The sequence below is a fragment of the Rhizobium deserti genome (assembly GCF_004358025.1).
GTDB classification, from domain to species: Bacteria; Pseudomonadota; Alphaproteobacteria; order Rhizobiales; family Rhizobiaceae; genus Neorhizobium; species Neorhizobium deserti.
The window spans coordinates 1-55,790 of sequence record NZ_SMTL01000001.1 but is presented as its reverse complement, the minus strand read 5'-3'; the positions used below and the strand labels follow the sequence as shown (position 1 = coordinate 55,790).

The window sequence follows — 55,790 nt, the reverse complement described above, 5'->3', positions numbered from 1 at the left end:
ACAATCCGGGTGCTGCCGAAAAGGCGCTGAGCTTCGGCATTTTGCTTGTGCTGTTCAGCTGATGGAAGCTCTTGAAGGCGTCGTCCTCCGCCACAGCTTCCGCAGCCGCGCTGAGCGTCAGCAGCCCGGCGAGGATAAGGCAGTTTGCAGCGGGAATGCCTTGCATGGGATGTGGACCGGTTGACTCTTGTTTTATGAACCGCCACTTGAAGACCAAGCCCTAGGTAATTTCAAGACCTTCCGCACTTCAAGATCCAAATGAAAGCCTTCGACATGCGAAATGACGTCAAACTCATTGATTATCTCCGGGACAGACATTCGACGCCCGTCGCGCAGATCAAGGAGCCTGGCCCGACTCACGATGAGCTAGAAGGCATTCTCACCTCCGCCAGCCGGGTGCCGGATCACGGAAAGCTTGCGCCATGGCGGTTCATTGTCTACCGGGGTGACGTGCGTGCAAGCCTTGGCGAAGTGTTTTTGTCCTTGGCACTTGAGGCTGATCCGGATTTGGCGGACGCCGCCAGACTGGCTGAGCGGGCCCGCTTTACCCGCGCCCCTCTGGTTGTTGCCGTCGTCAGCACCGCGGCGCCGCATGTAAAGATCCCGGAATGGGAACAGGTTCTGTCGGCGGGAGCCGTCTGCCTCAACATGTTGATGGCTGCCAATGCGGCCGGCTACGTTGCCAATTGGCGCACCGAGTGGATTGCCTATGACGAAAGGGCAATGGCTGCCCTCGGCATTCAGCCGACCGAAAAGGTAGCGGGCTTCATCCATATCGGCTCAACCGACTTTCCTGCACCGGACCGGCCGCGGCCCAACCTTCAAGACGTGGTGACTTATGCCGGGGAAAGCATGGCTTGATGTTCTACCGCACGGACACCAATGCGCATGGTATGAAGCATGATCCTTTCAAGGCGATCGTGGCGCCGCGCCCGATCGGCTGGATCGGCACCAAAGGCCGCGACGGTTCGATCAATCTGTCTCCCTATTCCTTCTTCAATATCGTGTCCGACAGCCCGAAGATCGTCATGTTCGCGTCTTCGGGCCGCAAGCACAGCATGATGAATGTCGAGCAAACAGGCGTCTTCACCGCAAGCCTGGCGAGCCGACATCTGGCAGAACAGGTCAATGCGTCCTCGGCTCCAGTCGAATATGGCGTGAACGAGTTCGATCTGGCAGGTCTGACGGCGAAAGCCGCAGAGCTTGTGGATGCACCTTACGTAGCGGAAGCCAGTACGGCTTTGGAATGCCGCTTGACGGAGATCATTCGGCCTAAGGGGTTGGACGGGCAGGAAACTGATTCCTTTATGGTCTTCGGCCAGGTTATAGGTATCCATATCAGCCAGGACATCATCCGTGACGGGCGGATCGATATGAGCTTGTCCCGTCCGATCGGCCGCATGGGGTATCGAGACTACGCGGACGGTGGCGCAGACGTATTTGAGCTTGAGCGGCCTTCCGGTTGAACGGTGGCGGCAAAGGCATTGTTGATTGTTGCGACCTGATCTGGCCGAACCGAGAATTTGCCTGCAAAGCCGCTGTGATAAGCGTCCAGGCATTCATCCCTGAAAGCATCAGGATCGGTCGCCGCCGAGGTTGCGTCGATCGCCAGCGCTCCTGCTGCGCGTGCCGCCAGGATCAGTTGCGCTCGCGCAAATTGCGAAAAATGGCTTCGCCTATCAATGGGAGGCTGACCAGCCTGCAACGCCACGGCAGCCAGTCGGGAGCTGGAATGCCGAAAGCTCGCCGCGGCCAGTAGCCCTGCGTCGCTGAGCATCGCCACGATGGCGGTTTCACCCTTTAAGCCTATTCGCGCTTCTTCGACGCGCAGCAGAACGTCCAGCCTTTGAACCTCGGCACCATTTTCGGCTGCAGACAGGACCACGGCAGATGTTCGAAGTTGAAGGGCACGCGTAAGTGCCACCTGCGCATGGGGGGCGCTCCAGCAGGGGAGGAGGGCTGCCAGCCTTTGGCTCCCGCCAGTAAAACCATGTTCCGGAATTTCAGGAGCCTCCAGCGAGACCGAGTCCGGATCTGTCAGATCCACAACGATCCAGTCGGCCTCTTGTGGGCGTTTTTGGGCTAGTTCGCTGAGTGGCAAGATCAGCCAGGATCGGTGCCTCCAGCTCTGCAAAGCCTTGGCCGCCAAGGTTAATGAACGTGGTGAACCAATCTTAAACGTTTCCGCCATAGCTTAGGATCCAGCCGGTCGCAATGAGTCCCGGCAGGTGTAATCGAGGCGCGTGGTGATCGTACAGGCATTTCTTCGTTGGACGGAAACGGCAAAGGCAAGCGATCGGGCCAAGGCGGCGAATGCTTTGGGCCGCGCCTATCTGCATTCGCAGATGGGGGGCGATCAGCAACAGGCCGCAGCACTCGCTATGACCTACCTTCTCGACGATCCGTCTCCTCGCGTGCGGCTCGCGCTTGCGCAGGCGCTTTCCACTTCTCCCCACGCGCCACGCGCTATCGTTACGGCTCTTGCGGAGGATCAGCCGGAAATTGCCTGCACGGTCATTGCTGCATCTCCGGTCCTGACAGAAGCCGACCTCGTTGACCTCGTGGGCCGCGGCGATGGCTTGACCCGGGGCGTTATCGCGTCACGGTCCAACCTGTCACGGGGCGTGGCCGCGGCCATTGCCGAGATCGGCAGCGAGGGCGAGGTGATCCTGCTGCTTGAAAACGATGGTGCGGCCATCACCCGCTTTTCGCTTCGCCGCATGGCCGAGCGCCTGGGCCATTGCAGCACCATCCGCGATCTTCTTCTCGACCGCGACGATCTGCCGGCGGATGCCCGCCACTTGCTGGTAGGTCATGTTACTGCAGCCTTGGCAAATTCGGATCTGGTACGCGGCATGCTTGGCCAAAGACGTATTGATCGTGTGACCCGAGAAGCCGAAGAGGCCGCCGCCATTTCGATTGCAGGTGTGGTTTCTCAGGCAGAGATCCCGATTCTGATAGAGCACTTTCGCGCGGCAGGTCGGTTGACGCCGGCATTGCTGGTTCAGGCGCTCTGCACCGAAAAACTCGATTTCTTCACCGGCGCGGTCGTGGCACTGTCCGGTCTGGATCAGAAGCGTGTGAGGCCGATCCTCGCGACAGGCAGAATGCATGCTGTCCGTGCGCTGTTCGAATCCTGCGGCCTCGCACGAGAAGTCTCCGGCATCTTTGTTGAAGGTGTCTTCCTTTGGCGCCAGGCGGCAGCGGGCGGCCCTACGGGAAGCATCTGCGGCCTGCTCCTCAAGAAGCTGGCAATCCTGCAGCCAGACAATACGGCAGTGGATGAGATCATTGAGATCGTCGAAAAACTGCAGCGGTCCGAAACGCGGCTGACCGCTCGCGCCTGGGCAAGCGAAGCCGCGCTGGCTGCGTGATTCCTCAGCGCTGAAACCTGCGTGCTACCCAGGAATAACTGTCTTCCACGAGGCGCACAGGCTTGCCGACAAGCGACCGAACACCCTCTGTGGTCGGCAGCACATTGCGGACTCGCTGGATGGCGCTGCTGGCCAGCGATTGTTTTTCCTGTTCGGAAACTTCCGCCTGCAACGCATCCTCCGGCTCGTTCTGGCTTGGAACCAGTTGTTCCGGCGCTGGCTTTTGTTGAGGAATTGGGCCAGTGGCGGGAACAGCGATATTCGGCTGCTGGCAGACGGCGATAATAACGGGGTAGGGATGATTGGCATAGGAGGGCAGCTGATTTTCCGACACCGAATCGCACATTGCGACCGTGGGCCAGCGCTGATTGACGGTCGCGATGTAATGGCAGTCAGTGCCGCTATCGTTGCAGCCGAGGATGGTCATCACGACAAGCGCCGGGTTCATGCCTTCTCCTGAAATCGTTGTTGCCCAAAGCCGGTTGCTGCTTACTTGGGAGCGCCTTTTTCAAGTGATGTCAGGGGACAATAGGTCATAATGATGGCTATCGGAGCTCAGAACGCGGCGGGCGATAGCCTCGTTCGCCGCTCAAGCTTGGCCTCAAGCGGGGGCTCTCAGGGACCGGTGGCTTTCCGCGTGACGACCACGTCGGAAGGAACTGTAGGATCGGCTGCACCAGCGCCGCTGGCCTCTGTCTCCACCGTGTCCGCCAGCCGGACTTCCCGAATCCATTCCCGCCAGATTGAAACGATTAGCGCCATGAGCACCGGGCCGATGAACAGGCCAAGGAATCCCATGGTCTTCACGCCGCCGACAAGGCCGAAGAAGGTCGGCAGGAAGGGGAGCTTGATCGGACCGCCCACCAGGCGCGGGCGCACCGTCTTGTCGACGATGAAGAGTTCGACAGTGCCCCAGGCGAGGAGCCCGAAGCCGGCGACATAGGTGCCATTGGCAACGAGGTACAAGGACACCAATGTGAAAGACAGGGGCGCGCCGCCAGGAATAAGTGCCATGACGCCGGTAATGACGCCGAGCGTCACGGGCGAGGGTACGCCAGCAATCCAGTAGGCGACACCAAGAACGATGCCCTCGCCGATCGCGATCAGGGTCATGCCGGTCACAGTCGAACTGATGGTTGCCGGTACGACGCGGGAGATCCGCTCCCAGCGCGACGGCAAGATGCGCTCGCCGAGTAGGTCAATCTGGCGGGTAAAGGCAGCACCGTCGCGGTAAACAAAAAACAGGGCAATAAGCATGAACAGCATGGTGAGGATCAGGTGGAATGCACCATCCCCCACCGCGACCAGAGCCCGGTAGATATTGCCGATATTGGCGCCGCTGACGATCTGGATCAATTCTCCGATCGAACCAGGCGAGCCTACATGGCGAGCCCATTGTACGCCCAGCCATTCTCCTACACCGGGAAGCCCGGTAATCCAGGCCGGTGGCGGCGCGCCGAAGCGATTGACCTCGGCCGCCCAGACGATCCACTGACGCACTTCGCCGATCGTATAGCTGATCGCTATGCCGATCGGCACGATCAGGAATGTCAGGATCAAGATGATTGCGAGCGTTGCGCCGATGGTCGTATTGCCGCCAGTCCGGCGCAAAAGCTCCCGGTATAACGGCCAGCTTGCAAAGCCTATGACAAGCGCTGCCAACACAGGAACAAGAAAACCATGAAAGAAATAGATGCCTGCTGCCGCGATTAGAACCAGCAGCCAGCGCGCGGCCGAAATGGGTGGGATAAGGGCAATCCTGTTGGACGTGACCGGCCCAAGCCACCGTGGCTCTCTCGGCCCGCTGTGATCATTCTTTATCGTCACGTTTCGCTGCTGCTCCATACTTTTGTCCCGCATATGGTATATCAGGCATTCTGTCACAAGCCTAACGTACCTATATGAAAACTACGCTTAATGGCTTGCGGTACCTGGGAGATCCGATAAAAAAATGAAGACACCGAAAGCTGATGTCGTTCAACGCGCCCAGAGCACTTTTTCAACCTGTCTTGAAGGGCCAAATCAGATAGACCTTGAAGAAACGGAAGAGGTTCCTGCCGAACTCCCGGCCAAGGACCGCAAGGACGTACGTCATGCCCTATAAGGAAGCGGTCGACCTAACCAATTGCGACCGCGAGCCCATACATATTCCCGGCAGCATTCAGCCTCATGGTTGCCTGCTCGCGTCTGATCTTGCTGGAGCAGTGATACTGCACCATTCGGGAAATGCGCCGGAAATGCTGCAGGTGACAGGCGACATCAATGGTCAGCGGCTGGAGGACATAGTCGGCGGAGATACTGCCCACACCTTGCGAAACGCACTTGCGACTTCGGATGACCCAGCCCGGCCGGCCTTCCGGCATGGGCTGCGCCTGCCGTCCGGCAAGGCGTTCGATGTGTCGCTGCACCGGTTTGAGTCCAAGGTCATTATCGAATTCGAGCCGGCTTCGACCGATGGCGATCAGCCGCTTGAAGTCGCTCGCATGCTTATCAGCCGCATACGCAACATGACCAGCGTCGATCGCCTGGTTGAGAGTGCGGCTCGTCTCGTATTCGCCATGCTCGGCTATGACCGGGCCATGGTCTATCACTTCCAGGAAGACGGCTCGGGCAAAGTCGTTAGCGAGTATAAGCGGCGCGACCTGGAGAGCTTCAAAGGCCAATATTTTCCCGCCAGCGATATCCCGAAGCAGGCGAGGGAGCTCTATGTCCGCAATACGATACGTGTCATCTCCGATGCATCCGGCGAGCGGATCCCAATCCAGCCCGAACTGGACGAGGCTGGCCTGCCGCTCGACCTATCGTTTTCGCATCTGAGAAGCGTTTCGCCTATCCACTGCGAGTATCTGCGCAATATGGGCGTTGCCGCGTCCATGTCCGTGTCAATTGTGGTCGACGGAGAGTTGTGGGGCCTTATCGCCTGTCACCATTATGCGCCCAAGGTACTTTCGATGCCGCAGCGTGTCGCCGCTGAGACATTTGGCGAGTTCTTCTCGCTGCATCTCAGCGTGTTGAAGCAGAAGCAACTGCTCGATACGGCAAATCAGGCACGCCGCTCATTGGACCGCTTCTTGCAAGCTGCATCCAGCCATAGCGACATCAGCGGTCTGCTTCGCACATCGCTGGCGGATTTTGGGGCAATGATTCCCTGCGATGGTGTCGGTTTGTGGCTCGACGGCGTTTGGACCGCTACGGGATCGATACCGCCTCAGCACCAGATCCCTGGCTTAGCTACGCTGGTCGCCGGCCTTTCTTTGGGCAAGGTCTGGTCGTCGTTCGAGCTTTCGCGGTCCTTGCCCAATGCTGAAATCTCTCCCGATGACGCCTGCGGCGTGCTGGCTATTCCCTTATCACAACGACCGCGTGACTACCTGTTCTTCTTCCGCAAAGAAGTGGTGCAAACGCTGGACTGGGGTGGGAACCCTGACAAGTCATACCCGGTCGGCCCGCTAGGTGATCGTCTCACGCCCCGCAAGAGCTTCGCCATCTGGAAGGAAACGGTCCGCCTGAAGGCCCAGCCTTGGACGGAAAGCGATCGGGAGATCGCGGATGCAATCCGGGCCGTGCTGGTCGAGATCGTCCTGCATCATAATGAGATGCTGGCGGATGAGCGCGGCAAAGCAGATGTTCAGCAGCGCATGCTGAATGAAGAACTCAACCACCGCGTCAAGAATATACTGTCCGTCATCAAGGCGCTCGTGGGGTATCCGGTGGAGAGCGCCCGTAGCCTGCCCGATTATATTGCGACCTTGAAGGGGCGGATCCAGGCCCTGGCCTTCGCTCATGATCAGGTGGTGCGGGGCGGAGACGGAGGCGCACTCTCGGATCTCCTGGAAGCAGAATTGCGGCCCTATATGGGAGGACGCCGTGCTGTCAATTTTGGTGGCCCTGCCGTTTGGCTTGACAGCCGCTGCTTCTCCGTCATGGCGCTGGTCCTGCACGAGATGTCGACGAATGCCGCCAAATATGGCTCGCTGTCCATGCCCGCAGGTAAGCTTGATATTTCATGGCGCATCCGCGAAGGGGGAGATTGCGAACTGACCTGGGCGGAGAACGGCGGTCCCATCGTCACGCCGCCGTCCCGAAACGGTTTCGGTACGGTGCTGATCGCTCGCAGCCTACCCTTCGAACTGGAAGGCGAGGCGGCGATCGATTACAGCCGGGAAGGGTTGCGTGCCAAGTTCGTCATTCCCGCCAAGCATGTCCATTCGGACGATGATATGCCCGTAGCCGCAGTCACCGCGGACAGTGGCAAAGTCGAGCGCGACGATATGGCGTCCGGCCTTGGCGATCTGGAATTTCTGCTCGTCGAAGATCAGATGCTGATCGCTGCCGATCTTGAGGCTGTGCTTGCCGATCACGGCATCAGCAAGGTGACAACCACGCCTTCGGTATCAGACGCCATGCGGCGCTTGAGGGAATTCACACCCGACATTGCCATTCTCGACGTCAATCTCGGGTCGGCGACTTCGCTTCCGATTGCCGAAGAGCTTGTGCGCCGGCAGGTGCCGTTCGTGTTTGCGACTGGCTACAGCGACCGCTCTGTCATTCCCGCTAGCTTTTCAGCTCCCGTGGTGCGCAAGCCTTACGAGGTGGATGCACTGCTCGGCGCCGTCAGAAAGGTATTGGCGGCGGAAGGCTGAGACGACATCTGCAGTGCGTAAGCGGGTGGAAGATCACTTTCGCCTGCAGGTCAGATATCGAGATTTTCCGCAAAGGCTGCGCGATCCTGGATGAAGCGGAAGCGAGCGTCGGCCTTCGTTCCCATCAGATTGTCGACCGCTTCACGCGTGCCCTCAAAATCCACCTCATCGATCGCCACTCGCAGAAGGGTGCGGTGTGCGGGATCCATGGTGGTTTCCTTGAGCTGTGCCGGCATCATCTCGCCGAGCCCTTTGAAGCGGCCGATCTCCACCTTCTTGCCCTTGAAGACCGTCTGCATCAGTTCCGCCCGGTGCGCGTCGTCGCGCGCATAAACGGTCTTGGCGCCTTGCCGAATGACGTAGAGCGGAGGGACCGCGAGATACAGATGGTTGCCGCGAATCAGCTCCGGGATTTCCTGGTAGAAGAAGGTGATAAGCAACGATGCGATATGAGCGCCGTCCACGTCCGCGTCCGTCATGATGATGATGCGCTCATAGCGCAGGTCTTCTTCGCGATATTTGGAGCGGGTGCCGCAGCCGAGTGCCTGGATCAGGTCGGCTATCTGCTGGTTGGCAGACAGCTTTTCACGGCTGGCGCTGCCGACATTGAGGATCTTTCCGCGCAAAGGAAGAATCGCTTGGTTGGCGCGGTTGCGGCCCTGCTTTGCGGAGCCGCCAGCCGAATCGCCTTCGACGATAAAGAGTTCCGCTCCTTCAGCCGTATTCTGCGAGCAGTCGGCGAGCTTGCCGGGAAGACGCAGCTTGCGAACCGCCGTTTTCCGGTTGACTTCTTTTTCCTTGCGCCGGCGCAGGCGTTCCTCGGCCCGCTCGATCACCCAATCGAGCAGCTTGGCTGCCTCGTTCGGATTTCCAGCGAGATAATGATCGAAAGGATCGCGCAGGATGTTTTCGACAATGCGTTGCGCCTCCACGGTCGCAAGCTTGTCCTTCGTCTGCCCGACGAATTCGGGTTCCCGGATGAAGACCGACAGCATGCCGACCGCGGAGATCATCACGTCGTCCGTGGTGATCTGCGCTGCACGCTTGTTCTGCGTCAGCTCCGCGTAGTTCTTCAGGCCCTTGGTCAACGCAATGCGAAGGCCGGCTTCGTGCGTTCCGCCCTCCGGCGTCGGGATTGTATTGCAATAGGAATGAACCTGAGGATCGCCGCCATACCAGGTGATCGCCCATTCCATGGCACCATGGCCACCGGTCTTTTCGGTGCGTCCGGCGAATATCTCCCGGGTGACGGTGAAATCCTTCCCCAGTGTCGCAGCGAGATAATCCTTAAGGCCGCCCGGGAAGTGGAAGACCGCCTTTTCCGGTATCTCGCCGCCCGCCACGACCATGCCCGGATCGCAGCTCCAGCGGATTTCGACGCCACCGAAGAGATAGGCCTTGGAGCGCGCCATCCGGAAGATGCGGCCGGCATCGAACTTCGCATGCTCGCCGAAGATCTGCGGATCTGGATGGAAGCGGACCTTCGTGCCGCGGCGATTATGAACATCGCCGAGTTCTTCCAATCCGCCCTGCGGCACGCCACGCGAAAAGCGCTGGCGGTAAAGCTTGCGGTTACGCGCAACCTCGACTTCCAGATGATCAGACAAGGCGTTGACGACAGAAACGCCGACGCCATGCAGACCGCCGGAGGTCTCATAAGCCTTGCCATCAAACTTACCGCCTGCGTGGAGCTTGGTCATGATGACTTCAAGCGTCGACTTGCCCGGCACCTGTGGGTGGTTCTCGATGGGTATGCCGCGACCGTTATCGGTGACGGTCAGGAAGCCTTCGACGTCTAGGTGAACTTCAATGAAATTTGCATGACCGGCAACGGCCTCGTCCATCGAGTTGTCGATGACTTCTGCAAAGAGATGATGCAGCGCCTTTTCGTCGGTGCCGCCGATATACATGCCAGGCCGCATACGCACCGGCTCGAGACCTTCCAGCACCCGGATCGAGGAGGCGCCGTAATCGTCGCCGCTGGATTGCGGCGGAGCAGGACGTGGTGTCGAAGGCTCAGCTCGCACAGTGGCGGCCACCGGTTCGGCCGGAACCGGGACCACCGTCGAGGCCAGGTCACCAAAAAGGTCGTTGTTGTCATCCATCGGCTGCGCCGGTACTACCTGTCGGGGTGCGGAGGAGGAAGGCATGTCCATCTCGCTTGTTTCGAATCATGCGCAATAGTGCCAGAAACCAGGCTTTTTCGCGATGCGGCATTGAATGCCCTGTTTGACAAATGCTGGGCAATGCCAGGCATGGCAAGCACCAAACAACGAGGAAGCAGAGGAAACAAGCCATGTCCACAGTTCATTTAATGTTCTGCAGCTGGTTGGCGGTTTTGGCGGCGCTTGTACCTGCCAGTGCATACGCCCAGCAGGCGCAACTGAAACCCTTCAAGGACGAGCTTTTTTCCCGGCAAACGGTGCTTCAATCAACCGATGGCGATACCTACAAGGTCGTTGATTATCGAGAAATGCGAGATATCAATGGCAGGGATCGCGAGCCTGAACGCCGCGTCAAGGACACCTATGTAGAGCTCGGCGTGCGACGCGAGCAAGTCAACGAGACCCTTAATCTTGCAGGACGCCGGCTTGACGTCACCAGGGTGGGACAGGCGGAGCGCGCGGCCTTCACCGTCATCTTCATCCACGGTCGTGGTGGCGACAGGCGGCTCGGCGTCAACGACTACACGTTCGGCGGTAATTTCAACCGGCTGAAGAATCTCGTCGTGAGCAATGGAGGCACCTATTACTCTCCCAGCGTCACATCCTTCGATGTGAATGGCGTGGCGGATGTCGCGGCCCTGATTCGTTATTCCTCACATGAATCATCCGGGAAGCCGGTGATCCTCGCTTGTGCCTCCATGGGCAGCATCATCTGCCAGGGTGTGAGCCGGGATCAGACCGTTGTCGGAAACCTCAAAGGAATGGTTATCCTCGGCGGGGCTCCGGATCCAGACCTGCCGAAATCCGCGTTGGCCAAGCTGAAGCTGCCGATCTATTTTGCGCATGGCAGCGCCGACAGCGTCTACAAGGCGGAAGAGCAGGCTTCTGTTTATCGCAAGTTGAGATCCTTAGGCTACCCGACACGCTTCACCCTGTTCCAGACCGGCAGCCACGGCACGCCGATACGGATGGTGGATTGGCGTGAAGCTTTGAATTTCATCCTGACGGGCCGCTCGTAGTTTTATGCTGCTGGGGTCTCTCAATCGTTCAAACGATTGAAACGGCATCGTCCATTCGCCAACGATCGTATCCGTCAGCATTGATGCGGATAATGAGCGGCAAGCCCTTGAAGACAAGAGCTTTTTCAGCGTACCACTAGAACCAGCCTAGATGGGCGCGCAGACATCGCGCGTGGAGGTAACGGTCGATCAAGACCGAAGAGGAGAGGAATAAGCGACAGATGACCCCAGATGTCCGACCGCTTGTCGCGGGGAATTGGAAGATGAACGGCACCCGTCAGTCGCTGACAGAAATCAAGGCCATGGCCCAGGGCGTCCAGGGTCCGTTGTCGCAACACGTGGATGCGCTGATCTGCCCCCCCGCCACGCTTCTCTATGTCGCCACAGCACTCAGCACCGATACTCCGCTGATGATCGGCGGCCAGGACTGCCATTACAGCACTTGCGGCGCTCATACCGGCGACATCTCCGCCGAAATGATCGCCGACTGCTTCGGAACGCACGTCATCGTCGGCCACTCCGAGCGTCGCACCGACCATGCTGAAACAGACCAACAGGTTCGAGCCAAGGCCGACGCGGCCCATGCGGTCGATCTCACTGCGATCATCTGCGTCGGAGAAACAGCCGATGAACGCGATGCCTATCAAACGCTGGATGTCCTAAAGCGCCAGATATTCGGCTCGGTGCCTCAGACTGCGACGGCTGAGAACACGGTGATCGCCTATGAGCCCGTCTGGGCAATTGGTACCGGCGTTACGCCCACCAACAGCGATGTCGAGGTTGCGCACGCCTTCATGCGTGCGGAATTGGTTGCCCGGCTGGGTGCGGAAGGGAGCCGCATGCGCATCCTTTACGGCGGCTCGGTCAAGCCCAGCAATGCCCGCGAACTGATGAGCATCGACAATGTCGACGGCGCGCTGATCGGCGGCGCGAGCTTGAAAGCCGAAGACTTCCTTGCCATCTATTCGGTCTATGAGGGCCTGACGGCATAATCCTGTCAAACAAGGCTTGGAAAGCGCGCAGGCCTCATGTAAAGAGCCGCAAAACTTCTTCTATTGCCTCTTGTGTGGGGCAGGGACGTAATTCATGCAGACCGTTTTGATCGTCATCCATCTCATGATCGTGCTCGCGCTGGTCGGCGTCGTTCTGATCCAGCGCTCGGAAGGCGGTGGGCTTGGCGTCGGCGGCGGATCCGGCTTCATGTCGGCACGCGGCACCGCCAATGCGTTGACCCGCACGACTGCCATCCTCGCGACGCTCTTCTTCATCACGTCCCTAGGGCTCGGCATCCTGGCGCGCTATGAGTCTCGTCCGACCGACATTCTCGACCGCATACCCCAGAGCCAGCAGGGACAAGGCAGCGGTATTCTTGATCAGCTCGGACCGGCTCCAACACAGGCCCCAGCCAACAATGGCGTACCGTCTGAGTCGGGCGCGGCCGCGCCCGCTCCGGCGGCACCTGCAGCAGGTAGCGCCCCCGCGGCTCCTGCCACACCGGCAGCTCCGGCTTCGCCGACAGGTGTTCCGACCGGCCAGTAAGGCCTCTGGTCTGATTTCATGCTCCGGCAGGCCAAAAGCCTGCCGGTTTTCTTTTGTGAAGATTCCACAGGCGATTTGCCGATCGGGCATTTTCCGCTGGCGGAATCGCAAATGACAAGGTATCCGGTGACTCCCATGGCGCGATATGTATTCATCACAGGCGGCGTGGTTTCTTCCCTTGGGAAGGGAATTGCGGCCGCAGCACTTGGAGCATTGCTGCAAGCCCGGGGCTACCGGGTGCGGCTCAGGAAACTCGATCCCTACCTCAATGTCGATCCCGGGACGATGAGCCCGACCCAGCATGGCGAAGTCTTCGTAACCGACGATGGCGCCGAGACCGATCTCGATCTTGGCCATTACGAACGCTTTACCGGACGTTCCGCGACCAAGACCGACAACATCACCACAGGCCGGATCTATAAGAACATCATCGACAAGGAACGCCGCGGAGACTATCTCGGCGCGACCGTTCAGGTCATTCCCCACGTCACCAACGAGATCAAGGATTTCGTCACCGAAGGCAATGAGGACTACGATTTCGTTCTTTGCGAAGTCGGCGGCACGGTCGGCGATATCGAAGCGATGCCGTTCATGGAAGCGATCCGCCAGGTCAAGAATGACCTGCCGCGTGGCACCGCAATCTATCTGCATCTAACGCTGATGCCGTTCATTGCCGCAGCAGGCGAACTGAAGACCAAGCCGACCCAGCATTCCGTCAAGGAATTGCAGGCGATGGGCATCGCTCCGGACATTCTTCTGGTGCGCGCTGACCGCGAAATTCCGGAAGCGGAACGTCGCAAGCTGTCGCTGTTCTGCAATGTTCGCCCGTCTGCGGTCATCCAGGCCCTCGACGTCGCTAATATTTACGACGTGCCGACCGCCTATCACAAGGAAGGTCTCGATTCGGAAGTGCTCGCCGCTTTCGGCATCGAACCAGCTCCGAAGCCGCGCCTTGATGCGTGGGAAGAGGTCTGCAACCGGATCCACACGCCTGAGGGCGAAGTGACGATTGCGATCGTCGGCAAATATACCGGCCTCAAGGACGCCTATAAGTCACTGATCGAGGCGCTTCACCACGGCGGGATTGCCAATCACGTCAAGGTCAAGCTCGATTGGATCGAGTCGGAAGTATTCGAAAAGGAAGATCCGGCGCCGTGGCTCGAAAAGGTCCATGGCATTCTTGTGCCGGGCGGCTTTGGCGAGCGCGGTTCGCAGGGCAAGATCAATGCAGCGCGCTTTGCACGCGAGCGCCAGGTGCCGTACTTCGGCATCTGCTTCGGCATGCAGATGGCAGTGATCGAGGCCGCTCGCAATCTTGCCGGCATCAATGATGCTTCCTCGACCGAATTCGGCTCCACCCAAGAGCCCGTGGTTGGCCTGATGACGGAGTGGCTGAAGGGCAACGAGCTCGAAAAGCGGTCGCACAAGGGTGATCTCGGCGGAACCATGCGTCTTGGTGCCTATAAGGCAGCGCTCAAGAAGGACACCAAGATTGCCGACATCTACGGCTCGACAGAGATTTCGGAACGTCACCGCCATCGCTATGAGGTAAACCGGGACTACAAGGAAAAGCTTGAGAGCTGCGGCCTGGTGTTCTCCGGCATGTCGCCCGATGGCCTTCTCCCGGAAACCATCGAATATCCCGATCATCCCTGGTTCATCGGCGTGCAGTACCACCCGGAACTCAAGAGCCGGCCCCTCGATCCGCATCCGCTGTTTGCCAGCTTCATTGAAGCGGCCCTGGAACAGAGCCGCCTCGTCTAGGATCCAATAAGCCCCGCTAAGCGGGACTTGTTTTTTGCCCGTTAGGCTGCCTCGGGCATCGGTCCGACATAGACCGAGCGCGGGCGAATCAGCCGCCCCTGCTGCGCCTGTTCGCGTGCATGGGCAATCCAGCCGATGGTGCGACCAATGGCAAATATCCCGGTAAAAGCTTGGCGCGGAAATTTAAGCGCATCGAGCAGCAGAGCCGTATAGAATTCGACATTGACGTCGAGAGGCCGGGCCGGCTTGCGTTCCTTCAATATCGTCAACGCCGCTGTTTCCACGGCTTCCGCAAGCGAAATGCGATCCCGATCGACCTGGCCGGCGGCGATGAGCGGGGCGATTGCGCTTTTCAGCGCGTCCGCACGGGGGTCGCGGACCCGGTAGATGCGGTGGCCGAAGCCCATCAGCCTGTCGCCGCGTTCGAGCGCTGCTTCCAGCCAAGGCCTCGCATTTTTTTGGCTGCCGATGGCATCCAGCATGTCAAGCACAGGACCCGGGGCACCCCCATGCAATGGTCCTTTGAGCGCACTGATTGCCGCAAGGACCGACGAAACAAGCCCGGCCTTGGTGGAGGCGACCACCCGCGAAGCAAATGTCGAGGCGTTGAGACCATGATCTGAGATGGTAACCAGATAAGCGTCGAGTGCCGCGATCTGCTCCCGGCTCGGCATCGTCCCGTGGAGCATGGCAAGAATATCTCCAGATTGCGACAGGCCTGGATTGGGTGGAAGAGGTGACTGACCTTTCTGCAGCCTCAAGACGGCCGGCAGGAAGACGGCCGGAGCGGCAAGCAGCGACAATGCGGTGTCGAAGTCTTCCCCATCGGCAAGACGCGCCACCAGAGCCCGCATGGCATCGAAAGGCGGCAGCCTCAGCAGTGTCTCGTCCAATGCCTCCACATGCGCAAAGACGCCGACCCTAGCCTGCGCCAGTTGCGCCTTTATCTCGTGCGGGTTGACCGGCCTGTCCAACAGATCATCGAGAAGCAAAGCCGCGACGTCTTCGTAGGTGGCATGGCCGACGAGATGGTCCAGCGATTGGCCGCGGATGATCAACCGTCCGGCCTGCCCATCCACTTCCGAAAGAGAAGTTTCAGCGGCGACGACGTCTTCAAGTCCATTATTGCTCATGGGTGTTTCTCCTTTACGAAGGGTAGGATCAGACCTAGGTTGATTGACGTCAATCTTGATGCAATCGATCAACATGTCCTGGATCACTCGTGAAGAAGCCTTGGCTCGTCTTGGGACGAAGCCGCAGACCCTCTATGCCAATGTCAGTCGTGGCCGTATCCGCGCCAAGCCGGATCCTGCCGACCCGCGATGCAGTCTCTATCATGCCAGTGATGTGCGGCGGCTGGCAGAGCGCCATTCTGGTCGGCGCCAGTCATCGGCCGTCGCGGCCCAAGCCATAGGCTGGGGCGATCCCGTCCTGCCGACGACCATATCCACCATCTCCAATGGAAAGCTCTACTACCGCGGCCGGGACGCGGTTGAGCTCTCGGCGGGGGCGACGCTGGAAGAGGTGGCGGCGCTCCTTTGGGGAACGGACCACGGGCCGGTAGCAGAAGCTGCCGTGCAGCAAGGAGGCTTGTCAAGAATAGCTGGCGCCTTTGCCTGCCTAGCCGCGCGAGTGCCGACGGACTTGCCCGCACTGGGTCGCAATTTGTCCGTTCTTCGGCTTGAGGCGGCCGATGTCCTGATGACGGTGGCGTCGGCACTTGCACCCTGGGCCGGCGATCCTGCACCACTGCATCAACGGCTTGCGCTGGGCTGGCAGCGGCCGGATGCGGCGGAGCCCATCCGCAGGTCCTTAGTTCTGGCCGCGGAGCACGAACTGAACGTGTCGGCCTTTGCGGCACGTGTGACGGCATCGTCGGGTGCCTCGCTTTCCGCGGCTACCCTTTCCGGCCTCGCAACACTGACCGGCCCGCGCCACGGAGGCGCCTGGGTGAGCGTCGCGCGGCTCGCAGAGCAGGCAGCGAGTTCAAGTGTTCGGGACGCCATACGAGGTGCCTTGGCCAGCGAGGACGTTGTCCGCGCCTTCGGACATCGGCTCTATCCACAAGGTGATCCGCGGGCAGCGGCCATTATGCAAAGTTTCGAGGCGCCAGCCGTTTATGGTTCCCTGGCCGAGGCGGGAGAGGAGCTTCTCGGCGAGCCGCCCAATATCGATTTTGCCATATCGGCACTCGCGTCGGCCTTCGATCTGCCTGAGGAGGCGCCGCTCGTGATTTTCGCCTTGGCGCGCACGACCGGTTGGCTTGCTCATGCCATGGAGCAGATCGAAAGCGGCCAGATGATCCGCCCGCGCGCGCGATACAGCGAAACGAGCAAAAATCTCTAGCGGATGCTCCGATAAGCCGAAAGCGCCCGATCACGCGCAAAGCCGTGATCGATAATCGGCTTCGGATAATTTCTGCCGAGCTCCAACCCGGCTTTTTCCAGCACGTGCTGCGGCGCCTCGAACGGGCGGTGAATATATTTCCGCTCCAGTCGCGCGAGCTCCGGAACATGTTCGCGCACATAATCGCCGTCCGGATCGAATTTCTCGCCCTGAAGCACGGGATTGAAGATGCGGAAGAAAGGCGAGGCATCGGCGCCGGAGCCCGCGACCCACTGCCAATTGGCGGCATTGTTGGCGGGATCGGCGTCCACCAGCGTGTCGTTGAACCACTCTTCACCCTTTCTCCAGTCGATCATCAGATCCTTGATTAGGAAGGAAGCAGTGATCATCCGCACCCGATTGTGCATGAAGCCGTAACGCCAGAGCTGCCGCATCCCGGCATCGACGATCGGATATCCCGTCTGGCCTCTCGCCCAAGCCCGAAAATCCTCCTCGCGGTATTCCCATTGAAAGGCGTCGAACTTGCTGTCCCAGTTCTGGGAATTTAGCCCGGGGAACTCGATCAGCAGATTGTAGCAGAAGTCGCGCCAGGCAAGCTCACGGCGGAAATGCCCAACCTCCTCCGATGCATGGGCGGGTAGACTGCTGGTGGCGTGCCAGAGCCGAGCTGGAGATATTTCGCCATGCGCGAGATGAGCGGACAGCATGGATGTTGCCTCGACCGACGGCAGATCGCGGCCACGCTTGTAGTTGTGTAATTCCCGATCCACGAAGCCTGCGAGTTTGTCCTGAGCGGCTTCTTCGCCGGGCACCCAGACTTTTGAAAACTCAGAGGCCCAGTCGGGTTTGGTCGGCAGAAGTGCCCAGCTGTCGAGATCTTCCGAGTCCAATGCCGGGCCAGCGGAGATATGCGAGGGAGCGTCTAGTGGCGGATGCGGTTCACCGAGCTTCTGCATCGCGTTCCAGAATGGCGTGAACACCTTGAAACCCTTGCCCGCGCCAGTTCGCACCGCATCCGGCTCCTGCAGAAGCTGGCCATGGAAGGCCTGTATCAGGATGCCGGCCTGCTTCAGCGCTACCGCTATCTCTCGATCGACCGCTGTCCGCTCATAAGCCCGGTTGACGAAGATGGATCGAGCGCCGGTCTTGCGGGCCAGATCCACCAGAACCTGTTCTGCCCTGCCGGACGCCAGGAGCAGGTCTCCGCCCAGTGACTTCAGAGAGTTCTTGAGTGCAAGCAGCGAGTGGTGCAGCCACCACTCCTGAGCAGCACCCAGCGGACCGACATTGAGAAGTTTCGGTTCGCGAATATAGACCGCAACGATCGGTCCTCCGGCGTCGATGGCCGCATGAAGGGCACGGTTGTCATCGAGGCGGAGATCTTTCCGGAACCAGAGAATCGAGGGGGTCTGTTCTTGAGCGGACACCTGCTTCTCCGTGATGCGATTTGAAATTGAAGACGCTTTTTGAGCCGCCGTGGACGATCAGGCGAGGGGACGGATCAGCAATATGGGGCAGGGGGAGCCGCTTTGAAGCTCGGGATCATGCGGTGGGCGGACTATAAGCGCATCGGCATGCGCAAAGATTTTCATCATCGATGAATCCTGCTTGTCGAAGGGCTCCGCCAAAAGGCTTCCATCTGTCGTTTTTGTCAGCCTGGCTCTCAGGTAATCCTGCCGCTGGTCGTTGGGAGCCAGTGTCCTTGCCGAAAGCGCTACGGCCTCGCGGCTTTTCTCCGGTAAACGGGCGAGCCGCCGCAACAGCGGCTCCAGGAACAACATGCCCGTTACCAGGCTGGCGACCGGATTGCCCGGAAGCCCAAGAACCTGCATGTCGCCCAGCGCACCGACCATGAGCGGCTTGCCGGGCCGCATGGCGATCCGCCAGAAGTCCAGTTCCATCCCGAGGCCCTTTAGCGTCGACTGCACCAGGTCGTGGTCGCCGACCGATGCGCCACCCAGCGTCACAAGCACGTCCGCCTTGGCCGCACGCGCTTTCTCGACCGCCGCAGCAATGTCCGCCTGGCGATCCTTCACAATGCCCAGATCCAGGACCTCGCCGCCGTTATCACGCACCAGTGCAGCTATGCCGAATGTGTTCGACGCGATGATCTGCGCAGGACCAGGAGTGGTGCCGGGCTGGAGCAATTCGTCACCGGTGGCCAAAATGGCAACGCGCGGGCGACGATAAACGGCAAGCTGCGGGTGGTTCGTGGCTGCAGCCACGGTCAGATGCCCGAAATCCACCAGCGTACCGACTGACAGAACCGATTCGCCTTCGGCAAAATCCTGCCCGCGCGGGCGGACGTGCCGGCCGCTCGCGACCACGAACTTGGTGCGGATCCGGTTGTTGTCGAGCGCCTCGGCATCTTCCTGGATCAGAACCGAATCACTCCCTTCCGGCAGCGGTGCTCCGGTGAAAATGCGGACCGTCTCACCTTGCTTGACTGTACCGTCGAAAGCATGGCCTGCAGCCGCGCTGCCGATCACTGCGAGTTCGGCGCCGAGAACGGCCGCATCGGCAGCCTTCATCGCATAGCCATCCATGGCCGAGGCATTGAAGGGCGGCTGTGTGAGGCGGGCGATAAGATCGACAGCCAGAACACGGCCATTGGCATCCGCAAGCGGCACTATGTCCACGTCCTCGACCGGACGGGCGGCTGCAAGCAGCTGTGCTTTGGCCTCGGAAACAGGTAGAAGCGCCATAGCTAATCCTCCGCCCGAAAGATCCCGGACTTCCCGCCGCGTTTCTCGAGCAGCCTCACGCCGCCTACTTCCATACCCTTGTCAGCGGCTTTCGCCATGTCGTAGATCGTCAGGCAGGCGACCGACACGGCCGTCAGCGCCTCCATCTCCACGCCGGTCTTTCCGCTCAGCTTTGCCGTCGCCGTCACCCGCAGGCCCGGCAGCGCATCGTCTTCCGCAATATCCACCGATACCTTGGTCAGCATCAGAGGGTGACAGAGCGGAATGAGATCGGATGTCTTCTTGGCGGCCATGATGCCGGCCAACCGCGCCGTGCCGATCACATCGCCCTTCTTGGCATTGCCCTCACGGATCAGCGCCAAGGTTTCCGGCAACATGCGGACATAGCCGGTCGCGGTCGCCGACCGAATGGTTTCAATCTTGTCGCCGACATCGACCATATGCGCCTCGCCGGAAGCTGCAATATGCGTGAGCTCAGCCATTACTCGGCCGCCTGTTTGGAGCCCGCGCCGGTCAAGAGCATGCGGGTCGCGGCAGCCACATCCTCCTGCCGCATCAGGCTTTCGCCGACAAGGAAGGTGCCGATGCCGGCTGCCTTGAGGCGCAGGCAATCCCCATAGCTGAAAATCCCGCTTTCGCCGACCAGCAGACGGCCTTCATCGACGATGGGCGCCAGCTTTTCGCTGGTCTGCAGGTCCAGCTCGAAGGTCCGCAGATTGCGGTTGTTGATCCCGATCAATGGCGACGGAAGTTTAAGCGCCCGCTCCATTTCCTCCTCGTCATGGACCTCGACTAGCGAATCCATACCGAGTTCGCCCGCGACATCGTGAAGCTGACGAGCGTCGTCGTCGGTGAGAGAGGCCATGATGATAAGTATGCAGTCGGCGCCCCAGGCACGGGCTTCGTAAACCTGGTAGGGCTCGAACATAAAATCCTTGCGAAGAGCCGGCAGTGCGCAGGCCGCGCGAGCCGCGACAAGAAATTCCGGCGCGCCTTGGAAACTTGGAGCATCGGTCAGCACGGAGAGGCAGGTTGCACCGCCGGCCTCATATGCTGCTGCAAGGGCAGGCGGATCGAAATCCGGGCGTATCAGCCCCTTGGACGGACTGGCCTTCTTGATTTCGGCGATCAGGCCAAATGCGCCTGCCTGCTGCCGCGACCGGAGGGCTCGGTAGAAGCCGCGCGGAGCCGGTTGATCCGCAACACGCGCCTTCAACTCGACAAGCGGCACGGCGGCCTTGGCTGCCGCGATTTCTTCACGCTTATAGGCTTCGATTTTCCTCAGGATATCCGTCATCGCTCAATCCTTGTCGTTCGAAATAGCGACCAGACGATCGACCGCCGCCGCCGCCTGACCGCTATCGAGCGACTGTGTGGCAAGCTTCATGCCGTCGGCAATCGTTTCGGCCTTCCCAGCAATCATGAGGGAGGCCGCCGCGTTGCAAAGCGATATGTCGCGATAGGCGTTCTTCGCACCCCCGAGAACCGCGCGCAGAGCGGCCGCATTGGCCACACCGTCTCCGCCCTTGAGGTCCGCGATCGTTACAGGTTCTACGCCGAAGTCCCGAGGCGTTAAATTGAAGGAGCGAATTCGGCCACCTTCGAGAGCCGTTACCTGGGTTACGCCCGTTGTGGTGATTTCGTCCAAACCCTCACCATGCACGACCCAAACCGTTTCCGACCCAAGGTCACGCAGCACTTCCGCGATCGGCTGCAGCCAATTGGGCGAAAATACTCCCAGCAGTTGACGCTTTGCACCGGCGGGATTGGACAACGGACCCAGAAGATTGAAGATCGTCCGCGTGCCGAGTTCGACCCGGCTCGGCCCCACATGGCGCATGGCCGAGTGATGCATGGATGCAAACATGAAGCCGATCCCGGCTTCGCGGATGCAGCGGGCAATCAGCTCGGGGCCGATCTCGAGGTTGACGCCGAGTGCGGACAAGGCATCGGCCGTGCCCGACTTCGAGCTCAGCGCGCGATTGCCGTGCTTGGCCACAGGAACGCCTGCGCCGGCAGTGATGAAGGAGGCGAGGGTGGATATGTTGTAGGTTCCCGCCCCGTCACCGCCCGTGCCGACTATGTCGATCGCGTCCGCCGGCGCGATCACCGGCAGCATCTTCGAACGCATGGTCGCAACTGCGCCGGTCAGTTCAGCAACCGTCTCGCCGCGGACCCTCAGGGCCATAAGGAAGCCACCGATCTGCGAAGGCGTTGCTTCCCCCGACATCAGGATTTCGAACGCGTCGCGCGCCTCGTCACGGTTCAGGCTTTCGCCGTTCGCAACCTTGGCGATGAGAGGTTTCAACTCGGGCATGCTCACAGGGTCCGCTAGGGTTACTGGACGGTAGACTGGCGAACGACCGACTGGTTGATCGACACGCCGTAGCTGTTCTTCAAGCTGTTGACCATCTGGTCGAGCATGTCGTCGCCGGCCGACTCGGCCATCCGCTGCAATTGCTCGTCGCCCGAGAGTGCGTCGGCGGGAGATTGCTCGACGGCGGTTACCTTCATCAGCAGGCGGCTTTCGCCATCGGAACCGAGTGCGCTTGCGGTGGTGTCGACCGGTCCTGCAAATGCGGCAGCGATGGCCTCATTGCCGAAGATCGCATCTTCCGCATTGCGTCGCAGCCCCTGCTTCGTCTCGACGGCCAGACCGAACTCGCCGCCGATGGCCGCAAGCGTTTCGCCCTTGTCCAGTCTCGCCTTGAGCTCGGTGGCCTTGGCCGTCAATGCCTGGCGCTGCTGGTCTGCCGTCCAGTCTGCAACGACGCGATCGCGGACGTCGACCAGCGGCCGGTCGCGTTCGGCGACTACATTGCGAAGCTCGAACCAGACGTAACCATCATTGCCGAGGTTGACCGGCAGCGTATCGGCACCCGGTTCGGCGCGGAAAACTGCAGCCAACAGGGCATTCGATGCGGGGAGATCAGTGATCTTCTGCTCTTGCTCGTTCTGGCCGGATGCGTCGGCGGTGATTGTCACGGCCTTGAGGTTCAGTTCTTTTGCAGCGTCCTCGAGCGAGCTTCCGCCACTGCGAAGTTCTTCAAAACGATCATGGGTCGCGGTGACGTCCTGGGCCGCCGTCGATACCGCCAATTGCTGCCGCATCTCTTCCTTGACATCATCGAAGGACCGCACCGTCTCGGGACGGATATTGCTGACCCGAAGGATAACCGGGCCGAATGTGCCTTCCACGACCGGCGTCGTGCCGCCATTGGCGCCAACTTTGAAGGCGGCCTCGGCCAGTGTCTGATCCGGCATGCCTTCCTTGGTGAAGTCACCAAGTTTCACGTCGGCCGGCTTCCTGCCCTGATCGACGATGATCTGGTCGAATGTCGTGGTCCCGTCCTTCAGCTGGGTGGCTGCCGCGTCGGCCATCTCCTTGTTCGGGAAGGTCAGTTGCTCGATCGTGCGCGTTTCATGGGTTTTATAGCTGTCCTTGCGCTTTTCGTATTCGGCGCGCACCTGTTCCTCGATGATGGAGGCCGCGTCGGCGATGTCGGCGGGTTGCAGCTTCACATAAGCGAAGGTGCGATATTCCGGAGCGCGGTAGCGGCTTTTCACGCCTTCGAACCATTTTGCCAGAACATCGTCGGACGGCGCTTTGACCGGATCGATCGTGGCGTTCGACAGAAGCAGATATTCAACTGTCCGGTTCTCGTCGCGATACTGCTTGAGTGCATCGACAAGCACCTGCGGAGGTTTGAAGCCGTCAGACACGGCCTCAACAATCTGACTGCGCACGGCAACCTTGCTGCGCTCGGTGATGTAGTCATTCTCCCGCAAGCCGGCATTGCGCAGCCGCGAGCTGAAGAGCGTGCGGTCGAACTGCCCATTAACGCCCTTGAACGCCGGATCGTCGGCGATCAGGTTGGCCAGCCTGTCCTGCGAGAGGCTGAGGTTCATGTCATCCGACAGCTGATCGAGGGCTGCACCAGCGGCAAGCTGGGTGAACACCTCGTTCTCGACGCCGAAGGCGCGTGCCTGTTCGGGCGTCAGCTGCGTTCCGAACTGGCGGCCCAGAACGGCGATCTGCCGCTGATAAGCGAGGCGAAATTCCTCCGAAGAGATTTCCTGGTCTCCCACGGTCATCACCGTGTCGGCGCCTCCGGCCACCAGTGCGCTCGAAGCGCCCCAGATCGCGAACGAAGCGACCAGAAGCAGAAGCAGGGCTTTCGCAACCCAGGAGCGGGCCGCGTTTCTCAGAGAATCAAGCATCGAACTTACCTAACGAACTATCTTGCCGCCGGATCAGGCGGTATGAGCGACTGTCTCTAAATCAAACCGAGACGGAAATGAAGCTGTCGCTCAGGAAAAGCGAGAGGCAAGCGAGGTGGCGTCCGCCGGTGCACGTACTTTCGCGTCATTGTCGAAGTAAACATAGACGTCGCGACCATCGGATCGTAGCGGAGAGGGCGGCATGACCCGCGGCGCTCCTTCGGGGTCTTCGCCCCGCACCCAGGAGCGGATCAGGCTGGCCCAGTGATCAAGAGCTGGCTCGTCATATCCGCTGACATAGAGTTCCTGCGAACCATGGAGCCGGCAGTAAACGAAGTCGGCGGTCAGATTCATCAGCAGCGGCCAGTCCACCGTATCGGCGACCACAAGCCCGATCCGATAGCGGCGCAGGAGTTCGATGAATTCGTTGCAGCGGAAACTGTCGTGACGGATTTCTAGTGCGTGCCGGATGGGGAGGTTGCCGTCGATCTCCAGAAAGGAGCGGCCTGTCAGGCGGTCATCATGTCCCTGAGCCAGCACCAGGGCTTCTTCCATGGAAGAGGGTAGCAGCTTCAGGAAGGCCTCGAACCGCTCCCGGTTAAACCTGGTTTGTGGCGGAAACTGCCACAGGATCGGGCCGAGCTTGCGACCAAGCGCCAGAACACCCGAAGCAAAGAAATTGGCGAGCGGGGTCTCGATCTTGGTGAGCCGCAGCATATGCGTCAGGTAGCGTGAGCCTTTGACCGCAAACACGAAGTCCGGCGAGGTTATGTCGTACCAGGTCCGAAAATTCTTCGGATGCTGCAGGCCGTAAAAGGTGCCGTTGATTTCCACCGAACGGAAATGTTCAGCGGCATATTGAAGCTCTCGCTTCTGCGGCAGGCCCGGCGGATAGAAGACACCGCGCCATGGCTTGTAGGTCCAGCCGGATATGCCGATGCGGATATCGCCTGTTCTACTCATGCTTCACTCAACGCTAACGCAGGCTCCGCCTATCCAGAGCCACAGCATCGAACGTCGGGGCGGCGGCGGAGTTCCTGAAGCCGCTATTTGGTGAAGATGAAAAAGGCGCCGAGCGCAATGAAGCCGAAGCCGATGATCTGCTTCCAATGGATCGCTTCCCCGAGATAAAAGACTGAAAAAACGACGAAGACGGAAAGCGTGATGATTTCCTGGATGGTCTTCAACTGCGCGGCGTTGAAATAGCCATAGCCGATGCGATTGGCCGGCACCTGGGCGCAGTACTCAAACAGAGCTATTCCCCAGCTGACCAGGATGACGAGGTAGAGGGGCTTGCTCTCGAATTTTAGGTGGCCGTACCAGGCGAAGGTCATGAACACGTTGGAGAGGATCAAAAGCCCGATCGTGATAAACGGTGTAGCGGAAAAACCCATTGAACGACATCCGTGCAGTTAGGCCGGGCCTTTCGCCTCGGCATCTATCAAGTGACCAGCAGAACAAGATACAGGGCGACGGCCGTGAAAATCATTCCCCTGAAGGCATAGGAGAGGAACGTGTACTTCTGCCGGGTGATCAACGAGACGATGTCCGCATTGTCAAGATATTCGTGAAAGAGGTAGCCGACGTCGCTACACTAAGATGATCTGGAGAGGCAGCGCTCGCTTGCTCCTGCACTTTGCAAGCAGCTGCCTCCACTTGCCACTAGTGCAGTAAGGCGTTTCGGTGGGTATCAATAATTCGCGAGATGGGTGCTGAAGATGACCTATCGCGAACTAGTGGAAGGTCTCCGCGGTGAAGTCGCCTTCCATGATCCGAAGTGCTTCATAAAGCGCTTGCACCAGCACATCCGTCAGCTTGTCGACGTCATTTTCATGAAGGAACTGGGCAATGGCCTGTTCCGACGGCTGGCTCGCACATTCTATTTCGATCGACATATCATTGTCCCCTTCTGGTCCGGTTCATCCCGGCCAGGAGACACTAGGACGGCTTGCTTGCGCCGAACTGGAAGCCGGTCTGTCTCAAGTCCAGCTACCACGATATCGGCATCGGTCATTCAGATCGACTTCGGCGTCCCAAAACAGAAAAGGTCGGGGCATATGCCACCGACCTCCTCAACTGCTTCACCCTGCCAGTACATCCGTGGTCACGATGAGCATCTACTGCTGGAGGTAGGATGCTGCAGCCAGACGTCAAGTGCGTTGGTACAAGCAAGCCCGCTTCCATGTTGCGGCGCCGCCGTCGCCTCACATAAGGAAACCCTAATGCGCGTAACTGGTGCCAAGCTTATGTCTGCGCCAGGCCTTCAGTTTGACAAAATCGCAGGCGGGTTGAGCCAGATGACGGATCACTGATTGGGAATGATCACGTCGCGGGAGCCATCGTGGCGGTCACGACCCCAGCTGCTGCTATTAAACCGACCGCTGTCGCTAGGGCGATCCGGCCGCCCGTTGTCCCGATCGGGGCTTCCGTGATCTCGATCAGGTCTCCCGCGATCCCGGTCGGGACGGCCATGGTGCTCACGGTCACGGTGGCGATCTCGGTCCCGATTACGACGGTTCCAGTAGGTATCGGAGCGATCACTGCGGTCATAGACGCGGTTGTAGCTGGTATACGTGCCGCTTTCGCTTACGCAACCGGTCAGGGTGAGACAGGCAAAGCCAATAGCCGTGGCTACACGAATCGTTCTTTTAGACATGCTGGATGTTCCTTTGCAGCGGGTAGGGCAGTTGCCGCTTATGTGACTGCGGTGATATTTGAACAACGCCAGGCGAGGACAGTTCCGCACGTTATTTTTCGCCTCCGGAAGCCACAGCTTTCCAGGTCATGCTTGGCAATGAGCCTGCTTTGGATTAGCGGCAAGCGAGGATAGATCTGGCGGAAGAGGTGTCATCGATACCGGTTATTTCATATGATGCCACCAGATAATTTTTGGCGCTGTAATAACAATTGGATAGCCTTAGGTCATCTGCTGGTGACACGTTCTGGTATTGTCCGACATTTCCCCAGATGGCATGCTTAAAGTGGGCTTCCCAGTGGGCTCAAAAGTAGGCCTTGCTGAGGAGCACCTGATGGGTAGAACAACGAACAAGCTGACTGCTCGATCGGTAGAGACCATCAAAGAGCTAGGCCGCCACTCGGACGGCGGGGGCTTATATCTCAAAATAACTCCTGCTGGGCGCCGATGGGTATTCATGTACGCTTGGCGAGAAAAGCGGGTGGAGCTTGGCCTTGGAACGGCTGCTGACGTATCCCTGAAACAGGCTCGCGAGACGGCTCAGCGTTACCGGTCCATGCTGGCTCAAAAGCAAGATCCGCGGGAGGAGAGGGCGTCCGAGAAGGAAAAGCAGCTTACATTCGGCGAGTTCGCGCTCGACTTTGTGAAGACGCAGGAACCATCCTGGCGAAACGACAAGCACCGTGACCAATGGTTCTTCACGCTGTCGCTCAGGAAAGATGACGACGGGAGGTTCACCGATGAAGGCTACTGCACCGCCATCCGAGATTTGCCGATCGCAGAGGTAGATACCGAGCATGTGATCGGTGCGTTGAAGCCGATTTGGCAGACAAAGCCGGAGACAGCAAGCCGGCTGCGCGGCCGCATCGAGGCCGTGCTAAACGCTGCAAAGGTGATGAAGCTGCGGTCTGGAGAGAATCCCGCAGCCTGGCGTGGTCATCTATCGAATATCCTGACCAAGAAACAGCGGCTCACACGTGGCCATCATGCCGCCATGCCGTTCAAGGATGTCCCAAACTTTCTAAGCAAATTGCTGGCAGCACCTACTCCAAGCAACGCGGCGCTCGGTTTCACCATTCTGACAGCCGCCCGCAGCGGTGAAGCCATGGGCGCGACATGGCAGGAGATTGACCTCGAGGCGGCGCTTTGGCGCGTCCCTGCGGCGAGAATGAAGGGTGGTCGCGAACACCTCGTGCCGCTGTCGGACGGCGCTATTCAGATCCTGACTGTAATGCAGTCCATGCGCCCGGATGGAAACAACTTCGTCTTTCCGGGCCAGAGAGGGAAGGGGCTCTCGGTCATGGCTCTCACGATGGCTATGCGACGACTTGAGAAAGGGCAATACACCCCACACGGCTTCCGATCCGCGTTTCGGGATTGGGCCGGCGATGAAACCACCTTCGCACGTGATGATATCGAGCTCTGCCTCGCCCATGCGATCGCCAACAAAGTCGAGGCAGCTTATCGGAGAGGGCAGGCCTTAGAGAAGCGCCGCCTCATCATGAATACGTGGTGGAAATACCTCAGCGGAGACAGCAATAACGTTGTTCAGCTTGAAGCCTCGGCATAGGGTTCCTCAGCAACATGCGGAGGTGTTTTGAGATGAACGACAAGCCGATGACGTTTAGTCAGATGTGCGCTGTCTATCGCGCGGCGGGGGATATTTTAAAGGGCCATATCGAGGATGATGTTGTCCATATGGAACACTGCTGCAACATTGAAAACGCCGTATATGATGTGCGGATGCACGATGTCGTTGCTCGGATAATTCACTTCGCGGAAGTCGTCGGGTCGAATAAGCGAAAATAGCTAACCGTGGATGCCACTGTACAATGACAACATATCCTCCGCCGCCAGAGAACAAAACGGCCGTGAAAAGAGCGGGGAAAGCCATCTCCGAGGGACACGAGACACCGGCAGACGCGGATCTAGTTGACCGTTGGAGAGCCGCTCACGGATACGTAATCAACACCTTTCAGATCTGGCTTAAGCGTCATATTGCTCGGCAGTCGTTCGAAGTTGAGTTTGTTCAGCGGCTGAAACGCCGGACCACAGTATTTGACAAGCTCCGCCGGCGAAGCGCAGACGGCGCGGCCCTTATTGCAGATGTGTCGGCTATGCACGATTTCGCTGGCTGCAGGATGATCTTCAACACGGTAGCGGATCTCAAAACGTTCCGCGAATACATGCACTCGACTGGCGTGATGAAGAATGTGAACCACACGCTGCGGTACGGTCCAGACAAATACGATTACATCGAGCGACCAAAATCGACGGGCTATCGTGGCATTCATGACGTCTATCGACATCTGCCGCGAGGTAGCGAGCGTAGGCAGGAGCGGAAGCCATGGGATGGTCTCTTAGTCGAAATTCAGTACCGCACTCGTGCGCAGCACGCTTGGGCTACGGCTGTGGAGATTTCGGATCTCCTCGACGGTGAAAGAACAAAGTTTGAGCTCGACGCGACTAAACGTGGCAGATTTTTTGCCATAGCCAGCGAACTTATCGCGCGCCAGCAAGAGGGCATGAATCGAGCGTTCAGCGGCACGGCGACCATGGACCTCCAGGTAGAGCTCCAGAAGCTGGAGAACGAGCTCAAAATTCTTCAACGCCTATCGGTTCTTAAGCAGTTTACGGATGAGGAAAAAATACAACAGCACACCGTGTTGAACATATTCAGAGGAAACGATGGGACTCCCGACCTGGAAGTGCTGCCATTCAAGAGCGCCACGCTAGCTATCGAAAAGGCTACCGAATTAGAGAGGTCCGGCAGGAGCCTCAACGCGGTTTACGTGCGGTCTGATAATCCGAAACAATTGCGGTCTGCTTATCGGAACTACTTCAACGACCCGATCGATTTCGTGCAAATCCTTCAGGAGGAAGTCGAACTCTAGGATTGACCATGATTCGGCTCATGCTGCCCTTCTGAAGAGTCCGTCGAAAACCACCGGCGTCAGCGGCCGGAACTGAATGACCTCCGCGGGCTGGCGGGTGTTCCTTAGCCGTAGCTGGGCACGACAGACGTGGCTGCAGGTTGAGGCGCCGCGATGATTCTGAAAGCCCGTGCCGCAGATCGTGCATGTTAGCTCTGGCGCGGTCCGCTTTCGCTCCTCGTTGGCATGGAAGCCGCGGCACTTCTGGCTGCAGAAGCGAGCTTTGTTCCTTGCTTCGAAGCGTCAGTCGCAGACCTCGCACCGGAAATCCGTCATCTCCCAAGCCGCTAGTCGGCATTCCCGCGAGCAATGCCGTTGAGTTTTGCCGGCCGTCTGTCGGATGACAAAGGCCTTCTGGCAGTGGGCACACTGCCTCCGCCGCTCAGGATTGCGCTGCGCAGCACAAGAGCAGCTGTAACTGCAGAACTTCTGTTCCTCGAACGCGGAGCGGTACCCTTTACCGCACATTTGGCAGGGACGCTCAGGAGCTGCTGCCTTCGCGACTACATACCATGTCCGGATATAAGCGCGCCGGTTTGCGAGCTGATGGATGCCGGTGTTAAATTGAGCGGCGGACTGTCGGCAGATATCCGAGCAGAAACGGCCGCGGCTTTCGATTGTCTCCTCATCCAAGGCATCACCACACCGAATGCAGTTCTCCCGGGGAAGCAAGTATTCGGGCTGTCCTTCGATCCACGTCGGACGATCTGCTTTGCCAAGCTTCTTCAGCGCCGTTCCGAGCAAGGCAGCGGCCTCGTGGTCCGACTCGTTCCAACCGTTCCCCAGCTGGCAAAGAGCCGCCCTCAGCCCGGCCCGCGTCGAGCCTTCGTGCTCCCAAGGTGAGGAACGCCAATCGTCGAGCGTGTCCATGATCCTTTCGACGACGTGCTGCCGCCGCTGACCCTTGATGATTTTGCCGCCACTCATCAGCGCGGCGTTTCGAGCTTTCAACAAATGATCTAGATAAACCATGGGTCACCCAAAGATGGCGTCGAAACCGGCTGCGGTTAGGTCTGACGACGGCTGTCGGACTGTCGCACCGCCCGTGCCGTCGCGGCTGGCAAAGGCATGCTCTAGGTAAGTCCCGTCCATTGCCCGCAGGATTGAAACGTGGTGCGGCTCTGCCGGTATCCGGTAAAGCTCGAAATATGCCCGGATGTCGGAGAAGGCGAGCGGATCCGGCCCGTTCATGCCATAGCGCCGTGCGGCATGCAGATCGGAAAACCACGTCCACAAGATATCGCCGCCGGCCGGGAGTGCCGGACGTTTGCCCGTTCGAAGCGACACCCTCAACGCCTCGCAAAGCTGCTGTGCGCGCCGGTCCGTCATTTCGTGTTGCTCCGGCGACGGGGTTGACGCTCGATCGCCTGGACACGGCCCGGCAGATTGGCGTCATAACGCTTGACCCGTTTGTCGGCTTGTTTCGCCGAAGTCTTTTCGACATAGGCATGGAAGGTTCCGTCTTCTTCAAACCGAACCGCCACTTCGGAGGTCACATGGACTGCGGAAGCTCCGCCGGCCGCTGCCGGTGCAGAACGGGTCCGCTGCTTCGTGTGGTCGACAACGGTTTCCTGCGGGTGCACCAGCGCAAGCTGACCGCCCTTGCCGTCCAGTCCGCCACTGCGGGGACCGTCGCCGGTGTATCCACCGCCGTCGTAGCTGAAAATCTTGCTGAGCAGACCGCCAAGGCCTCCGAACAGACCGCCACCGCTTGTCCCTCCGGCGCCGGCGCCTTTGACCTGAAAAAGCGAGTCAAGCACTTGGTCGAGAAGAACATCAGCCACCTTTTGGAGGGCGTTGGTTAGAGCCTCCGCAGCGGACTTCCCGCTCATCAGATCGCTGATAAAGCCTTTCGTGACGCCTTTGCCGACGGAAGCAAACTCCTGAGCCGCGGCTTTGAGATCTTGCTGACTCTGAGCGAGGCGACGGGTTTTGTCCTCAGCGTCGGCCATTTCGCCAGCAAGTGTTTTGATGCTCGTGATTTGGTCTGGAGAAAGCTCGATGCCAGCTTGTCTCGCTTCATTGAGTAGTTGCTGCTCGTAGCGAAGAGCGGCCGCTGCACGTTCCGTCATGCTGAGGGCTTGGCCTTCCAAAGCCTGTTCCGCAGTGAATTCACGCGACTGCGCTACGAGGTCAGCATAGGCCTTGGCCCGCTCCATCGTTTCGGAGACCCGATCCTGCACGCCTTGCGGTGCGTCCGACAAGTAAAGGCCAGCCTCCTGCTTGCGGCGCCCTCGATTGATGCCACCATTGTCAGATCCGAGCCCGCTGATCGCCTGGCTGACGGTGCCAGCGTCGCCGGACTTGATGGCGGCAACAATCCGGTCCGGGAGGCTCCCATAGTTATAAGCGATGCTGGTCAGGGCAGCCTGCTGGTTTTCCGTAATGGCGCGAAAGGTGTCGGCGCCGACCTGGCGTTCGATCGTCGCCTGAAACTCGCCGATCCTGCGCTCCAGGTCGCGGTTCGCATCAGCCACGGAAACATTGATGCCAGCCGTGACGCGTTGAATGGAACCGTCCGACAGAGTGACTGTGTCGCTGCCGTACCCGGCGCGGAGAGCATTGACGTCGAAATACGGCGTGGAGCGGAAGCTTTCGAAGCCCTTGATCAGCTCTGCCGCAGAGGATCGAGAGACATTCGACTGCTCGGCGGTGATCTCAGACCTCGCCTGGATCACGGCGGCAGCCTTATCGAGGGAAACGCCGACCGCCTGCGCCGCCTTCAGGATAGCTTCCGCGCGCTGGTCGATCTGGCGGTCCAGCTCCGTCTTTCGGGCTTCAGCGTCTCGCTGGTTGAGGAAGCGCTGCTTCTCCCATGCTGCTTGGCGATCTGCCTGGTCAGCGGCCGGCGTGATGGTGCGGCCCGGTTGCACCTGCGGGCCGGCCGTCTCCTTTGCCACTTGCTGTTGGATGTCGGCCAGCTTCGCCAGTTCGCGGCGCTGCTCGCCTAGAGCTGCAGCCTTTGCCCGGGCGTTCAAGGTCTGGTCGGACTCTATTTCGGCAATCCGCTGCTCGATCGCTTGCCGCTGGGTTGCGATCGCCGCCCGTTCGCTATCGATCCTCGCCAACTCCCGGCGCTGCGCACCAAGGGCGGCCGCTTTGGCACGGGAATTCAACGAGGTGTCGTTCTCGATGTCGCGAAGCTTCTGCTCAGCTGCGACGCGGTCATTGGGATCAACGGCGATCGATGGAGCGGCAGCGCTGTTGATGAAGTCCATCCAGGCGGCAACAGCCTCAACGATCGCGCCCTTGACCTTGGTCGAAATCGTCGTTGCGATCGCGTCGAACTTCTGGTTGACCCGCTCAGCCTTGGCAATCATTTCATCGTCCAGGACGACGCCTAAATCGTTTGCCGCCTTGATTTGCTGCCGGATCCCTTGCTCACCCTTGCCGATCAACTGGACGAATTTTTCGCCGCCGGTTCCGCCGAACACTTCATCAGCGATTCGGATCTGAGCGGCCTTGTCGAGACGCTGCAGCTTGCCGATGATTTCAAGGAAGAGCTGGTCCGGCTGCTTGAGTTTCGTCGCAAGCGTCTGCGCATCGTACCCAAGTCGCTGAAATGCTTCGGCCGATGATCCCGCGCCAGTCTTGATGAACTCATCAGCACGCAAGGAAAGCTCTTTCAGACCGTCGGTCAGGCTATCGACATCGATGCGGTTTTGCTCGCTGACGAACTTCAATTCTTGAAATGCCCGGAAGGATAAGCCGGCGCGCTTGGCCTGATCCGACATCTCCAACACGGATTTTGTGCCCTCGACCGCCGCTTGCCTGATTCCTTCCAGAGCGCCGACGGCAGCACCAACGGCTAGGCCACCGACGAAGGCCTTGCCGAAGCTGCCGATCCGGGTGGATGTCTGCGCCAAGGCCTGGTTGATCCGCTGCGTCGAGCGGATCGTGTCTTGCTCCATCTGCTGCGTTGCGCTCCTCGACGAGCGCCGCATCCCTTGAAAGGACTGAGTTGTCGTCCTCTCGGCTTTTCTCATGTTCCTTTCGATGTCGGTGATTCTCGCCTCAACAGAGACGATCAGGCGTTCTTCGTCAGTTGCGGGCATATGAGCCTCCTTCAGGCATAGGCGAACTCTTCGAGATCACCGTCGAAATCGTCATAGGAAGAGCGGCCGCTGTCGCCGGCTGCGCAGCGCGCCACGGCCATCGCGGTGGCGACGGCGCCGTCGATGCGGTCTTTGCTTTTGCCTTTGTGAAACGACTTGTTGCCAGCCGTGTCTGTTCGGATAGCGATGTTATCGAAGTGCCATCTCAGAATCGGATTGCCGCCGTGGATGAAGCGCCGGGCGAGGATGGCGCGCTCCAGCTCGGCAATGGCCGGCGACATGCTGACCCATCCTTGGCGAAATTCGACCACCGGCAAGCCCTTATCCAGAAGATTGCTGATGCTGTTCCGGGCGAGCGCGGGGTCGAAAGCGATTTCTCGGACGTTGAAACGGGCGGCCAGCTCTTCGATCTGCGCCTCGACGAAGTGGTAGTCGACGACGTTGCCTTCTGTGAGGGTGATGAGCCCTTGCTCCTCCCAGGCCGGATAGTTGACGCCGTCGCGCCCGGCCTTGCGCTGGATATTGTCCTTCGGCAGGAAGAACCACGGGTGGACGGTATAGCCATTTTCGCGATCGCCCCAGGCCGCCACGACAGCCGTCAGGTCGTTCGTGCTGGATAGGTCGACGCCGAGATAGCAAGGTGTCTGGTTTGCCTCCGCATCCTCCAAAAACGAACCTAGTTCGGATTTGCCCTCGTCATAAATAGGCATCGCAACGAATGGGCTAGCGCTGTAGTCCAGCCAGCAATTGAGGTGGAACTGCCGGAAGTTATCTCGCTCAGTCGGCCGCTCTTTCGCCTCGCGCGCCATGGTGCGAAGGCCGTCGATATCGGGGTAGCCGTCAGCCAGTCCCGGGTTGACGAGGTGCCAGAGCGACTCGTCTTCCCAATCGTCGTCGGGATGTGTTTCGAACAGCACCGGCAGGAACGATGGATCTTCCACGGCGCCGCTCTGCACTTTTCGAGCATATGTGAGAAGCTCATATGCGAGGTTTTCCTGACCACGGCCCGCCTGCGTGATGATCACCAACAATGTGCCGGGCACCTTGTTTAGGCCTGTTCGAATCGCTGACCAGTTGCGGCGGGCGTTCTCGCCCTCCCAATTTATCAGTTCGTCAGCCAGAACAAAATTCGGGGTCTTGCCGAGCTTGCCTTTTCCGCCCGACGCCAGAGCGCGAAATGTCGCTTTGCTCTTCAGGTGCTCCAGGTAGAACAGAGACTCGGTCGGCTTCATGGCGCCCTGCAGCCACTCAGTTTCGGAGACGATCGAGACGGCCTCGTCATATGCGATGCGGGCGTCTTCCTCTGCCGATGCCGCAACCATAGCCTGGCCGGACGGCTGCCGTTCCCAGCCGACGGTGTGCAAGAGCGCGAGGCCAGCGCCCATGGTGGTCTTGCGAGCGCCGCGCGGGAGCAGGATGAAAACAGTCCGGACCTGGCGGCGCTTGTTCGGGAAGCACGGGCCGTAGATCCGGCGCACGATGCGCTCCCAGAACAGCGGCAGTTCAAAGTTGCCGGTCTGGCTTTTCGGGTGCTTCAGCCGGCGGAGGAAGTCGACAGCTCTTTCTCCGAAGCCGAAGGTGTCTTCGATCTCGCTGCCGTCGAAAATCCATTCGGGGCGGGTTGCCTTAGATGTCGAGCCCATCTGGCGCGCCTCCCGGCTTTTTCTCACCCTTTTGGAAGCCCTGCTTTGCCCGAGCGGCCGGCGTCAGGCCAAGCTCAGCACCTAGGCGAGCAACCATCTCCATCGCCTTAGCTTGCATTCCGGCGGCCGGGTTTGGCTTCCAGTGGCCGTGGGCACTGGTGACTAGCTCCCCATGCTGATCGATCGACTTCTGAAATGTCCGCACGTTCTTCAGCGCCATGACGTAAGTCGACAAGATGCCCGCCATCGATGCGGTCAGCAGCTTCCGCTGCGCGAGTTCTGCGGCAATGACCTGCCATTCCGCCACCATGTCGGCCGGGATCTCACCAGGCGGTGACGGGACGCCGGCAAGGCCGCCCTCGATCGCTTTCAATTCCGCTTTCCGGCCCTTCATTCGTCAACCTCGCAACGAAGCTCGAGTCCGCGGCGGCGGCCGATCTCCTTGACTTCTTTGATGTTGAAAGCACGGCCCTCGTGGCGCACACGGTCTGCTGTCGTCACACCGGCAAGCCAGCGCGTCCGGAAGATCACGACGGTCTCGGCTGTTGCGCCTTGGCCGGACAGATATTCTTCCGTGCTGGCCTGCACGAGCTGCGCACGCAGCGTGGCAAGGGGCGAGAAAGTTGGTGCCGGCGTGCCGTACTCATTCACGGCGCCGGCGTCGAAGCGGTCAATGCGGATGGTTCTGTCCAGCTTGCCAGCTCGCATTAGATCTCCTCCACGATGGCTTGGATGGTCATCACGCCGTGGCTGGTTTCGCCATCGGGATCTCGGAGGAAACGGGTGCTGGCGACGCGCCAATCCGCAATGTGGAATCCATCTTGTGCGTCCGAATTTCGGACGCGCAAAGCTGCTCGGATGGCGCCAGAGATGTCCTTCGCGCCCTCGAGCGACGGCTCCCGCTTCCACACATGGACGTCCGCAAAAACTGTGACGCGGGATCGGGCGATGGTTTCGCCGTCATCACGAGCGACTGCCTCGCCAAGGATGATCGATGGTGATGGTGCCGGCCGCTGGTTACGGTCAAGGATACTCGACGCCGGCACCAGCCCGGTGACCGCCGCTGTTGATATTAGGCGGGCTCGAATGGCTTTCTGCAGAGCAGCTTCAGGGCTCACTTCTTGGTCCCCCGAATAGCTTTGGCAACAGCTCGCTTGACGCGATTGGCGGCTCGCTTGCGGCCGAGTCGAAATCCAGGCCAGAAGAAGGGCTGAGCCGTGGTGTCGGCCGTGCCGAATTCGACCAGGTGCGGGTAACGAACCGTATGATCCCCGACGGTGATCAGCGCCTCCAGCTCGCCCGCGACTCGGCTCCCGCCCGGTTGAGAATATTTCGGAGTGCTGTGTCCTGGCGGCGTGACCTCGATTGATTCTTTCAACGCGCCCGTATCTTCGGGCGCAAGCTGCCGCTGCAGCGCTGCTATCTCGTCGGCACCTTTGACGATCGCCGGCACAACGGCATCACGGGCAGCTTGCGGGATGGCCCGCATACGCTTCTGGAATCGGGAAAGACCGCTGTCGTCAGCCATCGAAACTGTACTCCCGGAATTCCTGGACAATCTCGCGGACTCCGAAGGGGATCTCCTGACCGGTGACACCGACTAAGGTGGCCTCGCGGTTTTCAAACCAGTGGCAAGCCAGCAGACTCACCGCCTGCTGAAGCGCCGCCGGCACTTCGACCGGATATGTCATCTCGATCGCGTAACCGAGTTGACGTTCGACCAGACCCTGAGCGGCCGCAATCGTCCTGCCAATGAGAGCGTCATCACCGGTGCCCAAATCGTCGGAAAGGTTAAGCTGCTGCTTCAATTCATCGACTGAAACGATCACGGCTGATGCCTCATTTGTGCCCTTTGAAAACTAGAGCCATTTCGAAAGATTTTCGCACGATGGACCCGCCGCCGGTCCCCTTGAGAGGTGGAAAGTCTAAGACCACCCCCCGGTCAGGGTCACGACGCGCTGGCTTGCGTCCGGACGATGTTCGAGTTGATCCCGATGGACGCGTTCAACTTCATGATGTTATCGGCGCCGTCCAACTGCTCGGTCGCGGTCATCATCAGGCCAACAAACATTCTGGTGCTGTTCTTCGGACTGGCACCAATTGCAGGCGCGTCGGCAAACTCGATCTTGAAAGCATAATTGGCCTTTGTCTTCTCAGCGGCCAGCACTGCAAGCTGACCCGCGTCGGTCAGGTCCAGACCGGCGACCAGTTCGAGGTTGCCAGCGTTCCTGACACCTTTCGCCTTAAGCACGCGGCCGCGTCCGATGAAGGACGTTTCGATTGCGTTGGCTGCATCACCAAAAGTGCCGATGCTTTCGACATAGTCGATCTCCGTCCATATCTGATCGGCGAAGTCTGCGGCGACGAGATCTTCGTTACTGTCGTCCATCGCGGTCCCGATGAACACTTTGCTTCCTGCTGTTGCGAAAACGGGCATGGATCATTTCTCCTTCTGATCGCGCCGCTCAGCAGATTGCTTGGCGCTTGAATGACAGGGGGTGCACAGGGGTTGCCAGTTGGTGCGTCTCCAGAAGAGCTCCTGGTCGCCACGGTGAGGTTCTATGTGGTCGACTAGCGCGGCCCGCTGTCCGCAGCGGCGGCAGGATGGATAGACCGCCATGAACGCTTTGGACTCGCGCTCCCATTGGGCTGTGTACCCGCGCTGCCGTGCGGTCGGCCGCTTCTGGTCAAAGCGTGCCTTGCGCTCCCGATTCGCCTGCAGAGCGCGTTCGCATTTCACCCCTGCAGGATGAGCTTGATTGCAATACGTGCAGATGGCGGGAGCGCGGTAGGGCATGGTCAGGCCACCGGCTTATCTGCGGCGCCGCCCTTGATGGCGATGACGCTGACGAAGATCGAGGTGCCGCTTCCCTTGGTGAGGACCGGGCGGACATATCGCTTGAAGCCACGATATCCGAGCTTGGCGGTGCCGTTGGCTGCAAGGTTGCCGGCAACAGGCGCTTGGTAGTGGTCAGCATCCACCGCGGTGAAGGCGGCGTTGTCGTCGCTTTCCTCCAGGGTCAGGGTGAAGGCGCCTGAAGCGGTGCGAACGCCTGTCGTGGCGACGAAGGCCACGCTGTCGAAGCCGAGCAGGTCAACGGAGCTGCCGTTGGTGCTGGCGGCGATGTCGGCAGGCGCCAAGCTCTGCACGACGGCGATGTTGTGAACGATGTCACGCATGGGCGTTCTCCTTAGGCTGCAGCCATCTTGAGTTTGCGGAGGGCTTCGGTGAGTACCGGGCCACCACCGACGCGACGACGCGCGTGGAAGCGGACGAGGCCGCGGGTGGCCTGCGTGAAGGGATCGCGCATGATGCTCATCCCGACGCGGTCATAAATCCTGTAGCCGCGGTTGAAATCGCCATAGATGATGGGCTCAGCACCAGCGGTACCGATGTTAGGCATCTCGGGATCTTCGATTACAGGACGACCAAGCAACGTGGACGGCTGGCCCGCCTGAATGCTCGGCTGCCATAGATAATTGCCGTTCGCGTCCTTGAGGGTGCGGATGATCCCAAGTGTGGTGCCGTTCATCATCCAGGAGCCGATGTTGCGGTACTGCTGCGGCAGGTCGTACATCAGGCCGATTAGCTTATCGGCATTCACGTTCGCGGCGTGGCCATTGAGGACGGGCTTGATGTTGGCGCGCTGGATGCCAAGCGGCTTTTTCGAGCCGTCGCCATTCGAGAATGCAGCGCCTTCCTTCAACGCGAACTCCTGCGACAACTCGGAGGCGATCTCACTTTCGACGTTGATTGCCGAGTCTTCCAGAAGGCGGGTGGAGACATCGATGAAGCACGCGAGCTCGTGGACCGGGATTTCGAGCTGGCCGAACGTCATCGTCGTCTCGTCACGCTGTTCGTCTTCGCCGACCCAGCTTGCCGTTGGACGTCCTGTAAGCTTCGGCAGGACGACGGAGCCGGCACCGGTGGAGCCGACACGAACAGCCTGGCGGATTGGCGAGATCTCGACGATGCCGCGGATCACTTCGGCCTGGAATTCAGCCGGCGCCAAGTAACCGCCTTTGACGTCGTCGCCGACGATCAATGCGCGAACCTCTTCGACGTCCAGTGCTTCGCGGCCGCTGCGGAGGAAATTTCCGAAGGCGCGGCGCTCGAGCGAGATCTCGCCCGTGCCGTTGCCGCCGCCGTTACCTGGGCGGTTCATGCGGGTTTCGAGATCAGCAAGCTGGGTGCGGATCTCGGCGAGCCCGGCAAGCTGCTGTTCGGCGCCGGTGCGGAACTCGGTGAAGCCAGTTCGCAGCTCTTCCACTGCCTGGACGGCGCCGGCTAGCGGATCGTCTTCCGGCTCGGCGCGGGTTTCGAGGACAAAATGCTTGGTCATCTGTTCATTTCCCTTTGGTGGCGAGAGCGCGTTGTGCCTTCCGGCAAGCGTGAGTGAAGGCCGCCACGCTCTCGACAGAGCGGCCGTAGCTGCGGATTTGTGTGATGCGGGCGCGGCCGGCGGACGGCATGCCGACCAAGCTGATTTCGCGGACGTCAATCTCGGTCAGGATGCGAACACCGGACTGCCTGGTCTCGCCGCCCTTCGGCACTCTGAACCCGATCGACAGGCCATTGAGCGCGCCGGCCTTCAAAAGGTCATAGGCCTCGCGACCTCGTGCGGTACTGGTGACGAGCTGGCCGCGAACGAACAGACCTTTTTCGTCCTCGCGTGCCGCCGCCCAAACACCAATGATGCTGCTGGGATCGTGCGACCACAACATGACCGGGCGGGTGCCGGCAGCGCGATGCTCTTGCAGTGTTTTGCGGAAGGCGCCCGGCCGGACGATCTCGTTATGCGCGTTCCTCTCGTTCCAGATCACCGCGTGCCCGGAGAATTCACCGGCGTCCGTGGGAGCTTCGAATCGAAGGGCAAGGTCGAGGTGATCCATTACCGGTCCCCCCTGCGGCCAATGTCGAAAGCGGTCAGAATACCGACCAGCAGAACGAACGAAACAATCGCCACGAGCCGCAAAACCTGCGCGTCAGACATCGGCAGCCTCCGGCTTGAAGTTGGATCGATCGCCGGCAAAGGCATCGACCTGGGCTTGTATCCAGACACCGGCCTTCAGCACGCGAAGGACGTTCTTCTGGGTCATTGGCAACGGCTTGCCGTCCTCCTCGATTTCCATCAGCAGGCAGCATTTTGCCAAGCAGTTGAGGCGTGCGCGTTCGCGGTCGTCAGCTGAGACAGTGCCGTCCGGCCGGGCTAATTCGGCCAGTTCGTCCATCATTTCGATGCGGGCGCGGTGCTGGACTTCGCTGTCGGGGCCGGCAATCCGAAACTTGATTCCGGCGGGCTGGCCGGTCCAAGGGTCGACAATGACTAGCTCCCGGCCACGGTCCTGGTCGGCGACATTGCTGAGGACATCATCAAGCGTCATTGCCGGACTCCTGGTCTGCAGGTGCCGGCGGCGCGGCTTGCGCTTCGGGCGTTACAGCTGGCGTGGAGCCGGACTGGCTGGAGCCGGTGTGTGGATTCATGAACTCATCACCGCCGGCGTACGGCGCCAGGTCGAGCCAAGAGCGCGCCTCGTTGGGGTTGAGCACCTTGGCGCTGATCAAGCTGCTGATCGCGGTGGCGCGGGCGGTCAAATCGGCGCGGGTTAGATCGTCACGATCAAGCAAGATGCGGAACCGCTGACGTTCTTCGCGGGTAAGAAGCGCCCGGGCGAGCGAGGTTTCCAACGTACGGAGCCACGGCTCGAGGCAATAGATCAAGAATTCGCGGCCCATCTGCTCGCTATTCGACCAGGTGGCGCGATCCAACTCAAAAACCATGGACGGCGGCACACGGAAGGCCCTACAGATTTCTAAGATCTGGAACGTTCGGAGCTCAAGAAATTGGCTGTCAACGGAATTGAGCATCATCTGCTCAAAGGTGGCACCGTCCCACAAAATCGCGGTCTTGCCGGTCTTTTCAGCGCCGTCATGAGCGAGGCGCCATGCCTTGATCATCTTCTTGACGCCATCGTCGCCAAGGGGCTTTGGTGATTGGATCACGCCGCCTGGACGGGCACCGTTCTTGAAGAGGCTGGAGGCGTGGCTTTCCATCACACGGGCGGCGCCAATAGCTTCAGCGGCAAGAGTCAGCGGTGATCGATCGAAGGGGCCACGGACGTGCAGGATCTCCGATGACCGACGCGACATGCCTTCGATGCGATAGCGGGGCTCGCCGGTCTTGCTGTCGTATTCGACGCTGATCAAGGAGGCTTGGTAGCGGACGATCTCTCTGACCTCACCGCCGATCCGGTTTATAAAGGCCAAGCCGCCCCAGTCGCGGGTCAGAGCGTCGGCGGTCAGGTCGCGGATGAGGTCAAAGCCGGAGGTCCAGGGGTTGACGTCGCCGCGGAGCATGACGCCGATCGGATGATCGAGATCTTCCGCCTCGGTACCGTCGGCCGCTCGCTCCATGATCCTGACAGGTAGGGAAGCAGCAGCTTCGCTGATGACGCGGACGCAAGATGCAACGGCAGGAACACGAAGAGCAGCTGCACCGGAGATGGCAACGGAGCCGGTGGCCAAGCCAGACCACAAGGCAGCGAGGACGCCGTCTTCGTCAGCGACGTTGGCGTCTCGCTTCTCAATTGGTTCAGTGGGGGTAAAGGGCCAAAGCTTCATGGATCATGATATGCCTTGCCGGCGTGATCAAAATCCATCTGGCGACGTGCCGTTACTTCCGCTCCTTCCGGATATCAGCGTTATCCGGCTGCATCGACTTTCGTTATGGTCGGTGAGAAAAGAGAAAACGAACCGCGATATAGCCCATTCCAACGATCTGTAGAAAAGTCTCGACCGTGACAGCGGTGATGAACCATTGCATGTCAACGAAACTAAAAACGCCAGCTCCCACGCAAATCGTGAGGCCGGCGTTGAATAGGATAAGTGCAGAGATCCAAGATGCTATGTATCCAGACCAGTCTCTTCGAAGCGCGTAATATTGTTTGCGCCCGTCGATTTCCACCCGCGCCAGTTCAGCGTCTTGGATGCCCTCATTTTTCTGATCGTCTTCTTGATCGGCCGGCGCGGTGATGCCTTTTAGCGCCTCGTCACGACTAAGGATCACGAAACCCTCAAGCTCTTGAGGCGATTGAGGATGACATCTTCCGACACGGCGAAAATCCGAGCCAGTTCCCTGGTGCTAGCAAAGTCTTTGTAGGCCTTAAGCATCTTCTCAGGGACCAACAACTCCGCAGCGAAACAATCCGCTTCTTGTTCCTCGGGGGGCTTACGCACCGAATATTCATTTTGCCGCGGCATCACCCGATAATCGTTCGACTCCGCATATGGCTTATGCATCAAAAAATGAGCGAGCTCATGAGCGATTGTGAACGTCATCCGATTCGGATGTATCTCTTTGTTGACCACAATTTGAAGCGGGTCGAACTGAATGAATCCTGAAACCTTATCTTTGATGCCAGGGGAAAAATGCGCGTATACTACATCTACCCCCATAGCTTCAGCTATGGCCTCGGGATCAACCGGCGGCTTCGTTAGGCCATAGTTCTTTACAACGTCTGCGGCTTTCTGCTTCGCTTTCTTCCAATCGGCTCCCATTCAGAACCTCCAATACCCTTCGCGCTGATCAATGCAGCGTCTTATTGTCAAGTGCTTACACCAAAGATAGGTTGATTCTAGCTCGCAATCCACAGGTAGCTGTGGACAAGTTACCAAGCCCATGAATGTGCAATCACATTTGTTGGCAGGGGCAACTAATCACCCTCTTTCGACATCAGCCAGATCGTAATTTCACTTCTGGTACAAAAATATCTGCCTTCGACAACGCGAATTGGACAAGTTTTCGAGCGAGCGATCTTTCTGACGAAATCGTCGCTTACCCCAATGAAGCGGGCAATCGTTGAAGCGCCCCACAAAGCCTCAAATGCAAGACTGGGCTCGCGTCGCTCCAGCATTGCATCCACCCGTTGAGGAGTAAGGGGAGGGCGATGGCTCATTGCCTGCCCCTTGCTGTGTTATGAGCTGCATATCGCGCGATCCAGTCGAACCGGTTGAGCAGGCCTCCGTCGCGGCGATCCTCTTTCATCCGCAGGAGGTGATCCCGACGTTCGTCCGCTGTCATGTCGGACCTGTTGGGAGGGACGAACGGGTTATGTGTCCGGACACGGCACCGCGGGAGACGCCCAACGCTTTGGCGATAGCTGCGACTGTATGGCCGGCGATCCAAAGCGCTTCGGCCGTGAACTTCTGTTGCTCAGTCATCCGGCGGCCCTCCGCGCGGCTATGTCGACGATCTCCGCATCTAATTGAGGATGCGGCGTCAGGAGCGCCTGCCACAGACACTCGCGATCCCGATGCGCCCAGCGGTGGACGGCATGGATAACTTTGGCGGTCGGTCGGTTTGATGCCCAGACGAAGAGGTCGAGCTGTCCATCTTCAGTCATAGAACGGCTCCCAATTCGCGAGCGAAGCGGCTCTCGATCTCGCTCAAAGTACGCGGATACTGCTGCCACCATTCGGCAATTTCTTTCGCATCTGCTACGGAGATGCCCGGCTTTAGCTCCTGGATTTGCGTGACTCGGTCCCGAGGATTGGCCGGAGCACGTATGGTTTTCTCTTCCCTTTTCCCGAGATCATCCGAAGGCTGGCCGTGGCCTACTACAGTAGCCGGCTGTGCTAGATCGAGGGAAGAATGACCGAGATCTAGCGGAGGAGCGCATTGCGCGACGACATCAGCCGGCGGGCAACTCGGTAGGACTTGATCTTCAGTCTTGCTCATCCAGTCTAGTTCAGCAGTCTTGTTAGGCGGCAGATTCCCGTGTTCCTCACCACGAGAATCTGCCGGATATGAACACGAGAAACTGCCGGATACAGGCTCCCCTTTCTTCTCATCTTCAACACGAGAATCTGCCGGATACGGAACTTGCAGGGCATACAACAAAGAGGTGCTGAAGCCGCGTCGTTTTGTGGCGACGAACCCCTTATTCTTCAGCGTTAGAATGGCGTCCTGAATGGCACGAGTCGACAATCCGGTATGTTTGGATATGGCCGCGTAGCTCGGAAAGCACTCCAGCGTTTCGTTGTCAGCGAACACGTCCGACAAGCACAAGGCGACCTGAAAGCAGGCGCCGCTCATCCGGACTTGCAGAAGGCGCTTTCTGAAGGCGATCCGGAGATCGACCTTACGGGTCGTCTTGCCTTCCGCATCAGCGTCCGGTATCTTTTTTGTATCAGCACTGTGGTTACCGGTCGGAGCGGCGCGCAAACGCCCTCCGGCCTTTTCATTTTGCGCAAGCATGTTGGACCTCGTCGGCTTCGAAAATCTCCAGGGCGATCGAAATTCCGCGCAATACTTGCTCGGGATCGGCATCGTGAAAGAGACGCCAAAGATCGAAAACAATCTGGCGCTGGTCGCGCTCGCGTCTGCGCAGCATTATAAAGCGGGCAACTTCGGCAGCGCGGTCCGGTGCGGAGGTCATTGGCCAGCCCTCAGTTCGAACGCCTGCGCAGCGACGGCGCAAGCTTCGGACGCAGTCAAGCCGAACATCGTTGCGAGGGCGGGGATGACTGGACGCGGCGGCTCTGCCTGGCCGGCCAGCCAGATTGCAGCCACGTTGAGATGATCGGTCGATGGCGGTCGCGGAGCGGGTGAGGGGGCCTTCGCTGCTCGATCAACGTTTAGAGCTTCGAACGCAGCCTCGACTACACTGGCGCGCCAACGGACGCTGCGAGCACCAACACGCTCACCAGCGGGAAGCTTCCCAGCACGAATCAAACGATAAGCGGTATTCGCTGAGATCCCTCGTGCGTCGATGATCTGCCGGAGGGTTAGGAACTTTTCTGCCATGGTGTCACCTTCTCTGTGAAGGTGCCTCGGCAGCGGCAACCGGAAAACCTGATCCCGCTGCCGCGGGTTCGGTTTCCCCTATGTGCCACAATTGGCGGTCGGGACGCAGGCCAATCCTTGGATTGCCCAGCCGGTAAGGCTGTTTGCGCTTCGCTCAGAACCTGATGTGAAAGTAGTTGGCAGTTTCTGCAATGTCAACAGCAGGAGGCGATGCTCTGCTCCTGTCTAAGTGGGCCTCTAAGTGGGACCAGCTAAAGACATGTCCATAAATCTTGCATTGTAACAATGAGTTAAGGCAGAATACTGGCGGAAGAGGTGGGATTCGAACCCACGGTACGGTTTCCCGCACGCCGGTTTTCAAGACCGGTTCCTTAAACCACTCGGACACTCTTCCATCCAATCGAGAATGCCGGTACCGGTCCGCAAAACAAGCGTAAGAGGCAGAGGTAAGCAGTTCCTCGATCATCGCATGGCTGGCTTTTAGCAGTTTTGGTGGCAGCGTCAACGTGCTCGGCAGCAATAGCGGCCTGTCCTCGCGGCTCTATCGGATCAGGCGCTTTGGATTCTCCGACGATCAAGAAACTCGGCGGAGTGGCTGCAGTTTGTCGTGGCGCTGATTTAACCAAGAATAAAACATGGCTCACTATGTTAGCTGCAACCGGGGCAGGGCGCTTTGTCAGAATGGGGTGCCCCGATCGAGCCTTGATGTCCAGGTGGGGCAAACCAAGGCCAAATGACTCGGCAGAAGAGCAGGGATGGGGTCCAGATGAAGAACGTTTCGATTACCGGCAAATTTCTCGCGCTGCTCGCGTCGTTCGGGCTTTTTGCTTTGGTGTTGGCTTTCTATGCCGGGGACCGGATTATCGAGGTCGACGCCGGATACTCTGGTCTGCTGGCCGCCGAGGAGGACGCCTCGGTTTCACTTGCGCGGGCAAGCCGTACATTCCAGACGATCAGAGCCGCGATCAGCGATGTTCTCCTGACGTCGAACAAGGCGCAGGAAAAGAAGGCCTTCGATGAGATCGCCGCTGCGCGAATGGACTTTTCGGCTTTCATCGACAAGGCTGCAGCCGATCTCCCTAGGGATGCCAGCATTTCGGAGTTAAAGGCGAAAGCGGTCAACATCCTCGACCAGTCCTGCGCGACAACCCTGACGCTCGGCTCAAAGGCGCTGACCTATATCGATATCAAGAATGCCACCGAAGTCTTCTTTACCGAATGTCACCCGCACTTTCAGACAATGACGCAGGTGTTTGCCGACAAGGTCGGTGATATTGCCAACATCTCCCATCAGCGGAAGGCTGAACTTTCTGCCGCATCGAGCGGGATCTACTGGACGACCATTGGCGGGGTGCTGGTCGGCCTCGTGGTCATTACGTTGGTCAGCTTCATGATGATCAAGGTCTGGCTTGTGAAGCCGGTTCGTGCGCTCAGCGACGTCATGCGGCGCCTAGCCGATGGCGACCTGACGGCCGAGGTGGCCGGCGCAGATCGAAAGGACGAAGTGGGCGGCATGGCGCGTGCGGTGCAGGTCTTCAAGGACAACGGATTGCGCGGGCAGGAGCTCGAGCGCGAGTCATCAGCCCAGCGTCATCAGTCGGAAGAACAGCAGCGTCGTGCGGCCGAGCAGGATCGTGTTCGCGCCGAAGCCATGGCGCAGGCAACAAGCGGTCTCGCCGACGGCCTGAAGCAGCTGTCCGCTGGCAACCTCAGCTTCCAGCTCAGCCAGCCCTTCGCTGCCGATTTCGAAAGCCTGCGCGCCGACTTCAACACGGCCGTGGAACAGCTGCGCGGCACGCTCGGTGCCGTTTCCCAGGCGACCAGCTCGATCGACAGTGGTTCGCGCGAAGTCAGCCAGAGCGCCGACGACCTCGCCAAGCGCACCGAACAGCAGGCCGCCTCGCTCGAACAAACGGCAGCCGCTCTCGACGAGATCACCGCCAATGTCTCGAACTCCTCCAAGCGTGCCGAAGAAGCCCGCACGGTGGCCATCCAGGCCAATGAAAGCGCCCGTCATTCCGGTGCCGTGGTGGCCAATGCCGTCGATGCCATGGGCAAGATCGAGCAGTCCTCCAGCCAGATCTCCTCGATCATTTCGGTGATCGACGAGATTGCCTTCCAGACCAATCTCCTGGCACTGAATGCCGGCGTCGAAGCGGCGCGTGCAGGCGAAGCCGGCAAGGGCTTTGCGGTGGTTGCCCAGGAAGTGCGCGAACTGGCCCAGCGGTCCGCCAAGGCGGCGAAGGAAATCAAGGACCTGATCCGCAATTCCTCCGTCGACGTGGAAAGCGGCGTCAAGCTGGTCAGCGAGACCGGCGATGCCCTGAAGACGATCGAAGGCTATATCGTCACCATCAACCAGCATATGGACTCGATCGCCACCTCGGCGCGCGAGCAGTCGGTCGGCCTGTCGGAAGTCAACACCGCCGTCAACCAGATGGACCAGGTGACGCAGCAGAACGCCGCCATGGTCGAGGAAGCCAATGCCGCCGGGGCAACGCTTGCCAATGAAGCCGCCCGCCTGCGCGAACTGATCGGCCGGTTCGATCTCGGCGCCGGTGGACCTGTGTCGGTTCAGCCGGCTACGCGCCCCGCGTCTAGCAGGCCTATCGTTTCGCCAGTCACGCCGGTGAGGGCCGTTAATTCGTATACGCCGCCTGTCGCCTCTCCGGCACGCGGCATGGTCGGCAAGATCGCCCAGGCCTTCATGGGTAAGGGCAGCAGCGCAGCATCTTCGGCACCAGCTGCCGACAGCTGGGAAGAATTCTGATGATCCTCAAAGGCAGCCCGGCACTGGCTGCCTTTGGCTGCTATAGACTGATTAGCCGGTGTTGCCGTGACCAACTTGTTGCTCCAACCGGAGTGGCGGCGCTAGCGCCATCGTTCTCCGATCGCCTGCTGGCGGAAGTAGCAGGATCTCGACAGGCATGGGAGCTCAAGAAATGCTCACCTGAGATAGCTGTATTCTATTCGGACGAAGATGAGCTCTAGCGTCTACGCGCAAAACGTGCTTTGAGTCTCAGTAATCCAGAAGTATTAGAGCCAATATATTATCGTCGGGCATAATAGTGGACTTCGGTACGTTAACTTACTATTAACCATACAAGATAAAACTTTAAGTACTCTACAGTTATCGTTCGCATTTTCGCCACGAAGAAAGCAAAAATGCAAAGCGTCGATTTCGGCATACGAGGTGCCTCGATCGGTTCAATGCCTGTAACGGTAAGTGCTAGGGCGGTTGCTCAATTCCGTTTCAGAAAAGCAGCATGGGGCGGACGATTTTGTTTGTGAGTGGCGGCACGATTTCGCTGGGTGCGAGATTGCTTGGGGTAACGGTTGTGTGCGCGGCCATGGCATCTTGTGCCACGACGAGCCAGGCACCTCCAAAAAAGAACATCCGTAGCAAGGAATATTTCTCCGAAAAAGAATATGGCGTCAAAGCCAGCCCGCGCGTCGTCAGTGAGGGGCAGCCCGTGCCGAAAGGCGGCGGCCGCTTCATGGTCGGTCAGCCCTACCAGGTGCGGGGAAAGACCTACATTCCGAAAGAAGATCCCGACTACAACAGGAGCGGGTTGGCGTCCTGGTATGGTTCCGCCTTCCATGGCCGCTACACCGCCAATGGCGAAGTCTACGACTCGGCCAGCCTGACCGCCGCGCATCCGACTTTCCCGCTGCCCAGTTATGCCCGGGTCACCAATCTTCAAAACGGTTCGTCCGTGATTGTGCGCGTCAACGATCGTGGGCCTTATCATGAAGGTCGCATTCTCGATGTGTCGAGCAAGACGGCCGAGCTTCTCGACATCAAGAGAACCGGCACGGCCAAGGTCAATGTGCAATATGTCGGTCGCGCCCGTATGGACGGTCAGGATGCGCCCTTCCTGATGGCCTCGTATATCCGCAAGGGCGATCGCCTGCCGTCGTTCAATCCAGATGGCCAAATCGCAACCGGTGTCATGGTCGCATCGAACGAGCCGCTTGGCGATCAGTTGCAGGCCTACGGTTTGAGGCTGCCGGCTCCGGCAGTTGCGACGACCCGCACGTCGAAGCCGCAGGAAGCATCGCAGCGCGGTTTTGAGGCTTCTACCACTCAAGCTTCATCAGCGCCGATGCCTGCAGCGGCACCTCGCACAGCTGACCGCCCGGTCGCAACGGCGACGCGTCCTCCGGTTCAACAGCGGGCTATGGCTGCGCTGGCGCCAGCTCCGGCCCAGCAGTTGACACAGCCGCGTGCCCAGCAGGCTCAGGTTCGGCCGGCAGTGGTGCAGCCGGCTTCGTCCACCGAGACTGCCTATATTGCACCCCCAAAGGGTGTTCAGCCGCAGGTGATGTTCGGCAATATGTTGCTTCAAGACCCCGCACCGGCGCAAAAGCCGTCCCGTTGAGAATGACTGCGTTGCGGCGCAGCGTTTACGCTGCTACGCAGTGGTTCTGAACGCTTCTGGGGTCACGATGCATCGCCTTCCGCTACTGGTCTGCCTGGCTGTCTTGCCAGTTCTATCGCTTTGCGGAACAGCCTGGGCCGAAGAGGCCGCACCAGCCTTTGCGACCAAGGCCAAGCAGATCTACATGGTGGAAGCAAAGACTGGCACGGTCTTGCTTGCTTCCAACGAAAACCAGGCATTTCCTCCCGCGTCGCTTGCGAAGCTGATGACAATGGAACTGGTCTTCAGCGCGATCAAACGCGGGGAGATCACTCCTGAAACCATGTACTCCGTCAGCGAAAATGCCTGGCGCACCGGCGGTGCGCCATCCGGCACCACGACCATGTTCGCCGTGCTCAAGTCGCAGATGCGGGTCGATGATCTGGTCAAGGGCGTGGTTATCCAGAACGCCAATGATGCCTGTATCGTTCTGGCTGAAGGTATTTCGCGGACCGAAGGCGAGTTCGCATCCCGCCTGAGCGCGCGCGCCAAGGATCTTGGCCTGAGCCGCTCCGTCTTCGGCAACGCGACCGGTCTGCCAAGCGCCGAAAGCCGGAGCACCGTTCGCGACATGGTGGAACTGGCGCGTCATATTCATCGGGAATATCCGGAATATTACCCGTTCTACGCACAGCCCGATTTCCAGTGGAACAAGATCTTACAGCGCAACAAGAACCCGTTGCTTGGCCTCAACATCGGTGTTGACGGCCTCGGTGCGGGCTTTGCCGAAGGCTCGGGCTTTGCCCTGGTTGCCTCTGTCGAACGGCAAGGGACCCGGCTGTTCCTGGCCATGGCCGGGCTTGCCAGCGACAAAGAAAGGTCTGAGGAGGCCCGCAAAGCCTTGGAGTGGGGGCTTTCTGCCTTCCAAACGAGGCTTCTCTTCATTCAGGGGGCGCCCATCGGCCAGGCGAGTGTCTATGGCGGCAGCGCCACCCATGTCGATCTGGTGGCCAAGGAGCCCGTCGATATCTACCTGCCGACCAACAACCCCGAGCGCCTTTCCGGGCGGATCGTCTATCGCTGGCCCTTGCGAGCGCCGGTCAGTCAGGGTCAGGATGTCGGCGTGCTACGCATATCCTCGGGAGAACGTGTGGTACGGGAGGTGCCGCTTGTAGCTTCCGCGACCGTGGGAAAGGGCGGCCTCGTCAGTCAGGCCACCGATGCGCTCATGGAACTGATGTTCTTCTGGCTCTAGGGCATGTTTCGCACTATCTCGATATACAGTATAATCCTCTTTCGAAATGAGTGCGGAAACACGCGTGGCAAATCAGTCCGGATTGTTCATAACGTTCGAAGGCGGGGAGGGCGCAGGTAAATCCACCCAGATACGTCGGCTAGCGGACCAGCTTCGACGTCGGGGATATGATGTGCTGGTGACACGCGAACCTGGGGGATCCCCGGGCGCCGAGGCGGTTCGGCATGTTCTTCTGTCCGGTGCGGCGGAGAGGTTTGGAACCCGCATGGAAGCCATTTTATTTGCCGCCGCCCGAAACGATCATGTCGAAGAGGTGATACGGCCGGCTTTGGAAAGCGGTGCAATTGTTTTGTGCGACCGCTTTGTGGATTCTTCGCGTGTTTATCAGGGAGTGACCGGCAATCTGGAGCCGGAACTGATTGAGGCGCTCCAGCGGGTTGCGCTCAACGGCGTGGTCCCAGACTGCACCATCATCCTTGACCTGCCGGCGGAAACAGGCCTGCAAAGGGCGCGGCAGCGCGCTGCGAACGCGCCACCGGATCGTTTCGAGCGCGAAGAAATCGAAACCCACGAGAAAAGGCGTGAGGCCTATCTGGAAATCGCAGCCGCCGAGCCGGAACGCTGTCGCGTGGTGGATGGAGATCGTTTGCAAGACGCCATTGCCGACGACATCGCGGCGCTGGTGGAGCCGCTGACGCGTCGGCTTGCCTTGAGCGAGCCCAACCGTGCGGAAACGGTAGGATGAGCGACCAGCAGGATGCACATGTTCTGGAAGGCGCCCTAGCTCCCGCGCGCAATCCCAAACTCTTCGGCCACCACGCCGCCGAAGAGTTTCTGGCCCGAAGCTACCGCTCTGGCAAGAGCCATCACGCCATCCTTATCGAAGGGCCGCAAGGCATAGGCAAGGCTACCTTGGCCTTCCGTTTCGCCCATCACGTACTGTCCTATCCCGAGCCTACCGATGCTCCGGCCACTCTGGATGATCCTGATCCTGCGTCTCCGATTTCCCGGCAGATCGCTTCCGGCGCGTCCCATAACCTGTTGCATCTCGCGCGTCCGACCGATGAAAAGACCGGCAAGGTGAAATCCGCGATCACCATCGACGAGGTGCGAAGGGCAGGGCATTTCTTTTCGCAAACCTCAGGTACCGGTAATTGGCGGATCGTCATCATCGATCCGGCCGACGATCTCAATCGCAACGCCGCCAATGCCATTTTGAAATTGCTCGAGGAGCCGCCGCGCCGCGCCATGTTCCTGGTTCTGTCGCATGCGCCCGGCAAGCTTCTCCCGACGATCCGTTCGCGCTGCCAAGCCCTCAAGCTGTCACCGCTTGGCGATAAGGATCTGTCCTCCGCGTTATCCTTCCTCGGCCTGCCGCTCGATGGCGGCAAGACAGAGGAAATGGTTCTCGGCTTGTCGAAGGGCAGCGTATCGCAGGCGCTCAAACTTCTGAACTACGGCGGCACCGAAATCATTGCCGCCTTTGATGAGGTCATCGCCTCCGAAGGGCCGAAAGCCCGCAAGGCCATGCACAGGCTGGCAGACGTTCTCTCGGGCAAGGATAGCGAGGTCATTTTTGGCTTCTTCCTTGATCACCTCAGTGATCATCTGACAGGCCGGGCACGCCACGCCGCACTGGCCGGCGATCTTCACACCGCGGACCGACAGGCAAAGCTGGTGAGCGATATTGCCGAAAAGGTTGCGACCGCGCAGGCCTACAATCTCGACCGCAAGCAGACGATCCTGTCCATCCTCGACTCTGCGCGATAGAGCAACGGTCTTTCCGTGATGCGAGCTGGAAGTTTGGGTTTCGCATCCGCCTGACATACGTTAAGAGCGGCATGAACAAGTTCAGTGCCCGAGTGCTTCCATGTCCGATAAGACACCTTTCTATATCACTACCGCGATCTCATATCCGAACGGCAAGCCGCATATTGGTCATGCCTACGAATTGATTGCGACGGATGCCATGGCGCGTTTTCAGCGGCTGGACGGCAAGGACGTGTTTTTCCTCACCGGCACTGACGAGCACGGGCAGAAGATGCAGCAGACGGCACGCGCCGAGGGTATAACGCCCGAAGCCTTGGCCGAGCGCAATTCGGCCGAGTTTCGCCAGATGGGCCGGCTGCTGAACGCCTCCAACGATGATTTCATCCGGACTACCGAGCTTCGCCATCACGAGGCCTCGCAAGCCATCTGGAACCGGATGGCGGAGAGTGGCGATATCTACAAGGACAGCTATGCAGGCTGGTATTCGGTGCGGGACGAGGCTTATTACGCCGAGGACGAGACCGAAGTGCGCGACGGCACCCGTTACGGGCCGCAGGGAACGCCGGTCGAATGGGTCGAAGAATCGAGCTATTTCTTCAGGCTCTCGGCTTATCAGGACCGGCTGCTGAAGCTCTACGAGGAAAACCCGGATTTCGTCGGTCCGGCCGAGCGCCGCAACGAGGTAATGTCCTTCGTCAAATCCGGACTGCGCGATCTCTCCATATCCCGCACGACCTTTGACTGGGGTATCAAGGTACCGGACGATCCAGATCATGTCATGTATGTCTGGGTTGACGCACTGACCAATTATGTCACCGCCACCGGCTATCTTACCGACCCGCAGGGGCCGCGGGCGAAATACTGGCCGGCCGACGCCCATATCATCGGCAAGGATATCATCCGCTTCCACGCGGTCTATTGGCCCGCCTTCCTGATGTCGGCCAATCTGCCCTTGCCCAAACGCGTCTACGCGCACGGCTTCGTGCTGGCCAAGGGCGGTGAGAAAATGTCGAAATCGCTCGGCAATGTGCTTGATCCTTTCGAATTGATCGAGCACTTCGGGCTCGACCCGATCCGCTATTTCCTGTTGCGCGAAATCTCCTTCGGCCAGGACGGGTTCTGCAGCGAGGATGCAATCGGCATCCGCATCAATGCAGACCTTGCAAACGGTATCGGCAATCTCGCCAGCCGCTCGCTGTCGATGATCGTCAAGAACTGCGACGGGCAGATCCCAACGCCCGGCGAATTCAACGAGGCGGACCGCGAGATGCTGGCGTCCGCCGACGCGCTGATTGCCATCTGCCGCGAGGAAATGGGCAAGCAGATGCTCCACAAGGCGCTGGCCGCGATCATCGCCGTCGTCTCGGAAACCGACCGTTATTTCGCCGGCCAGGAACCATGGGCGCTGAAGAAGACCGATCCGGAGCGGATGGGAACGGTGCTCTACGTCACGGCCGAAGTGGTGCGTCAGATCGCCATCCTTCTGCAGCCTTTCATGCCGGAATCCTCCGCCAAGCTGCTGGACCTAGTAGCGGCAGGCCCGGATGCGCGTGACTTTGCAGCGCTTGGTGACGCCGGACGCCTGAAGGCGGGCACACCGCTTGAGGCGCCGAAGCCGGTCTTCCCGCGCTATGTCGCGCCGGAAGCCGGCGCCTAGGATCTTCCATGCTGATCGATACCCATTGCCATCTGGATTTTGCCGATTTCGCCGAGGAACGCGATGCCATAGTCGGGCGCGCCCATGCGGCTGGGGTTGCCCAGATGGTAACGATCTCGACCCGGGTGCGCAAACTGGACGGGCTGCTGGAGATTACGCAGAACTATCCGTCGGTCTTCTGCTCGGTCGGCACGCATCCCAACAATGCTGGCGAAGAGCTGGATATAGAGGCCGAGGACCTTGTGCGGCTTGCCAACCAGCACGAGAAGATCGTCGCCATCGGCGAGGCCGGGCTTGATTATCTCTATGATACCCAGACGCCGGACGACCAGAAGACGGGCTTGATCCGCCATATTGCAGCAGCACGCGAAACGGGCTTGCCGCTGGTCATCCACAGCCGCAACGCCGACGAAGACATGGCGCAGATCCTGAGGGAGGAAAGCGGGAAGGGGAGCTTCCCCTTCATTCTCCATTGCTTTTCGTCCGGCCAGGAGCTTGCCAGCACCGGCGTCGCGCTTGGGGGCTATGTTTCTTTTTCCGGTATACTGACCTTCCCGAAATCGGAAGAGCTGCGGGCTATTGCAAAAACCGTTCCGCTGGAGCGTCTGCTGGTTGAAACCGATGCGCCTTATCTCGCACCGAAGCGTTGGCGGGGCAAGCGCAACGAACCTTCTTATGTCGTCAACACGGCAGAGGTTCTCGCTGAATGCCACGGCGTAAGCTATGAAGACATGGCCAGGATCACCACAGAGAATGCGTTTCGCATCTTCTCACGCATGCCGAGGTTATAGCCGGTGGCTGCCTATCGACGCCGTTTTACCATTCTTGGCTGCGCATCGTCACCGGGCGTGCCGAGGCTGAACGGCGACTGGGGTGCCTGCGATCCCAACAACCCGAAAAACCGCCGCAGCCGTGCATCCTTCATGGTGGAACAGATCGCTCCGGATGGCGGCCGCACTGTCGTCGTGGTCGACACCGGTCCGGATTTCCGAGCCCAGATGATTGCGGCACAAGTGCCGCGCGTGGATGCCGTCCTTTATACCCATGCGCATGCGGATCATCTGCATGGCATAGACGACCTGCGCGGCTATTTCATTCTCCAGCATCACCGCATTCCGATCTACGCGGATGCCGCCACTATGGAACGGATCCGGCAGGGTTTCGGCTACTGCCTGGAAACGCCGGTCGGCGGGAACTATCCGCCGATCGTCAAGCCGATCCTGATCGAAAGCATGGATGATGCGATCACCATCGACGGCCTAGGCGGCGCCATACGGCTTTTTCCGCACAGGCAGCAGCATGGTGAAATCCAGTCGCTCGGCTTCAGGATCGGCAACGTGGCCTATTGCACAGATGTCAGCGACTTTCCCCTTGAGACCGTCAACCGGCTCGATGGGCTGGATGTGCTGATCATCGATACGCTGCAGTACCGGTATCATCCCAGCCATCTGTCGATGGAGCAGTCTCTGGATTGGATTTCGCGGCTGGCCCCGAAGCGCGCCATCCTGACGCATATGCATATCCCGTTGGACTATGAAACGGTGATGGCGGAGACGCCGGCAAATGTAGAGCCTGCCTATGACGGGCTGGCATTCGAGCTGGAGCTTCGGCAGGACGAGCTTTAGGACGTTGTTCAGCAGGATCAAACCATAAGCGGCTGGGAGTCCTGGCATATAGCTATGTTCCATAATCTATCTTATGTGATCTTAGTCTGTAGCCGCAAAGTTAAAATGTCCTGTTTCTGCAAAGTTAGAGTGTCACACTCCCCGCGTTAGGCAACGCGGAGACGAGCAGATGGGATTGATAGCGATGAGCGAGCGTGATCTGCAGCGGATCGAG

The 55,790-nt window shown here is 59.5% G+C and carries 58 protein-coding genes, 1 tRNA gene and 1 pseudogene (1 of these 60 running past the window's edge); 21 read left to right on the top strand and 39 right to left on the bottom strand.

Annotation, left to right across the window (positions count from 1 at the left end; translation table 11 throughout):
* Positions 1-166: the beginning of a hypothetical protein gene (locus E2F50_RS00285; protein ID WP_133314084.1), read on the bottom strand. It extends 824 nt beyond the left edge of the window; the window shows 166 of its 990 coding nt (coding positions 1-166); the start codon lies at positions 164-166; its stop codon lies beyond the left edge, outside the window.
* A gap of 107 nt (positions 167-273) precedes the next feature.
* On the opposite strand from E2F50_RS00285, the gene E2F50_RS00280 reads away from it, so the two are divergent.
* Together E2F50_RS00280 and E2F50_RS00275 are read left to right on the top strand one after the other, a co-directional pair.
* Entirely contained in the window at positions 274-861 is a 588-nt protein-coding gene (locus E2F50_RS00280; protein ID WP_133315168.1) for a nitroreductase family protein, read from the top strand.
* Positions 861-1,466 (top strand): flavin reductase family protein, encoded by a 606-nt coding sequence (locus tag E2F50_RS00275; protein ID WP_133314083.1) that lies wholly within the window; start codon positions 861-863, stop codon positions 1,464-1,466. Before E2F50_RS00280 ends, E2F50_RS00275 begins: the two co-directional genes overlap by 1 nt.
* Here the strand turns inward: E2F50_RS00275 and E2F50_RS00270 are convergent.
* Entirely contained in the window at positions 1,415-2,191 is a 777-nt protein-coding gene (locus E2F50_RS00270) for a hypothetical protein (RefSeq protein ID WP_133314082.1), read from the bottom strand. The two genes, E2F50_RS00275 and E2F50_RS00270, sit on opposite strands and share 52 nt — an antisense overlap.
* Positions 2,192-2,246: 55 nt before the next feature.
* Here E2F50_RS00270 and E2F50_RS00265 point away from each other — a divergent pair, with 55 nt between their 5' ends.
* Complete coding sequence (locus E2F50_RS00265; RefSeq protein WP_133314081.1) at positions 2,247-3,374, top strand: DUF2336 domain-containing protein; 1,128 nt, start codon at positions 2,247-2,249, stop codon at positions 3,372-3,374.
* A 4-nt stretch (positions 3,375-3,378) separates the two neighbouring features.
* On the opposite strand, the gene E2F50_RS00260 is transcribed toward E2F50_RS00265, so the two are convergent.
* Positions 3,379-3,822: a hypothetical protein gene (locus E2F50_RS00260; RefSeq protein WP_133314080.1), complete on the bottom strand. Its 444-nt coding sequence runs from the start codon at positions 3,820-3,822 to the stop codon at positions 3,379-3,381.
* Between the two features lie 167 nt (positions 3,823-3,989).
* Positions 3,990-5,219: an AI-2E family transporter gene (locus E2F50_RS00255; RefSeq protein WP_133314079.1), complete on the bottom strand. Its 1,230-nt coding sequence runs from the start codon at positions 5,217-5,219 to the stop codon at positions 3,990-3,992.
* Positions 5,220-5,467: 248 nt separating this feature from the next.
* Here E2F50_RS00255 and E2F50_RS00250 point away from each other — a divergent pair, with 248 nt between their 5' ends.
* Positions 5,468-8,017 carry an HWE histidine kinase domain-containing protein gene (locus E2F50_RS00250; protein ID WP_133314078.1) on the top strand — a complete coding sequence of 850 codons (2,550 nt, stop codon included), beginning with the start codon at positions 5,468-5,470 and terminating at the stop codon, positions 8,015-8,017.
* Between the two features lie 50 nt (positions 8,018-8,067).
* Here the strand turns inward: E2F50_RS00250 and parE are convergent, their stop codons facing one another.
* On the bottom strand, positions 8,068-10,122 hold the full coding sequence (gene parE / locus E2F50_RS00245) for a DNA topoisomerase IV subunit B (protein WP_425375361.1): 2,055 nt from the start codon (positions 10,120-10,122) through the stop codon (positions 8,068-8,070).
* A gap of 191 nt (positions 10,123-10,313) precedes the next feature.
* On the opposite strand from parE, the gene E2F50_RS00240 reads away from it, so the two are divergent.
* The 4 genes from E2F50_RS00240 (at position 10,314) to E2F50_RS00225 (ending at position 14,504) form a co-directional block, all read left to right on the top strand.
* On the top strand, positions 10,314-11,201 hold the full coding sequence (locus E2F50_RS00240) for an alpha/beta hydrolase (protein ID WP_133314076.1): 888 nt from the start codon (positions 10,314-10,316) through the stop codon (positions 11,199-11,201).
* Positions 11,202-11,422: 221 nt separating this feature from the next.
* Positions 11,423-12,193, top strand: coding sequence for a triose-phosphate isomerase (gene tpiA, locus E2F50_RS00235; protein WP_133314075.1), 771 nt, complete (start codon positions 11,423-11,425; stop codon positions 12,191-12,193).
* Between the two features lie 94 nt (positions 12,194-12,287).
* Complete coding sequence (secG, locus tag E2F50_RS00230; RefSeq protein WP_133314074.1) at positions 12,288-12,740, top strand: preprotein translocase subunit SecG; 453 nt, start codon at positions 12,288-12,290, stop codon at positions 12,738-12,740.
* A gap of 135 nt (positions 12,741-12,875) precedes the next feature.
* The gene (locus E2F50_RS00225) at positions 12,876-14,504 is read left to right on the top strand and encodes a CTP synthase (protein ID WP_161973918.1); all 1,629 of its coding nucleotides are present in this window, start codon (positions 12,876-12,878) and stop codon (positions 14,502-14,504) included.
* A gap of 41 nt (positions 14,505-14,545) precedes the next feature.
* Here the strand turns inward: E2F50_RS00225 and E2F50_RS00220 are convergent, their stop codons facing one another.
* The gene (locus E2F50_RS00220) at positions 14,546-15,637 is read right to left on the bottom strand and encodes a citrate synthase/methylcitrate synthase (RefSeq protein ID WP_133314072.1); all 1,092 of its coding nucleotides are present in this window, start codon (positions 15,635-15,637) and stop codon (positions 14,546-14,548) included.
* Positions 15,638-15,710: 73 nt separating this feature from the next.
* On the opposite strand from E2F50_RS00220, the gene E2F50_RS00215 reads away from it, so the two are divergent.
* Positions 15,711-16,850, top strand: coding sequence for a citrate synthase (locus tag E2F50_RS00215; RefSeq protein WP_133314071.1), 1,140 nt, complete (start codon positions 15,711-15,713; stop codon positions 16,848-16,850).
* Here the strand turns inward: E2F50_RS00215 and E2F50_RS00210 are convergent.
* The 10 genes from E2F50_RS00210 to E2F50_RS22865 form a co-directional block, all read right to left on the bottom strand.
* Positions 16,847-18,277 (bottom strand): cryptochrome/photolyase family protein, encoded by a 1,431-nt coding sequence (locus E2F50_RS00210; RefSeq protein WP_133314070.1) that lies wholly within the window; start codon positions 18,275-18,277, stop codon positions 16,847-16,849. The two genes, E2F50_RS00215 and E2F50_RS00210, sit on opposite strands and share 4 nt — an antisense overlap.
* 57 nt (positions 18,278-18,334) lie before the next feature.
* The gene (locus E2F50_RS00205) at positions 18,335-19,555 is read right to left on the bottom strand and encodes a molybdopterin molybdotransferase MoeA (protein ID WP_133314069.1); all 1,221 of its coding nucleotides are present in this window, start codon (positions 19,553-19,555) and stop codon (positions 18,335-18,337) included.
* Positions 19,556-19,557: 2 nt separating this feature from the next.
* Complete coding sequence (moaC, locus tag E2F50_RS00200) at positions 19,558-20,037, bottom strand: cyclic pyranopterin monophosphate synthase MoaC (protein WP_133314068.1); 480 nt, start codon at positions 20,035-20,037, stop codon at positions 19,558-19,560.
* The gene (trpC, locus tag E2F50_RS00195) at positions 20,037-20,852 is read right to left on the bottom strand and encodes an indole-3-glycerol phosphate synthase TrpC (protein ID WP_133314067.1); all 816 of its coding nucleotides are present in this window, start codon (positions 20,850-20,852) and stop codon (positions 20,037-20,039) included. The genes moaC and trpC overlap by 1 nt, the downstream gene beginning before the upstream one ends.
* Positions 20,853-20,855: 3 nt before the next feature.
* Positions 20,856-21,872 (bottom strand): anthranilate phosphoribosyltransferase, encoded by a 1,017-nt coding sequence (gene trpD, locus E2F50_RS00190; protein WP_133314066.1) that lies wholly within the window; start codon positions 21,870-21,872, stop codon positions 20,856-20,858.
* Between the two features lie 20 nt (positions 21,873-21,892).
* Positions 21,893-23,776: a peptidylprolyl isomerase gene (locus E2F50_RS00185; RefSeq protein WP_133314065.1), complete on the bottom strand. Its 1,884-nt coding sequence runs from the start codon at positions 23,774-23,776 to the stop codon at positions 21,893-21,895.
* 90 nt (positions 23,777-23,866) lie between these two features.
* Positions 23,867-24,739 (bottom strand): DUF72 domain-containing protein, encoded by an 873-nt coding sequence (locus E2F50_RS00180; protein ID WP_133314064.1) that lies wholly within the window; start codon positions 24,737-24,739, stop codon positions 23,867-23,869.
* Positions 24,740-24,822: 83 nt separating this feature from the next.
* Positions 24,823-25,170: a DMT family protein gene (locus E2F50_RS00175; protein WP_133314063.1), complete on the bottom strand. Its 348-nt coding sequence runs from the start codon at positions 25,168-25,170 to the stop codon at positions 24,823-24,825.
* 339 nt (positions 25,171-25,509) lie between these two features.
* Entirely contained in the window at positions 25,510-25,671 is a 162-nt protein-coding gene (locus E2F50_RS23110) for a hypothetical protein (protein WP_202615387.1), read from the bottom strand.
* 427 nt (positions 25,672-26,098) lie between these two features.
* Positions 26,099-26,263: a hypothetical protein gene (locus E2F50_RS22865; protein ID WP_161973916.1), complete on the bottom strand. Its 165-nt coding sequence runs from the start codon at positions 26,261-26,263 to the stop codon at positions 26,099-26,101.
* 542 nt (positions 26,264-26,805) lie between these two features.
* Between E2F50_RS22865 and E2F50_RS00165 the strand changes: the two genes are divergently transcribed.
* From E2F50_RS00165 to E2F50_RS00155, 3 genes are read left to right on the top strand one after another with little or no spacing between them, the layout of a single operon-like run.
* Positions 26,806-28,041 (top strand): tyrosine-type recombinase/integrase, encoded by a 1,236-nt coding sequence (locus E2F50_RS00165; protein ID WP_133314061.1) that lies wholly within the window; start codon positions 26,806-26,808, stop codon positions 28,039-28,041.
* A gap of 32 nt (positions 28,042-28,073) precedes the next feature.
* Entirely contained in the window at positions 28,074-28,280 is a 207-nt protein-coding gene (locus E2F50_RS00160) for a hypothetical protein (RefSeq protein ID WP_133314060.1), read from the top strand.
* A 23-nt stretch (positions 28,281-28,303) separates the two neighbouring features.
* Positions 28,304-29,365 carry a RelA/SpoT domain-containing protein gene (locus E2F50_RS00155; protein ID WP_133314059.1) on the top strand — a complete coding sequence of 354 codons (1,062 nt, stop codon included), beginning with the start codon at positions 28,304-28,306 and terminating at the stop codon, positions 29,363-29,365.
* A 282-nt stretch (positions 29,366-29,647) separates the two neighbouring features.
* Here the strand turns inward: E2F50_RS00155 and E2F50_RS00150 are convergent, their stop codons facing one another.
* From E2F50_RS00150 to E2F50_RS00055, 21 genes are all read right to left on the bottom strand, one after another.
* A complete protein-coding gene (locus E2F50_RS00150) occupies positions 29,648-30,376 on the bottom strand; it encodes a hypothetical protein (RefSeq protein WP_133314058.1) in 729 nt (242 codons plus the stop codon).
* A gap of 3 nt (positions 30,377-30,379) precedes the next feature.
* Complete coding sequence (locus E2F50_RS00145; protein ID WP_133314057.1) at positions 30,380-30,733, bottom strand: phage tail assembly chaperone; 354 nt, start codon at positions 30,731-30,733, stop codon at positions 30,380-30,382.
* On the bottom strand, positions 30,730-33,459 hold the full coding sequence (locus E2F50_RS00140; protein ID WP_210234585.1) for a glycoside hydrolase family protein: 2,730 nt from the start codon (positions 33,457-33,459) through the stop codon (positions 30,730-30,732). Before E2F50_RS00140 ends, E2F50_RS00145 begins: the two co-directional genes overlap by 4 nt.
* Before the next feature lie 11 nt (positions 33,460-33,470).
* Positions 33,471-34,937 (bottom strand): terminase large subunit, encoded by a 1,467-nt coding sequence (locus E2F50_RS00135; RefSeq protein WP_342635695.1) that lies wholly within the window; start codon positions 34,935-34,937, stop codon positions 33,471-33,473.
* A 148-nt stretch (positions 34,938-35,085) separates the two neighbouring features.
* On the bottom strand, positions 35,086-35,496 hold the full coding sequence (locus E2F50_RS00130; RefSeq protein WP_133314054.1) for a phage terminase small subunit P27 family: 411 nt from the start codon (positions 35,494-35,496) through the stop codon (positions 35,086-35,088).
* On the bottom strand, positions 35,493-35,810 hold the full coding sequence (locus tag E2F50_RS00125; RefSeq protein WP_133314053.1) for a phage head closure protein: 318 nt from the start codon (positions 35,808-35,810) through the stop codon (positions 35,493-35,495). The genes E2F50_RS00130 and E2F50_RS00125 overlap by 4 nt, the downstream gene beginning before the upstream one ends.
* Positions 35,810-36,220 carry a DUF3168 domain-containing protein gene (locus E2F50_RS00120; protein WP_133314052.1) on the bottom strand — a complete coding sequence of 137 codons (411 nt, stop codon included), beginning with the start codon at positions 36,218-36,220 and terminating at the stop codon, positions 35,810-35,812. Before E2F50_RS00120 ends, E2F50_RS00125 begins: the two co-directional genes overlap by 1 nt.
* A complete protein-coding gene (locus E2F50_RS00115; protein ID WP_133314051.1) occupies positions 36,217-36,630 on the bottom strand; it encodes an HK97-gp10 family putative phage morphogenesis protein in 414 nt (137 codons plus the stop codon). Before E2F50_RS00115 ends, E2F50_RS00120 begins: the two co-directional genes overlap by 4 nt.
* Complete coding sequence (locus tag E2F50_RS00110; RefSeq protein ID WP_133314050.1) at positions 36,623-36,931, bottom strand: head-tail connector protein; 309 nt, start codon at positions 36,929-36,931, stop codon at positions 36,623-36,625. The genes E2F50_RS00115 and E2F50_RS00110 overlap by 8 nt, the downstream gene beginning before the upstream one ends.
* A 119-nt stretch (positions 36,932-37,050) precedes the next feature.
* Positions 37,051-37,539, bottom strand: coding sequence for a hypothetical protein (locus E2F50_RS00105; protein ID WP_133314049.1), 489 nt, complete (start codon positions 37,537-37,539; stop codon positions 37,051-37,053).
* A gap of 3 nt (positions 37,540-37,542) precedes the next feature.
* Complete coding sequence (locus E2F50_RS23585; protein ID WP_342635709.1) at positions 37,543-37,722, bottom strand: HNH endonuclease signature motif containing protein; 180 nt, start codon at positions 37,720-37,722, stop codon at positions 37,543-37,545.
* 179 nt (positions 37,723-37,901) lie between these two features.
* Positions 37,902-38,282: a hypothetical protein gene (locus E2F50_RS00095; protein ID WP_133314047.1), complete on the bottom strand. Its 381-nt coding sequence runs from the start codon at positions 38,280-38,282 to the stop codon at positions 37,902-37,904.
* A gap of 11 nt (positions 38,283-38,293) precedes the next feature.
* Complete coding sequence (locus E2F50_RS00090) at positions 38,294-39,445, bottom strand: phage major capsid protein (protein WP_133314046.1); 1,152 nt, start codon at positions 39,443-39,445, stop codon at positions 38,294-38,296.
* A 4-nt stretch (positions 39,446-39,449) separates the two neighbouring features.
* Complete coding sequence (locus E2F50_RS00085; protein ID WP_133314045.1) at positions 39,450-39,995, bottom strand: HK97 family phage prohead protease; 546 nt, start codon at positions 39,993-39,995, stop codon at positions 39,450-39,452.
* A gap of 93 nt (positions 39,996-40,088) precedes the next feature.
* Positions 40,089-40,487, bottom strand: a complete 399-nt coding sequence (locus E2F50_RS00080) for a hypothetical protein (RefSeq protein ID WP_133314044.1) — start codon at positions 40,485-40,487, stop codon at positions 40,089-40,091.
* Positions 40,477-41,724: a phage portal protein gene (locus E2F50_RS00075; protein ID WP_133314043.1), complete on the bottom strand. Its 1,248-nt coding sequence runs from the start codon at positions 41,722-41,724 to the stop codon at positions 40,477-40,479. Before E2F50_RS00075 ends, E2F50_RS00080 begins: the two co-directional genes overlap by 11 nt.
* A 103-nt stretch (positions 41,725-41,827) precedes the next feature.
* Complete coding sequence (locus E2F50_RS00070; RefSeq protein ID WP_133314042.1) at positions 41,828-42,169, bottom strand: hypothetical protein; 342 nt, start codon at positions 42,167-42,169, stop codon at positions 41,828-41,830.
* Positions 42,166-42,660 (bottom strand): ImmA/IrrE family metallo-endopeptidase, encoded by a 495-nt coding sequence (locus E2F50_RS00065; RefSeq protein ID WP_133314041.1) that lies wholly within the window; start codon positions 42,658-42,660, stop codon positions 42,166-42,168. The genes E2F50_RS00070 and E2F50_RS00065 overlap by 4 nt, the downstream gene beginning before the upstream one ends.
* Before the next feature lie 519 nt (positions 42,661-43,179).
* A complete protein-coding gene (locus E2F50_RS22860) occupies positions 43,180-43,323 on the bottom strand; it encodes a helix-turn-helix domain-containing protein (protein ID WP_161973914.1) in 144 nt (47 codons plus the stop codon).
* The gene (locus tag E2F50_RS00060) at positions 43,320-43,505 is read right to left on the bottom strand and encodes a hypothetical protein (protein ID WP_133314040.1); all 186 of its coding nucleotides are present in this window, start codon (positions 43,503-43,505) and stop codon (positions 43,320-43,322) included. The genes E2F50_RS22860 and E2F50_RS00060 overlap by 4 nt, the downstream gene beginning before the upstream one ends.
* Complete coding sequence (locus tag E2F50_RS00055; protein ID WP_161973912.1) at positions 43,502-44,359, bottom strand: helix-turn-helix domain-containing protein; 858 nt, start codon at positions 44,357-44,359, stop codon at positions 43,502-43,504. Before E2F50_RS00055 ends, E2F50_RS00060 begins: the two co-directional genes overlap by 4 nt.
* 1 nt (position 44,360) lies before the next feature.
* On the opposite strand from E2F50_RS00055, the gene E2F50_RS23305 reads away from it, so the two are divergent.
* On the top strand, positions 44,361-44,684 hold the full coding sequence (locus tag E2F50_RS23305) for a hypothetical protein (RefSeq protein ID WP_245515238.1): 324 nt from the start codon (positions 44,361-44,363) through the stop codon (positions 44,682-44,684).
* A 74-nt stretch (positions 44,685-44,758) separates the two neighbouring features.
* On the opposite strand, the pseudogene E2F50_RS23625 reads toward E2F50_RS23305, so the two are convergent.
* Together E2F50_RS23625 and E2F50_RS00045 are read right to left on the bottom strand one after the other, a co-directional pair.
* Positions 44,759-44,908, bottom strand: a pseudogene (locus E2F50_RS23625) (helix-turn-helix transcriptional regulator); the annotation flags it as partial.
* Between the two features lie 304 nt (positions 44,909-45,212).
* Positions 45,213-45,302, bottom strand: a tRNA-Ser gene (locus E2F50_RS00045).
* 372 nt (positions 45,303-45,674) lie between these two features.
* On the opposite strand from E2F50_RS00045, the gene E2F50_RS00040 reads away from it, so the two are divergent.
* From E2F50_RS00040 to E2F50_RS00005, 8 genes are all read left to right on the top strand, one after another.
* Positions 45,675-47,678, top strand: coding sequence for a methyl-accepting chemotaxis protein (locus E2F50_RS00040; RefSeq protein ID WP_133314038.1), 2,004 nt, complete (start codon positions 45,675-45,677; stop codon positions 47,676-47,678).
* Between the two features lie 496 nt (positions 47,679-48,174).
* A complete protein-coding gene (locus tag E2F50_RS00035) occupies positions 48,175-49,290 on the top strand; it encodes a septal ring lytic transglycosylase RlpA family protein (protein WP_161973910.1) in 1,116 nt (371 codons plus the stop codon).
* A gap of 67 nt (positions 49,291-49,357) precedes the next feature.
* Positions 49,358-50,524, top strand: coding sequence for a D-alanyl-D-alanine carboxypeptidase family protein (locus tag E2F50_RS00030; RefSeq protein WP_133314037.1), 1,167 nt, complete (start codon positions 49,358-49,360; stop codon positions 50,522-50,524).
* Positions 50,525-50,570: 46 nt separating this feature from the next.
* On the top strand, positions 50,571-51,269 hold the full coding sequence (gene tmk / locus E2F50_RS00025; protein WP_425375337.1) for a dTMP kinase: 699 nt from the start codon (positions 50,571-50,573) through the stop codon (positions 51,267-51,269).
* Entirely contained in the window at positions 51,266-52,294 is a 1,029-nt protein-coding gene (locus tag E2F50_RS00020) for a DNA polymerase III subunit delta' (RefSeq protein ID WP_133314035.1), read from the top strand. Before tmk ends, E2F50_RS00020 begins: the two co-directional genes overlap by 4 nt.
* Before the next feature lie 100 nt (positions 52,295-52,394).
* Positions 52,395-53,951: a methionine--tRNA ligase gene (metG, locus tag E2F50_RS00015; RefSeq protein WP_133314034.1), complete on the top strand. Its 1,557-nt coding sequence runs from the start codon at positions 52,395-52,397 to the stop codon at positions 53,949-53,951.
* Between the two features lie 8 nt (positions 53,952-53,959).
* Complete coding sequence (locus tag E2F50_RS00010; protein WP_133314033.1) at positions 53,960-54,742, top strand: TatD family hydrolase; 783 nt, start codon at positions 53,960-53,962, stop codon at positions 54,740-54,742.
* Between the two features lie 3 nt (positions 54,743-54,745).
* The gene (locus E2F50_RS00005; RefSeq protein WP_133314032.1) at positions 54,746-55,576 is read left to right on the top strand and encodes an MBL fold metallo-hydrolase; all 831 of its coding nucleotides are present in this window, start codon (positions 54,746-54,748) and stop codon (positions 55,574-55,576) included.
* Positions 55,577-55,790 lie beyond the last annotated feature (214 nt).

Coding starts and splice junctions, on each gene's coding strand:
- E2F50_RS00280 (WP_133315168.1), top strand. CDS start 274: ATGCGAAATGACGTCAAACTCATTGATTATCTCCGGGACAGACATTCG.
- E2F50_RS00275 (WP_133314083.1), top strand. CDS start 861: ATGTTCTACCGCACGGACACCAATGCGCATGGTATGAAGCATGATCCT.
- E2F50_RS00270 (WP_133314082.1), bottom strand. CDS start 2,191: ATGGCGGAAACGTTTAAGATTGGTTCACCACGTTCATTAACCTTGGCG.
- E2F50_RS00260 (WP_133314080.1), bottom strand. CDS start 3,822: ATGAACCCGGCGCTTGTCGTGATGACCATCCTCGGCTGCAACGATAGC.
- E2F50_RS00255 (WP_133314079.1), bottom strand. CDS start 5,219: ATGGAGCAGCAGCGAAACGTGACGATAAAGAATGATCACAGCGGGCCG.
- E2F50_RS00250 (WP_133314078.1), top strand. CDS start 5,468: ATGCCCTATAAGGAAGCGGTCGACCTAACCAATTGCGACCGCGAGCCC.
- parE (WP_425375361.1), bottom strand. CDS start 10,122: ATGGATGACAACAACGACCTTTTTGGTGACCTGGCCTCGACGGTGGTC.
- E2F50_RS00240 (WP_133314076.1), top strand. CDS start 10,314: ATGTCCACAGTTCATTTAATGTTCTGCAGCTGGTTGGCGGTTTTGGCG.
- tpiA (WP_133314075.1), top strand. CDS start 11,423: ATGACCCCAGATGTCCGACCGCTTGTCGCGGGGAATTGGAAGATGAAC.
- secG (WP_133314074.1), top strand. CDS start 12,288: ATGCAGACCGTTTTGATCGTCATCCATCTCATGATCGTGCTCGCGCTG.
- E2F50_RS00225 (WP_161973918.1), top strand. CDS start 12,876: ATGGCGCGATATGTATTCATCACAGGCGGCGTGGTTTCTTCCCTTGGG.
- E2F50_RS00220 (WP_133314072.1), bottom strand. CDS start 15,637: ATGAGCAATAATGGACTTGAAGACGTCGTCGCCGCTGAAACTTCTCTT.
- E2F50_RS00215 (WP_133314071.1), top strand. CDS start 15,711: ATGTCCTGGATCACTCGTGAAGAAGCCTTGGCTCGTCTTGGGACGAAG.
- E2F50_RS00205 (WP_133314069.1), bottom strand. CDS start 19,555: ATGGCGCTTCTACCTGTTTCCGAGGCCAAAGCACAGCTGCTTGCAGCC.
- moaC (WP_133314068.1), bottom strand. CDS start 20,037: ATGGCTGAGCTCACGCATATTGCAGCTTCCGGCGAGGCGCATATGGTC.
- trpC (WP_133314067.1), bottom strand. CDS start 20,852: ATGACGGATATCCTGAGGAAAATCGAAGCCTATAAGCGTGAAGAAATC.
- trpD (WP_133314066.1), bottom strand. CDS start 21,872: ATGCCCGAGTTGAAACCTCTCATCGCCAAGGTTGCGAACGGCGAAAGC.
- E2F50_RS00185 (WP_133314065.1), bottom strand. CDS start 23,776: ATGCTTGATTCTCTGAGAAACGCGGCCCGCTCCTGGGTTGCGAAAGCC.
- E2F50_RS00180 (WP_133314064.1), bottom strand. CDS start 24,739: ATGAGTAGAACAGGCGATATCCGCATCGGCATATCCGGCTGGACCTAC.
- E2F50_RS00175 (WP_133314063.1), bottom strand. CDS start 25,170: ATGGGTTTTTCCGCTACACCGTTTATCACGATCGGGCTTTTGATCCTC.
- E2F50_RS23110 (WP_202615387.1), bottom strand. CDS start 25,671: ATGTCGATCGAAATAGAATGTGCGAGCCAGCCGTCGGAACAGGCCATT.
- E2F50_RS00165 (WP_133314061.1), top strand. CDS start 26,806: ATGGGTAGAACAACGAACAAGCTGACTGCTCGATCGGTAGAGACCATC.
- E2F50_RS00160 (WP_133314060.1), top strand. CDS start 28,074: ATGAACGACAAGCCGATGACGTTTAGTCAGATGTGCGCTGTCTATCGC.
- E2F50_RS00155 (WP_133314059.1), top strand. CDS start 28,304: ATGACAACATATCCTCCGCCGCCAGAGAACAAAACGGCCGTGAAAAGA.
- E2F50_RS00150 (WP_133314058.1), bottom strand. CDS start 30,376: ATGGTTTATCTAGATCATTTGTTGAAAGCTCGAAACGCCGCGCTGATG.
- E2F50_RS00145 (WP_133314057.1), bottom strand. CDS start 30,733: ATGACGGACCGGCGCGCACAGCAGCTTTGCGAGGCGTTGAGGGTGTCG.
- E2F50_RS00140 (WP_210234585.1), bottom strand. CDS start 33,459: ATGCCCGCAACTGACGAAGAACGCCTGATCGTCTCTGTTGAGGCGAGA.
- E2F50_RS00130 (WP_133314054.1), bottom strand. CDS start 35,496: ATGAAGGGCCGGAAAGCGGAATTGAAAGCGATCGAGGGCGGCCTTGCC.
- E2F50_RS00125 (WP_133314053.1), bottom strand. CDS start 35,810: ATGCGAGCTGGCAAGCTGGACAGAACCATCCGCATTGACCGCTTCGAC.
- E2F50_RS00115 (WP_133314051.1), bottom strand. CDS start 36,630: ATGGCTGACGACAGCGGTCTTTCCCGATTCCAGAAGCGTATGCGGGCC.
- E2F50_RS00105 (WP_133314049.1), bottom strand. CDS start 37,539: ATGCCCGTTTTCGCAACAGCAGGAAGCAAAGTGTTCATCGGGACCGCG.
- E2F50_RS23585 (WP_342635709.1), bottom strand. CDS start 37,722: ATGGCGGTCTATCCATCCTGCCGCCGCTGCGGACAGCGGGCCGCGCTA.
- E2F50_RS00095 (WP_133314047.1), bottom strand. CDS start 38,282: ATGCGTGACATCGTTCACAACATCGCCGTCGTGCAGAGCTTGGCGCCT.
- E2F50_RS00090 (WP_133314046.1), bottom strand. CDS start 39,445: ATGACCAAGCATTTTGTCCTCGAAACCCGCGCCGAGCCGGAAGACGAT.
- E2F50_RS00085 (WP_133314045.1), bottom strand. CDS start 39,995: ATGGATCACCTCGACCTTGCCCTTCGATTCGAAGCTCCCACGGACGCC.
- E2F50_RS00080 (WP_133314044.1), bottom strand. CDS start 40,487: ATGACGCTTGATGATGTCCTCAGCAATGTCGCCGACCAGGACCGTGGC.
- E2F50_RS00075 (WP_133314043.1), bottom strand. CDS start 41,724: ATGAAGCTTTGGCCCTTTACCCCCACTGAACCAATTGAGAAGCGAGAC.
- E2F50_RS00065 (WP_133314041.1), bottom strand. CDS start 42,660: ATGGGAGCCGATTGGAAGAAAGCGAAGCAGAAAGCCGCAGACGTTGTA.
- E2F50_RS22860 (WP_161973914.1), bottom strand. CDS start 43,323: ATGACTGAGCAACAGAAGTTCACGGCCGAAGCGCTTTGGATCGCCGGC.
- E2F50_RS00060 (WP_133314040.1), bottom strand. CDS start 43,505: ATGACTGAAGATGGACAGCTCGACCTCTTCGTCTGGGCATCAAACCGA.
- E2F50_RS00055 (WP_161973912.1), bottom strand. CDS start 44,359: ATGCTTGCGCAAAATGAAAAGGCCGGAGGGCGTTTGCGCGCCGCTCCG.
- E2F50_RS00040 (WP_133314038.1), top strand. CDS start 45,675: ATGAAGAACGTTTCGATTACCGGCAAATTTCTCGCGCTGCTCGCGTCG.
- E2F50_RS00035 (WP_161973910.1), top strand. CDS start 48,175: ATGGGGCGGACGATTTTGTTTGTGAGTGGCGGCACGATTTCGCTGGGT.
- E2F50_RS00030 (WP_133314037.1), top strand. CDS start 49,358: ATGCATCGCCTTCCGCTACTGGTCTGCCTGGCTGTCTTGCCAGTTCTA.
- tmk (WP_425375337.1), top strand. CDS start 50,571: ATGAGTGCGGAAACACGCGTGGCAAATCAGTCCGGATTGTTCATAACG.
- E2F50_RS00020 (WP_133314035.1), top strand. CDS start 51,266: ATGAGCGACCAGCAGGATGCACATGTTCTGGAAGGCGCCCTAGCTCCC.
- metG (WP_133314034.1), top strand. CDS start 52,395: ATGTCCGATAAGACACCTTTCTATATCACTACCGCGATCTCATATCCG.
- E2F50_RS00010 (WP_133314033.1), top strand. CDS start 53,960: ATGCTGATCGATACCCATTGCCATCTGGATTTTGCCGATTTCGCCGAG.